Annotated in this window: 49 protein-coding genes and 6 tRNA genes (2 of these 55 running past the window's edge); 27 read left to right on the top strand and 28 right to left on the bottom strand. The window is 69.2% G+C overall.

Annotated elements, in window-relative coordinates; translation table 11 throughout:
- The 3 genes in view from gatA to ACGTNF_RS06165 are tightly spaced (at most 58 nt apart) and all read left to right on the top strand, a layout consistent with a single transcriptional unit that may run on beyond the window.
- On the top strand, window positions 1–817 hold the 3' portion of the coding sequence (gene gatA, locus ACGTNF_RS06155; protein WP_394600931.1) for an Asp-tRNA(Asn)/Glu-tRNA(Gln) amidotransferase subunit GatA. It extends 644 nt beyond the left edge of the window; 817 of the gene's 1,461 nt are visible here — the last part of the coding sequence; its start codon lies beyond the left edge, outside the window; its stop codon occupies window positions 815–817.
- Entirely contained in the window at window positions 817–2,283 is a 1,467-nt protein-coding gene (gene gatB, locus ACGTNF_RS06160) for an Asp-tRNA(Asn)/Glu-tRNA(Gln) amidotransferase subunit GatB (RefSeq protein ID WP_394600932.1), read from the top strand. The genes gatA and gatB overlap by 1 nt, the downstream gene beginning before the upstream one ends.
- A 58-nt stretch (window positions 2,284–2,341) precedes the next feature.
- Window positions 2,342–2,551, top strand: a complete 210-nt coding sequence (locus ACGTNF_RS06165; protein ID WP_394600933.1) for a tautomerase family protein — start codon at window positions 2,342–2,344, stop codon at window positions 2,549–2,551.
- 92 nt (window positions 2,552–2,643) lie between these two features.
- Here ACGTNF_RS06165 and ACGTNF_RS06170 read toward each other — a convergent pair whose 3' ends face one another.
- Entirely contained in the window at window positions 2,644–2,811 is a 168-nt protein-coding gene (locus ACGTNF_RS06170; protein WP_016854447.1) for a DUF6435 family protein, read from the bottom strand.
- A gap of 120 nt (window positions 2,812–2,931) precedes the next feature.
- Entirely contained in the window at window positions 2,932–3,993 is a 1,062-nt protein-coding gene (locus tag ACGTNF_RS06175) for a substrate-binding domain-containing protein (protein ID WP_394600934.1), read from the bottom strand.
- Between the two features lie 132 nt (window positions 3,994–4,125).
- Here ACGTNF_RS06175 and ACGTNF_RS06180 point away from each other — a divergent pair, with 132 nt between their 5' ends.
- Genes ACGTNF_RS06180 through ACGTNF_RS06200 form a run of 5 tightly spaced genes read left to right on the top strand, consistent with a single transcriptional unit; the run spans window position 4,126 to window position 10,156 of the window.
- The gene (locus ACGTNF_RS06180; protein ID WP_394600935.1) at window positions 4,126–4,620 is read left to right on the top strand and encodes a formate dehydrogenase subunit gamma; all 495 of its coding nucleotides are present in this window, start codon (window positions 4,126–4,128) and stop codon (window positions 4,618–4,620) included.
- Window positions 4,617–6,173, top strand: coding sequence for a formate dehydrogenase beta subunit (locus ACGTNF_RS06185; protein ID WP_394600936.1), 1,557 nt, complete (start codon window positions 4,617–4,619; stop codon window positions 6,171–6,173). The genes ACGTNF_RS06180 and ACGTNF_RS06185 overlap by 4 nt, the downstream gene beginning before the upstream one ends.
- Window positions 6,170–9,049: a formate dehydrogenase subunit alpha gene (gene fdhF / locus ACGTNF_RS06190; RefSeq protein ID WP_394600937.1), complete on the top strand. Its 2,880-nt coding sequence runs from the start codon at window positions 6,170–6,172 to the stop codon at window positions 9,047–9,049. Before ACGTNF_RS06185 ends, fdhF begins: the two co-directional genes overlap by 4 nt.
- Complete coding sequence (gene fdhD, locus ACGTNF_RS06195; RefSeq protein ID WP_394600938.1) at window positions 9,046–9,900, top strand: formate dehydrogenase accessory sulfurtransferase FdhD; 855 nt, start codon at window positions 9,046–9,048, stop codon at window positions 9,898–9,900. The genes fdhF and fdhD overlap by 4 nt, the downstream gene beginning before the upstream one ends.
- 10 nt (window positions 9,901–9,910) lie before the next feature.
- On the top strand, window positions 9,911–10,156 hold the full coding sequence (locus ACGTNF_RS06200; RefSeq protein ID WP_394600939.1) for a formate dehydrogenase subunit delta: 246 nt from the start codon (window positions 9,911–9,913) through the stop codon (window positions 10,154–10,156).
- A gap of 128 nt (window positions 10,157–10,284) precedes the next feature.
- Here ACGTNF_RS06200 and ACGTNF_RS06205 read toward each other — a convergent pair whose 3' ends face one another.
- The 7 genes from ACGTNF_RS06205 to tdh all read right to left on the bottom strand — a co-directional run bounded on the left by ACGTNF_RS06205 (window position 10,285) and on the right by tdh (window position 17,681).
- A complete protein-coding gene (locus ACGTNF_RS06205; protein ID WP_394600940.1) occupies window positions 10,285–10,833 on the bottom strand; it encodes a glycine zipper 2TM domain-containing protein in 549 nt (182 codons plus the stop codon).
- A gap of 213 nt (window positions 10,834–11,046) precedes the next feature.
- The gene (locus ACGTNF_RS06210; protein ID WP_394600941.1) at window positions 11,047–12,126 is read right to left on the bottom strand and encodes a polyamine ABC transporter substrate-binding protein; all 1,080 of its coding nucleotides are present in this window, start codon (window positions 12,124–12,126) and stop codon (window positions 11,047–11,049) included.
- A 44-nt stretch (window positions 12,127–12,170) separates the two neighbouring features.
- The gene (locus ACGTNF_RS06215) at window positions 12,171–12,968 is read right to left on the bottom strand and encodes an ABC transporter permease (RefSeq protein ID WP_394600942.1); all 798 of its coding nucleotides are present in this window, start codon (window positions 12,966–12,968) and stop codon (window positions 12,171–12,173) included.
- Window positions 12,965–13,885 carry an ABC transporter permease gene (locus ACGTNF_RS06220; protein WP_394600943.1) on the bottom strand — a complete coding sequence of 307 codons (921 nt, stop codon included), beginning with the start codon at window positions 13,883–13,885 and terminating at the stop codon, window positions 12,965–12,967. The genes ACGTNF_RS06215 and ACGTNF_RS06220 overlap by 4 nt, the downstream gene beginning before the upstream one ends.
- 8 nt (window positions 13,886–13,893) lie before the next feature.
- Complete coding sequence (locus tag ACGTNF_RS06225; protein WP_394600944.1) at window positions 13,894–15,024, bottom strand: ABC transporter ATP-binding protein; 1,131 nt, start codon at window positions 15,022–15,024, stop codon at window positions 13,894–13,896.
- A gap of 252 nt (window positions 15,025–15,276) precedes the next feature.
- Window positions 15,277–16,473, bottom strand: coding sequence for a glycine C-acetyltransferase (locus tag ACGTNF_RS06230; RefSeq protein ID WP_394600945.1), 1,197 nt, complete (start codon window positions 16,471–16,473; stop codon window positions 15,277–15,279).
- Window positions 16,474–16,655: 182 nt separating this feature from the next.
- On the bottom strand, window positions 16,656–17,681 hold the full coding sequence (tdh, locus tag ACGTNF_RS06235) for an L-threonine 3-dehydrogenase (protein ID WP_394600946.1): 1,026 nt from the start codon (window positions 17,679–17,681) through the stop codon (window positions 16,656–16,658).
- 156 nt (window positions 17,682–17,837) lie between these two features.
- Here tdh and ACGTNF_RS06240 point away from each other — a divergent pair, with 156 nt between their 5' ends.
- Complete coding sequence (locus ACGTNF_RS06240; protein ID WP_394600947.1) at window positions 17,838–18,431, top strand: helix-turn-helix domain-containing protein; 594 nt, start codon at window positions 17,838–17,840, stop codon at window positions 18,429–18,431.
- A gap of 133 nt (window positions 18,432–18,564) precedes the next feature.
- Here ACGTNF_RS06240 and ACGTNF_RS06245 read toward each other — a convergent pair whose 3' ends face one another.
- From ACGTNF_RS06245 to hemA, 5 genes are all read right to left on the bottom strand, one after another.
- Window positions 18,565–19,332: a HesA/MoeB/ThiF family protein gene (locus ACGTNF_RS06245; protein ID WP_394600948.1), complete on the bottom strand. Its 768-nt coding sequence runs from the start codon at window positions 19,330–19,332 to the stop codon at window positions 18,565–18,567.
- 5 nt (window positions 19,333–19,337) lie between these two features.
- Complete coding sequence (locus ACGTNF_RS06250; protein WP_016854482.1) at window positions 19,338–19,838, bottom strand: Lrp/AsnC ligand binding domain-containing protein; 501 nt, start codon at window positions 19,836–19,838, stop codon at window positions 19,338–19,340.
- A 237-nt stretch (window positions 19,839–20,075) separates the two neighbouring features.
- The gene (prmC, locus tag ACGTNF_RS06255) at window positions 20,076–20,918 is read right to left on the bottom strand and encodes a peptide chain release factor N(5)-glutamine methyltransferase (RefSeq protein WP_394600949.1); all 843 of its coding nucleotides are present in this window, start codon (window positions 20,916–20,918) and stop codon (window positions 20,076–20,078) included.
- On the bottom strand, window positions 20,918–22,009 hold the full coding sequence (gene prfA, locus ACGTNF_RS06260) for a peptide chain release factor 1 (RefSeq protein WP_394600950.1): 1,092 nt from the start codon (window positions 22,007–22,009) through the stop codon (window positions 20,918–20,920). Before prfA ends, prmC begins: the two co-directional genes overlap by 1 nt.
- Window positions 22,010–22,019: 10 nt before the next feature.
- Complete coding sequence (gene hemA, locus ACGTNF_RS06265; protein ID WP_394600951.1) at window positions 22,020–23,288, bottom strand: glutamyl-tRNA reductase; 1,269 nt, start codon at window positions 23,286–23,288, stop codon at window positions 22,020–22,022.
- 237 nt (window positions 23,289–23,525) lie between these two features.
- Between hemA and ACGTNF_RS06270 the strand changes: the two genes are divergently transcribed.
- From ACGTNF_RS06270 to ACGTNF_RS06310, 9 genes are all read left to right on the top strand, one after another.
- A complete protein-coding gene (locus tag ACGTNF_RS06270; protein WP_394600952.1) occupies window positions 23,526–25,265 on the top strand; it encodes a tetratricopeptide repeat protein in 1,740 nt (579 codons plus the stop codon).
- A 29-nt stretch (window positions 25,266–25,294) separates the two neighbouring features.
- Window positions 25,295–25,915, top strand: coding sequence for a lipoprotein insertase outer membrane protein LolB (gene lolB, locus ACGTNF_RS06275; RefSeq protein WP_394600953.1), 621 nt, complete (start codon window positions 25,295–25,297; stop codon window positions 25,913–25,915).
- Complete coding sequence (gene ispE, locus ACGTNF_RS06280; protein ID WP_394600954.1) at window positions 25,908–26,765, top strand: 4-(cytidine 5'-diphospho)-2-C-methyl-D-erythritol kinase; 858 nt, start codon at window positions 25,908–25,910, stop codon at window positions 26,763–26,765. Before lolB ends, ispE begins: the two co-directional genes overlap by 8 nt.
- A gap of 49 nt (window positions 26,766–26,814) precedes the next feature.
- Window positions 26,815–26,889, top strand: a tRNA-Gln gene (locus ACGTNF_RS06285).
- A gap of 61 nt (window positions 26,890–26,950) precedes the next feature.
- Window positions 26,951–27,892 (top strand): ribose-phosphate pyrophosphokinase, encoded by a 942-nt coding sequence (locus ACGTNF_RS06290; protein ID WP_026068372.1) that lies wholly within the window; start codon window positions 26,951–26,953, stop codon window positions 27,890–27,892.
- Between the two features lie 123 nt (window positions 27,893–28,015).
- On the top strand, window positions 28,016–28,660 hold the full coding sequence (locus tag ACGTNF_RS06295) for a 50S ribosomal protein L25/general stress protein Ctc (RefSeq protein WP_394600955.1): 645 nt from the start codon (window positions 28,016–28,018) through the stop codon (window positions 28,658–28,660).
- A gap of 155 nt (window positions 28,661–28,815) precedes the next feature.
- Entirely contained in the window at window positions 28,816–29,400 is a 585-nt protein-coding gene (pth, locus tag ACGTNF_RS06300) for an aminoacyl-tRNA hydrolase (protein ID WP_394600956.1), read from the top strand.
- Window positions 29,401–29,494: 94 nt separating this feature from the next.
- On the top strand, window positions 29,495–30,586 hold the full coding sequence (gene ychF / locus ACGTNF_RS06305; protein WP_394600957.1) for a redox-regulated ATPase YchF: 1,092 nt from the start codon (window positions 29,495–29,497) through the stop codon (window positions 30,584–30,586).
- Window positions 30,587–30,642: 56 nt separating this feature from the next.
- A tRNA-Met gene (locus tag ACGTNF_RS06310) sits at window positions 30,643–30,719 on the top strand.
- Between the two features lie 125 nt (window positions 30,720–30,844).
- Here the strand turns inward: ACGTNF_RS06310 and ACGTNF_RS06315 are convergent.
- A complete protein-coding gene (locus ACGTNF_RS06315; RefSeq protein WP_394600958.1) occupies window positions 30,845–32,143 on the bottom strand; it encodes a M18 family aminopeptidase in 1,299 nt (432 codons plus the stop codon).
- 137 nt (window positions 32,144–32,280) lie between these two features.
- Between ACGTNF_RS06315 and ACGTNF_RS06320 the strand changes: the two genes are divergently transcribed.
- Window positions 32,281–34,335, top strand: a complete 2,055-nt coding sequence (locus tag ACGTNF_RS06320; protein WP_394600959.1) for a carboxy terminal-processing peptidase — start codon at window positions 32,281–32,283, stop codon at window positions 34,333–34,335.
- A 194-nt stretch (window positions 34,336–34,529) separates the two neighbouring features.
- Here ACGTNF_RS06320 and ACGTNF_RS06325 read toward each other — a convergent pair.
- From ACGTNF_RS06325 to ACGTNF_RS06345, 5 genes are all read right to left on the bottom strand, one after another.
- Window positions 34,530–34,605: transfer RNA gene (locus ACGTNF_RS06325), tRNA-Asn, on the bottom strand.
- A gap of 75 nt (window positions 34,606–34,680) precedes the next feature.
- Window positions 34,681–34,756, bottom strand: a tRNA-Asn gene (locus ACGTNF_RS06330).
- A 63-nt stretch (window positions 34,757–34,819) separates the two neighbouring features.
- Window positions 34,820–34,895, bottom strand: a tRNA-Asn gene (locus tag ACGTNF_RS06335).
- A gap of 135 nt (window positions 34,896–35,030) precedes the next feature.
- A tRNA-Met gene (locus tag ACGTNF_RS06340) sits at window positions 35,031–35,107 on the bottom strand.
- Between the two features lie 92 nt (window positions 35,108–35,199).
- Window positions 35,200–36,138 carry a choline ABC transporter substrate-binding protein gene (locus ACGTNF_RS06345; RefSeq protein WP_394600960.1) on the bottom strand — a complete coding sequence of 313 codons (939 nt, stop codon included), beginning with the start codon at window positions 36,136–36,138 and terminating at the stop codon, window positions 35,200–35,202.
- 160 nt (window positions 36,139–36,298) lie between these two features.
- Between ACGTNF_RS06345 and betI the strand changes: the two genes are divergently transcribed.
- From betI to ACGTNF_RS06365, 4 genes are all read left to right on the top strand, one after another.
- Window positions 36,299–36,931: a transcriptional regulator BetI gene (betI, locus tag ACGTNF_RS06350; RefSeq protein ID WP_394600961.1), complete on the top strand. Its 633-nt coding sequence runs from the start codon at window positions 36,299–36,301 to the stop codon at window positions 36,929–36,931.
- A gap of 12 nt (window positions 36,932–36,943) precedes the next feature.
- Window positions 36,944–38,410: a betaine-aldehyde dehydrogenase gene (gene betB, locus ACGTNF_RS06355; protein ID WP_394600962.1), complete on the top strand. Its 1,467-nt coding sequence runs from the start codon at window positions 36,944–36,946 to the stop codon at window positions 38,408–38,410.
- Window positions 38,411–38,747: 337 nt separating this feature from the next.
- Entirely contained in the window at window positions 38,748–40,439 is a 1,692-nt protein-coding gene (gene betA, locus ACGTNF_RS06360) for a choline dehydrogenase (RefSeq protein WP_394600963.1), read from the top strand.
- A 141-nt stretch (window positions 40,440–40,580) separates the two neighbouring features.
- Window positions 40,581–43,028 (top strand): acyl-CoA dehydrogenase, encoded by a 2,448-nt coding sequence (locus ACGTNF_RS06365; protein WP_394600964.1) that lies wholly within the window; start codon window positions 40,581–40,583, stop codon window positions 43,026–43,028.
- 83 nt (window positions 43,029–43,111) lie between these two features.
- On the opposite strand, the gene ACGTNF_RS06370 is transcribed toward ACGTNF_RS06365, so the two are convergent.
- The 3 genes from ACGTNF_RS06370 to ACGTNF_RS06380 all read right to left on the bottom strand — a co-directional run bounded on the left by ACGTNF_RS06370 (window position 43,112) and on the right by ACGTNF_RS06380 (window position 47,056).
- A complete protein-coding gene (locus ACGTNF_RS06370) occupies window positions 43,112–45,010 on the bottom strand; it encodes an SLC13 family permease (protein WP_394600965.1) in 1,899 nt (632 codons plus the stop codon).
- 121 nt (window positions 45,011–45,131) lie between these two features.
- Window positions 45,132–45,713 carry a carboxymuconolactone decarboxylase family protein gene (locus tag ACGTNF_RS06375; protein WP_394600966.1) on the bottom strand — a complete coding sequence of 194 codons (582 nt, stop codon included), beginning with the start codon at window positions 45,711–45,713 and terminating at the stop codon, window positions 45,132–45,134.
- Window positions 45,714–45,727: 14 nt separating this feature from the next.
- Window positions 45,728–47,056, bottom strand: a complete 1,329-nt coding sequence (locus ACGTNF_RS06380) for an aspartate aminotransferase family protein (protein ID WP_394600967.1) — start codon at window positions 47,054–47,056, stop codon at window positions 45,728–45,730.
- A gap of 152 nt (window positions 47,057–47,208) precedes the next feature.
- Here ACGTNF_RS06380 and ACGTNF_RS06385 point away from each other — a divergent pair, with 152 nt between their 5' ends.
- A complete protein-coding gene (locus tag ACGTNF_RS06385) occupies window positions 47,209–48,126 on the top strand; it encodes a MurR/RpiR family transcriptional regulator (protein WP_394600968.1) in 918 nt (305 codons plus the stop codon).
- Window positions 48,127–48,199: 73 nt separating this feature from the next.
- Here the strand turns inward: ACGTNF_RS06385 and ACGTNF_RS06390 are convergent, their stop codons facing one another.
- Window positions 48,200–49,177, bottom strand: coding sequence for an NADPH:quinone reductase (locus ACGTNF_RS06390; RefSeq protein WP_394600969.1), 978 nt, complete (start codon window positions 49,175–49,177; stop codon window positions 48,200–48,202).
- 169 nt (window positions 49,178–49,346) lie between these two features.
- Here ACGTNF_RS06390 and azu point away from each other — a divergent pair, with 169 nt between their 5' ends.
- The gene (gene azu / locus ACGTNF_RS06395; RefSeq protein ID WP_016854505.1) at window positions 49,347–49,820 is read left to right on the top strand and encodes an azurin; all 474 of its coding nucleotides are present in this window, start codon (window positions 49,347–49,349) and stop codon (window positions 49,818–49,820) included.
- Between the two features lie 37 nt (window positions 49,821–49,857).
- On the opposite strand, the gene ACGTNF_RS06400 is transcribed toward azu, so the two are convergent.
- A complete protein-coding gene (locus ACGTNF_RS06400; RefSeq protein ID WP_394600970.1) occupies window positions 49,858–50,442 on the bottom strand; it encodes a hypothetical protein in 585 nt (194 codons plus the stop codon).
- 187 nt (window positions 50,443–50,629) lie between these two features.
- Here ACGTNF_RS06400 and ACGTNF_RS06405 point away from each other — a divergent pair, with 187 nt between their 5' ends.
- The gene (locus tag ACGTNF_RS06405) at window positions 50,630–51,382 is read left to right on the top strand and encodes a glycerophosphodiester phosphodiesterase family protein (protein WP_394600971.1); all 753 of its coding nucleotides are present in this window, start codon (window positions 50,630–50,632) and stop codon (window positions 51,380–51,382) included.
- Window positions 51,383–51,421: 39 nt separating this feature from the next.
- Here ACGTNF_RS06405 and panP read toward each other — a convergent pair whose 3' ends face one another.
- Together panP and ACGTNF_RS06415 are read right to left on the bottom strand one after the other, a co-directional pair.
- On the bottom strand, window positions 51,422–53,077 hold the full coding sequence (gene panP / locus ACGTNF_RS06410; RefSeq protein ID WP_394600972.1) for a pyridoxal-dependent aspartate 1-decarboxylase PanP: 1,656 nt from the start codon (window positions 53,075–53,077) through the stop codon (window positions 51,422–51,424).
- A gap of 47 nt (window positions 53,078–53,124) precedes the next feature.
- Entirely contained in the window at window positions 53,125–54,618 is a 1,494-nt protein-coding gene (locus ACGTNF_RS06415) for a cobyric acid synthase (RefSeq protein WP_394600973.1), read from the bottom strand.
- 324 nt (window positions 54,619–54,942) lie between these two features.
- Between ACGTNF_RS06415 and ACGTNF_RS06420 the strand changes: the two genes are divergently transcribed.
- Window positions 54,943–55,341 carry a GFA family protein gene (locus ACGTNF_RS06420; protein ID WP_394600974.1) on the top strand — a complete coding sequence of 133 codons (399 nt, stop codon included), beginning with the start codon at window positions 54,943–54,945 and terminating at the stop codon, window positions 55,339–55,341.
- A gap of 83 nt (window positions 55,342–55,424) precedes the next feature.
- Here the strand turns inward: ACGTNF_RS06420 and bluB are convergent, their stop codons facing one another.
- On the bottom strand, window positions 55,425–55,807 hold the 3' portion of the coding sequence (bluB, locus tag ACGTNF_RS06425) for a 5,6-dimethylbenzimidazole synthase (RefSeq protein ID WP_394600975.1). It continues 343 nt past the right edge of the window; only the last 383 of its 726 coding nucleotides appear in the window; the start codon falls outside the window, past its right edge; its stop codon occupies window positions 55,425–55,427.

The raw sequence follows: 55,807 nt of genomic DNA on the forward strand, positions 1-55,807 counted from the left end.
CACCGCCGAGGACTGCGCCCACCTGCTCGGCGCCATCGCCGGCCACGACCTGCGCGACTCCACCAGCGTGGCGCGCGGCGTGCCGGACTACACCGAGGGCCTCGAGGCCCCGCTGTCCGGCCTCAAGATCGGCCTGCCCAGGGAGTACTTCGGCGACGGCCTGTCCGCCGAGGTCGAGCGCGCGGTGCGCGAGGCGATCCGCGTCTATGAGTCGCTCGGTGCCACGGTGCGCGAGGTCAGCCTGCCGCACACCCACTATGCGACCCCGGCCTACTACGTGATCGCGCCGGCCGAGGCCTCCTCGAACCTGTCGCGCTTCGACGGCGTGCGCTTCGGCCACCGCTGCGAGAATCCGACCGACCTGATCGACCTCTACAAGCGCTCGCGGGGCGAGGGCTTCGGCGAGGAGGTCAAGCGGCGCATCCTGATCGGCACCCACACCCTCTCCGAGGGCTTCTTCGACGCCTACTACAAGCAGGCGCAGAAGGTCCGCCGACTGATCCGCCAGGACTTCCTCGACGCCTTCGAGGAGGTCGACGTGCTGATGGGCCCGGCCTCGCCGACCCCGGCCTTCGACCTGGGCGCCAACAAGGACCCGGTGTCGATGTACCTGCAGGACATCTACACCATCGCCGTCAACCTGGCCGGCATCCCCGGCATCAGCGTGCCGGCCGGCTTCGCCGGCGGCCGCCCGGTGGGCCTGCAGATCCTCGGCACCCACTTCGCCGAGGCCCAGCTGCTCAACGTCGCCCACCAGTTCCAGCAGGCCACCGACTGGCACCTGCGCCGTCCTGACCTTGCCGAGGAGACCGCCTGATGCAATGGGAAACCGTGATCGGGCTGGAGGTCCATGTCCAGCTCGCCACCCGCTCCAAGATCTTCTCCGGCGCCTCCACCGCGTTCGGCGCCGAGCCCAACACCCAGGCCTGCGCCGTCGACCTGGGCCTGCCGGGCGTGCTGCCGGTGCTCAACGAGCAGGCGGTGGCCATGGCCGTGCAGTTCGGCCTCGGCATCCACGCCGAGATCCCCGAGGTCTCGGTGTTCGACCGCAAGAACTACTTCTACCCGGACCTGCCCAAGGGCTACCAGACCAGCCAGATGTATGAGCCGATCGTCGGCCCGGGCGAGGTCGAGATCCTGCTTGACGACGGCGAGAGCAAGCGCATCCGCGTGCACCATGCCCACCTCGAGGAGGACGCCGGCAAGTCGCTCCACGAGGACTTCCACGGCATGACCGGCATCGACCTCAACCGCGCCGGCACGCCGCTGCTGGAGATCGTCTCCGAGCCCGACATGCGCTCGGCCAAGGAGGCGGCGGCCTACCTCAAGGCGATCCACTCCATCGTGACCTATCTGGGCATCAGCGACGGCAACATGGCCGAGGGTTCGATGCGCTGCGACGTCAACGTCTCGGTGCGTCCCAAGGGCCAGGACGCCTTCGGCACCCGCGCCGAGATCAAGAACGTCAACTCCTTCCGCTTCGTCGAGCGCGCCATCGAGTTCGAGGTCGAGCGCCAGATCGAGCTGCTCGAGGACGGCGGCACGGTGGTCCAGGAGACCCGTCTTTACGACCCCGAGGCCGACGAGACCCGCAGCATGCGCACCAAGGAGGAGGCCAACGACTACCGTTACTTCCCCTGCCCCGACCTGCTGCCGGTGGTGCTCGACCAGGCCTACGTCGACCACCTGCGCGGTCAGCTGCCTGAGCTGCCGGCCGCCAAGCGCGAGCGCTTCCAGAGCGAGCTCGGCCTCTCCGCCTACGACGCCGGCGTGCTCTCGGCGAGCCGCGCCATGGCCGAGTACTTCGAGCGGGTCCACGCCGTCTGCGGCGACGCCAAGCAGGCCGCCAACTGGGTCCAGGGCGAGCTGTCCGGCGCCCTGAACCGCGAGGGCCTGGCGATCGTCGACAGCCCGGTCTCCGCCGACCAGCTCGGCGGGCTCATCGTCCGGGTGCTGGACGACACCATCAACGGCAAGGCCGCCAAGCAGGTGTTCCAGGCGCTGTGGCACGGTGAAGGCGGGGGCGAAAGCAATAGCGCCGACGCCATCATCGAGGACAAGGGCCTGAAGCAGGTCACCGACACCGGCGCCATCGAGGCGATGATCGACCAGGTGATCGCCGACAGCCCGGCCCAGGTCGCCCAGTACCGCGATGCCGAGCCCGACAAGCGCGGCAAGATGATCGGCTACTTCGTCGGCCAGGTGATGAAGGCCTCCCGCGGCACCGCCAACCCCCAGCAGGTCAACGCCCTGCTCAAGGAAAAGCTCGACGCCCTGTGCTGATACGCGTCCTCCCTCGCCCGCCACGGGCGAGGGAGGACACTGCCCTCGAGGAGGCCCCATGCCCAACATCAACATCCAGCTGATCGAAGGCCGCAGCGTCGAGCAGAAGGAAGCGCTGATCGAGAAGATCACCGCCGCCTGCGTCGAGGCCATCGACTGCACGCCCGAGAGCGTGCGCGTGGTGCTCGATGACATCGCGCCCCAGGACTTCGGCATCGCCGGCCAGTCGGTCGCCAGGCGACGCGCCGAGCAGGACGCCAACGCCTGACTCCCGGCCCCGCCACCCGGCGGGGCCGGCGCTGGCCGAACGGCGTCTCGATACCCTCCACCTGGCCACCGCGATCCGGCCGGCCGGCGCCCTCAGCCCTTCTGCCGCTCTATCTCCGCCCGCAGCGCCTCGGCCTGCTCGGTCAGGGCCGCGTTGGCCCGCATGTCGCCATTGCGCGCGGCCGTCATCGCCTGCTCCAGCTTCTGCTCGTACTGCTGCTGGAGCTTCTTGAGCGGGTCTCGCTTGAGCCAGTTCAGCATGCCGTTTCCTCCGCAATAGTCATACACGCACAAATACAAGCATAGCTATTGTATAAGAAAAACTCATCCCCGGATCTTGCCTGACGCCCCCTCAACACGCCTGACGTCGCGCCGGGCGAACTAGTCCGCAAACAGCGCCTCGATCCCGTCCACCTGGCCGCAGCGATCCGGCCGGTACCCCGGCAGCTCCCGCACCGCCGCCTGGAACGCCTCGCCGGCGATCACCTGACACAGCGACTGCAGCTTCGGCTCCACCAGGCTGCGACGGTGACCGACCAGCAGGTAGTCCTCCAGCGCCAGCGGCACGAAGTCGAGCCCGAAGCGCCGGGCCGCCGCCTCCACCCCGAAGCCGACCTCCGCCATGCCGGCGGCGACATAGGCCGCCACCGCCGAGTGGGTATATTCCTCGAGCTCGTAGCCGCGGATGCGCCGGCTCGCCAGCCCCTCCCCTTCCAACAGGCCGTCCAGCAGCGCCCGGGTGCCCGAGCCCGCCTGGCGATTGATGAAACGCACCTCGCCCTTGGCCAGATCACTCAGTCCCTCGATGCCCAGCGGATTGCCCGGCGCCACCATCAGGCCCTGGCGCCGGGTGATGAAGCGGATCACCCGGTAGCTGCGCGGCTTGAGCAGGTCACGATAGCCGCGGATCACCCGCTCGCCGACCTCGCCCCGCGGCAGATGAAAACCGGCCAGGTCGCAGGCGCCGCGATGCAGCGCCGAAAGGGCCTCGCGAGAACTACAATATTGGAGATCGAGACGCAGCTCATCGAGGTAGGCCGGCAGCAGCTCGACGGCATAGCCGTGGGTGGCGTAGAGGCGCAGCACCGGCTTGACGCCCTCCAGCGCCTGCTGAATGGCGAGGTTGAGCTCGGAGCCAAGGCTCTCCAGCTGCGGCCCCAGCCGGGCGATCACCCGCTGTTCGGCCCACAGCAGCTTCTCGCCCAGCGGCGACAGCCGCGCGCCCTTGCCGCGTTCGAGGTCGACCAGGGCGATGCCGAAGAACTCGCCCCACTTGTTGAGCAGGTTCCAGGCATGGCGATAGGAGATGCCCACCGACTCGGCGGCCCGGGTCAGCTTGCCGTGCCGATGCACCGCCTCGAGCAGGCCGAACAGCTTGGGATCGAGCTGGTTACCGGCCTCGTCGCTGAAGTGCCAGGCCGGCGTGATGCGGATACGCTTCATGTGAAGTAAGTTTCATATTTCGCCGTCGAGACACCAATGCTAGCTTTATCGCGACCGTGACGCACGCCCCGCCTACCTATGAAACAGCGTGCATATTTAAACGCCAGCTACAATGATAACCAGGGGTACTCGATGAACGATTCCCGAGAGTGGACGCCCCAGGCGGTCCAGGCCGAGGTCGACGCCCTGAAGCACAAGCCCGGCGCCCTGCTGCCGATCCTGCACGCCCTTCAGGACCGTTTCGACCATGTGCCCGAGGGCGCGGTGCCGATCATCGCCGAATCGCTGGGCCTCACCCGCGCCGAGGTGCACGGGGTGATCAGCTTCTACCACCATTTCCGCACCTCGCCGCCGGGCCGCCATGTGGTTCAGGTGTGCCGCGCCGAGGCCTGTCAGGCCCGCGGTGCCCGCCCCCTGGAGGCCCATGCCAAGGCCACCCTCGGCGTCGGCTATCACCAGACCACCGCCGGCCGCGAGATCACCCTCGAGGCCGTCTACTGCCTGGGCAACTGCGCCTGCGGCCCCTCGGTCCGCGTCGACGACCAGATCCTCGGCCGCGTGACGCCCGAGCGCTTCGATGCCCTGGTCGATGAACTCCGCACCCAGCCGCTGGAGGTGCTCGGATGAGCGTCCGCGTCTTCGTTCCCCGTGATACCACCGCCCTCTCGCTGGGCGCCGACGCCGTCGCCACGCGCCTGGAGCGCGAGGCCGAACGTCGCGGCCTCGCGCTGACCGTGGTGCGCAACGGCTCCCGCGGCCTGGCCTGGCTCGAGCCGCTGGTCGAGGTCGAGACCCCCGCCGGCCGCGTCGCCTATGGCCCGGTGACGCCCGCCGACGTGCCGTCGCTGCTCGACGAGGGCCTGCTCGAGGGCCGCGACGGCCACGCGCTGGCCCAGGGGCCGACCGAGGCGATCCCCTATCTCGCCCGCCAGCAGCGCCTGACCTTCGCCCGCATCGGCGTGACCGATCCGCTGTCGGTCGATGACTACCGGGCCCACGACGGCTTCCGCGGCCTCGAGGCCGCGCTGGCGCTCGAGCCCCAGGATATCGTCGAGGAGGTCAAGGCCTCCGGCCTGCGCGGCCGCGGCGGCGCGGCCTTCCCCACCGGCATCAAGTGGCAGACCGTGCTCGACGCCCCGGCGGACCAGAAGTACATCGTCTGCAACGCCGACGAGGGCGACTCCGGCACCTTCGCCGACCGCCTGGTGATGGAGTGCGACCCCTACGTGCTGATCGAGGGCATGGCCATCGCCGGCCTCGCCGTGAACGCCACCCAGGGCTACATCTACCTGCGCTCCGAGTACCCGCTGGCCAAGGAGATCCTCGATGACGCCATCGCGCGCGCCGAGGCCGCCGGCTATCTGGGCGACGACCTCCGGGGCAGCGGCCGCGCCTTCCACCTGGAAGTGCGTCTGGGCGCCGGCGCCTACATCTGCGGCGAGGAGACCTCGCTGCTGGAGAGCCTCGAGGGCAAGCGCGGCCTGGTGCGCTTCAAGCCGCCGCTGCCGGCCATCGAGGGCCTGTTCGGCCGCCCCACCGTGGTCAACAACGTGCTGTCGCTGGCCGCCGTGCCCTTCATCCTCGCCGAGGGCGCCCAGGCCTACGCCAACCACGGCATGGGCCGCTCCCGCGGCACCCTGGCGCTGCAGCTGGCCGGCAACGTCAAGCGCGGCGGCCTGGTGGAGCTTTCCTTCGGCACCACCCTGCGCACCCTGATGGAAGACTTCGGCGGCGGCACCGCCAGCGGCCGTCCGCTTCGCGCGGTCCAGGTCGGCGGCCCGCTGTGCGCCTATCTGCCCGAGAGCCAGTGGGACATGCCGCTGGACTACGAGACCTTCGCCGAGGTCGGCGCGGGCGTCGGCCACGGTGGCGTGGTGATGTTCGACGACAGCGTCGACATGGCCGAGCAGGCCCGCTTCTCGATGGAGTTCTGCAAGGAAGAGTCCTGCGGCAAGTGCACGCCCTGCCGCATCGGCTCGACCCGCGGCGTGGAGGTCATCGACCGCATCCGGGCAGGCCGTGACCGCGACGCCAACCTCGAGCTGCTCGGTGAGCTGTGCGAGACCATGGAAGACGGTTCGCTGTGCGCCATGGGCGGCATGACGCCCTTCCCGGTGCAGAGCGCCCTGAAACACTTCCCCGACGACTTCCAGCGCGCGCCGGAAGGAGACCGCTCATGATTCAGCACTTCGATCCCCGCCAGCACGACAAGGCACTGGCCAAGGACCTGGGCACCCCGGCACCGGCCGCCGACGCGGCCCCGGTGAGCGTCGAGATCGACGGCGTCGAGATCACCGTGCCCGAGGGCACCTCGGTGCTGCGCGCCGCGGCCCTGGCCGACATCAACATTCCCAAGCTGTGCGCCACCGACAGCCTGGAGGCCTTCGGCTCCTGCCGGCTGTGCGCCGTCCAGGTCGATGGCCGGCGCGGCACGCCGGCGGCCTGCACCACCCCGGTGGCCGAGGGCATGAAGGTCACCACCCAGAACGACCGCCTGGCCCGGCTGCGCCGCAACATCATGGAGCTCTACATCTCCGACCACCCGCTGGACTGCCTGACCTGTCCGGCCAACGGCGACTGCGAGCTGCAGGACATGGCCGGCGCGGTGGGCCTGCGCGAGGTGCGCTACGGCTTCGAAGGCGAGAACCACCTGGCCGCCGAGACCGACCACTCCAACCCCTACTTCAGCTTCGATCCCAGCAAGTGCATCGTCTGCTCGCGCTGCGTGCGGGCCTGCGAGGAGGTGCAGGGCACCTTCGCGCTGACCATCGACGGCCGCGGCTTCGATTCGACCGTCGCCGCCGGCCAGGACGAGGCCTTCATGGACTCCGAGTGCGTGTCCTGCGGCGCCTGTGTCCAGGCCTGTCCGACCTCGACGCTGATGGAGAAGAGCGTCATCGACGCCGGCCAGCCCGAGCACAGCGTGGTCACCACCTGCGCCTACTGCGGCGTCGGCTGCTCCTTCGAGGCCCAGATGAAGGGCGACCAGCTGGTGCGCATGGTGCCCTACAAGGGCGGCGACGCGAATCACGGCCACTCCTGCGTCAAGGGCCGCTTCGCCTTCGGCTACGCGACTCATCCGGACCGCATCACCACGCCGATGATCCGCGATGCCATCGACCAGCCCTGGCGCCCGGTCGACTGGGACGAGGCGATCTCCTTCGCCGCCAAGCGCCTCACGGCGATCCAGGACGAGCACGGCCGCGAGAGCATCGGCGGCATCACCTCCTCGCGCTGCACCAACGAGGAGACCTACCTGGTGCAGAAGCTGATCCGCGCGGCCTTCGGCAACAACAACACCGATACCTGCGCCCGGGTCTGCCACTCGCCCACCGGCTACGGCCTGAAGACCACCCTGGGCGAGTCCGCCGGCACCCAGACCTTCGACTCGGTGATGGCGGCCGACGCCATCATCGTGATCGGCGCCAACCCCACCGACGCCCACCCGGTGTTCGGCTCGATGATGCGCAAGCGCCTGCGCCAGGGCGCCTCGCTGATCGTCGCCGACCCGCGCCGCATCGACCTGCTCAAGACGCCGCACCTCGAGGACGCCCAACACCTGCCGCTGCGCCCGGGCACCAACGTGGCGCTGGTCAACGCCCTGGCCCACGTGGTGGTCACCGAGGGCCTGGAGGACCACGACTTCATCGCCAGGCGCTGCGACACCGAGGCGTATCGCGCCTGGCGCGACTTCATCGGTGAGGCGCGCCACTCCCCGGAGGCCACCGAATCGGTCACCGGCGTGTCCGCCGAGGCCGTGCGCCGCGCCGCGCGCACCTACGCCACCGCCGGCAACGGCGCCATCTACTACGGCCTGGGCGTCACCGAGCACAGCCAGGGCTCGACCATGGTGATGGGCATCGCCAACCTGGCGCTGGCCACCGGCAACATCGGCCGCGAGGGCGTAGGCGTGAACCCGCTGCGCGGCCAGAACAACGTCCAGGGCTCCTGCGACATGGGCTCCTTCCCCCATGAGCTGCCGGGCTACCAGCACGTCGCCGACGTCGCCGCCCGCGGTCGCTTCGAGGCCGCCTGGGGCGTCAAGCTCGACGACGAGCCGGGCCTGCGCATCCCCAACATGTTCGACGCCGCCATCGAGGGCAGCTTCAAGGCGCTCTACGTGCAGGGCGAGGACATCGCCCAGTCGGATCCCGACACCCAGCACGTGGAGGCGGCGCTGCGCTCGCTGGACTGCCTGATCGTCCAGGACATCTTCCTCAACGAGACCGCCAAGTTCGCCCACGTGCTGCTGCCGGGCTCGAGCTTCCTGGAGAAGGACGGCACCTTCACCAACGCCGAGCGCCGCATCAACCGGGTGCGCAGGGTGATGGCGCCGCTGTCCGGCAAGGCCGACTGGGAAGTCACCGTCGACCTGGCCCGCGCCCTGGGCTATCCGATGGAGTACACGCACCCGTCCGAGATCATGGACGAGATCGCGCGACTCACGCCGACCTTCGCCGGGGTCAGCTACGACCGCCTCGACGAGCACGGCAGCCTGCAGTGGCCCTGCAACGAGGAGCATCCCGACGGCACCCCGACCATGCACGAGGTGGACTTCCCGATCGGCCGCGGCCGCTTCGCGATCACCGAGTACGTGGCCACCGAGGAGCGCGCCAGCCGCCGCTTCCCGCTGCTGCTGACCACCGGGCGGATCCTGTCCCAGTACAACGTCGGCGCCCAGACCCGGCGCACCGACAACCAGGTGTGGCACGACGAGGACGTGATCGAGGTGCACCCGTCCGACGCCGAGGTGCGCGGCATCCAGGACGGCGACTGGCTGGGCGTCACCAGCCGCGCCGGCCAGACGGTGCTGCGGGCGCGGCTCAGCGAGCGCATGCAGCCGGGAGTGGTCTACACCACCTTCCACCACCCGGGCAGCGGCGCCAACGTGATCACCACCAGCAGCTCCGACTGGGCGACCAACTGCCCCGAGTACAAGGTGACCGCGGTGCAGGTCGAAAAGGTCAGCCAGCCGTCCCAGTGGCAGCGCCGCTTCGACGAGGCCGACCGCCGGCAGCGCGAATACCTGGCCACGGCCAGGGACGCCGCCTCATGAGCCGCGGAGGGACGCCCTCGTCCGGCGACGGCGCCCCTCCCCTGACGCACCGCCGCGTGGAGGTCCACCGCGATGCGTCGGGACGGGACGGCGACGTGGTCGACGACGCCCTGGCCCTCGAGGTCCCGGTGGCGCTGGTCTACAACGGCATCTCCCATGCGGTGATGATGGCCAGCCCCGCCGACCTCGAGGACTTCGCGCTGGGCTTCAGCCTCACCGAGGGCATCCTCGCGCACCCCCACGAGTGCTACGACCTGGAGGTGCACGAGGAGCCCGGCGGGCTGACGGTGCAGCTGACCATCGCCGGCCAGCGGCTGGCGGAGCTCAAGGAGCGCCGTCGCAGCCTGGCCGGCCGCACCGGCTGCGGCCTGTGCGGCACCGAGGCGCTGGATCAGGCGATTCGCCCGATCCCGAGGGTCCGGGCGCCGGCACTGAGCGACGACGCCATCCAGCAGGCCCTCGGGGCCCTGACCGATCATCAGGCGCTGCAGGCGGCCACCGGCGCCACTCACGCCGCGGCATGGTGCGAGGCCGACGGCCGCATTCGCCTGGCGCGCGAGGACGTGGGACGCCACAACGCCCTGGACAAGCTGATCGGCGCCCTGGCTCGCGAGGGCGGTCCGAGCGAAGGCGGCTTCGCGCTGGTCTCGAGTCGCGCCAGCTACGAGATGGTGCACAAGAGCGCCAGCGCCGGCATCGGCGCCCTGGTGGCCGTCTCGGCGGCCACCTCGCTGGCGGTGGAACAGGCCGAGCAGGCCGGGCTGATGCTGGTCGGCTTCGCCCGCCCCGGCCGCCACCTGATCTATCATCGCCCCGCCGACGCTCCGTCGGCGCGGGCCCACGGTTGTTGAGGAACAGCGCATGTCGCACGATCAAGGCGAGACCCTGGTGCATATGGTCAATCAGATTGCCACCAACCTGAGCGGCGGCCGCGAGGAAGCCGAGGCCGTGGAAGGCGTCTGCAATCACCTGGAGAAGTTCTGGGCCCGGGCCATGAAGCAGCGCATCGTCGCCTGCCTCGACGAGCCCGATGCCGGCGGCCTGGCGCCGGTGGCACGCCAGGCCGTGGAACGGCTGGCCGAGCATCAGGCCCGCAAGGCGGGCTGAAGCCGCTCGCACCGAACGACACAAGCCACCGCTGCACGACAGCACGCAAAAGGGCCGCCCCGATGGGGCGGCCCTTCTGTTTCCTGACTTGGCCTCGGCGCCTGCGGGCGCCAGACGTCACGGGCGAATCAGCCCTGGCTGCGGGGCTCGCCCCACTGCGGTTCGCCGTTCACGACGCGCACCGTCTCGCCCTGGGGACGCTGGTCCAGCCGGCTGGTGTGGGACTGGCCGTCATAGTGCCAGCTGACCTCGTAGCCGGTGGTTTCGTCGCGGGAATCGGTGACGGTGTGGCAGCGCTGCTCGGTGGTGGAGACGGTCTGGCCGGCCTCGACCCGCTGCTGGACCTCGCGGCCGGCGAAGCCGCCGCCGATGGCACCGGCCACGGTGGCGATCTTCTTGCCGCTGCCGCCGCCGACCTGGTTGCCCAGCAGTCCGCCGACGATGGCGCCGGCCGCCGTGCCGACCACGCTGTGCGGGTCGCGGGTCGGCGCCTGACGCTGCACCACCACGTTCTCGCACACCTCACGCGGGGTCTCCACCGTGCGGGTCAGGGGTTCCACGCCGGTGATATCGGCGAACTGGGGCTGGCGGCTTTCCTGCACCTGCCAGGCGCCGAAGGCCATGCCACCGAGGCCCAGTACCGCCAGAACGCTGCCCACCACGATCGACTTGCTCATGTTCGTAACCTCTTATCGGGCGTTCGAAACGCCTCTCGCCGGAATCCTGGAAACCTGCTCCAGCGGTTGCAATGGCGGGCGAGGCTTCCCGCCCCGCGCCGGTGCCCGACAGTATCGGCCGCCATCGATCGCGGCTCCAGCCCATCCGATGCGGTTCCACACTTGCTGCGCCGCTGTCGCCGGACGCGGACACCCCGGTCGATCACGCCGCCATCAGCGCGCCTGCACCTCGGACCACAGCTGCTGGAAGGTCTGCAACGACTCGCCGGACAGCGTGGGAATGAAGCGCAGGGCCTCCATGTCCTCGTCGCTCGGCATGATCGGCGGCTGGGTCAGCACCTCGTCGAGATAGGGCTCGGCGGCGGCATTGGGGCTCGCGTAATAGTTGTAGTTGGACAGCTGGGCACCGACCTCGGCGTCGAGCAGGAAGTCGATGAACTGGTGCGCCAGCTCGGGATGCGGCGCCTCGGAGGGGATCATCATGGCGTCGACCCACATCTCGGCGCCCTCCTCCGGAATCATGAACGCGAGGTGCTCGAAGGCCTCCGGGTTCTCATCCTTCTGGTAGAAGTAATCGCCATTGAAGGACATGCCGGCCTGGATCACGCCGCGGGACAGCTGCTGCAGCGCCGGCGTGCCGTCGCTGAAGCCGCTGAAGGTGTCGCGCCCCTTGGTGTCGATCATCAGCCGCGCCGCCTCGCGCCAGGCATCCAGGCCGGTGCAGTCATAGCCGTGGCCCAGGTAGGCGCAGGCGCCGCCCATGGTGACCTGACCGTCGCCGATCATGGCGAACGGGTACTCGCCGTTGACCGCCGAATCGAACATCAGCGACCAGCTCCTGGGCGCGTCGGGGAAGGTCTCGGTGTTGTAGACGATGCCGGTGGTGCCCCACTGGTAGGGCGCGGAGTAGCGGCCGCCGGGATCGTAGGAGGGATCCTGGAACTGCGCCATGACGTTGCCCAGGTTGTCGAGCCGTGCCTTGTCCAGCGGCTGGACCAGCCCGGTCTCGATCAGGCGCGGCACGTAGTAGTTGGACGGCACGACGATGTCGTACTGGGAGGCGCCGCCGGCGTTGAGCTTGGCGAACATCTCCGGCAGCGAGTTGAAGTAGTTCTGCACCACCTCGACGTCGTACTCGGCCTCGAAGGCCTCGATGATCGCCGGGTCCATGTACTGGGTCCAGTTGAAGAGGTAGAGCTTGTCGGCCTCTTGCTGCGCCTGAGCCTGCCCGGCGAGGGCGAGCCCGCCCAGCGAGAGGGCCATGGCGAGGGTGCTGCGTGTCAGGGTTGTCATGTTCGTTCCCTTGGCGTTTCAGGTGATCGGTGGGTGCCACCGGTTCAGTGCGGCCGGCGACGGCTGAAGACAAGGCTCAGCATAGCGGCGATGGCCACGGCGGCGATCATCAGCGCGGCGATGGCGTTGATCTCCGGCGACACGCCCTTGCGGATCGCGCCCCAGATGTAGATCGGCAGGGTTGCGCTCTCCGGCCCGGCGGTGAAGAAGCTGATCACGAAGTCGTCCACCGACAGCGTGAAGGAGAGGAAGAAGGCCGCCATCAGCGCCGGCTTGAGCGTCGGCAGCATGAAGTGCACCAGGCGCTGGCGAGGCGTCGCATAGAGATCCCGCGCGGCCTCGAACAGCGCCGGGTCCAGCCCCACGAAGCGCGAATAGACGATCAGCGCCACGAACGGAATCTGGAAGGTCACATGGGCGATGATCATGGTGCCGAGCCCCGGCGACAGCCAGCCGGTCCACTCGTTGATCTGCACGAAGAAGGCCATCTCGGCGATGCCGAAGACGATGTCCGGCAGCACCAGCGGCAGGTAGATCACCAGGATCAGCCAGCCCAGGCGGCGCCGCCGATGGCGATACATGCCATAGCCGAGCACGCCGCCGACCACCAGCGCGACCAGCGACGAGACCACCGCCAGCACCAGGCTGTTGCCGAAGGCCGAGAGGATCTCCTCGTTGCCCATCAGCCGGTGATACCAGCGCAGCGAGAAATCGGCGAAACGCGCCGAGCTGTTGGCCGAGTTGAAGGAAAACAGCACCACCACCGCCAGCGGCAGGTAGAGGAAGGCCAGGGTCAGCCACCAGAAGACGGCCAGGCCGCGGTGCAGGGTACGCTTGGTCATATCACCACCTGCTCGCCGCCGCCCAGCCGCTTGCCGAGGCGGCGCATCACGAAGAGCCCGATGAAGGTCGCCAGCAGCATCAGGATCGCTCCGGCCGCGCCCAGCGGCCAGTTGGCGGCGCCGGCGAACTGGCTGGCCACCAGGTTGCCGAGCATCATGCCCTTGCCGCCACCGAGCAGCTCGGACACGACGTACATGCCGAAGGCGGGAATCGCCACCAGCACGATGCCCGCCAGCAGTCCCGGCAGCGTCTGGGGGAAGGTCGCGTGGCGAAAGGTCCTGAGCGGATTGGCGTAGAGGTCCTGGGCGGCCTCCACCTGGGCCACATCGAGCCTCTCGAAGGCACTGTAGAGCGGCAGCACCATGAACGGCAGGAAGTTGTAGACCAGCCCCAGGGTGACCGCGAAGTTGGAGGGATAGAGCCCCATGTGCGGCGAGATCAGCCCCAGGCTCGCGGCCAGGTCGGACAGCGGCGTGCCCGGCGCCAGCAGGTTCATCCAGCCGAAGGAGCGGATCACCTGATTGGTCCAGGACGGCACCACCACCGCCAGCAGCAGCAGCGGCCGCCACTTGGCGCGACAGGTGGTGATGTAGTAGGCCACGGGATAGGCGATCACCACCACCAGCGCGGTGGAGACCAGGGTCTGCCACAGCGAGCGCAGCAGGGTATAGAGATTGCCGGGGCTCCAGCCCAGGAAGCCGAAGCCGGCCAGACGCTCGAAGGCATCCAGCGACAGCGGCATCTGCGGCAGGCCGTAGGGGCCGCTGCTCATGAAGGCCACGCTCATCAGGTAGACGCTGGGCAGGACCAGGAACAGCAGGATCCACAGCGCCCCCGGGGTCACCGTCCACAGCAGGTGGCGGGTCTCGCGTCCCAGGCCTCGTGAGGAGGAAGCCGTTACGCCGGTATCGGTCATGCGCTGCCTCATTCGCTCAGGGTCACCAGGTCTTCCGGGGCCACCGTCACCGTCACCGTCTCGCCCACCTCGGGCAGGTGGCGACCGCGGTTGCTGACCATGGCCTGCAGGGTGGTGTCGCCGACCGCCAGCCGGAACTCCGCGTGGCTGCCGCGATAGAGCCGCTCGGCCACGGTCGCCGGCAGATGGTTGGGGCCCTCCACCGCGCCGGGCAGCAGGTCCAGGGTCTCGGGACGAATCAGCAGCAGCGTGCCGTCGCCGGCGTCCTCGGCGTCGAGCGTGCCGAGCGCCGTGGTCAGCCGCCGGCCGTCGCGGGCGCGGATCGCAAAGAGATTGTCGTGGCCCATGAAGCGTGCCACGAAGCCGTTGACCGGGCGTTCGTAGACCTCCCGCGGCGCGCCGACCTGCTGGATGCTGCCGCCGTTCAGCACGGCGATACGATCGGACATGACCATGGCCTCGTCCTGATCGTGGGTAACGAACACGAAGGTCATGCCGAGACGCTGCTGGACGCGCAGCAGCTCCACCTGCAGCTGGCCGCGCAGGCCGGCGTCCAGGGCCGAGAGCGGCTCGTCGAGCAGCAGCACGTCGGGCTCGCAGACCAGCGCCCGAGCCAGGGCGATGCGCTGACGCTGGCCGCCGGACAGCTGGTCGACGCGGCGCTCGACCAGGTCGCCGAGCTGGATGAAACCGGCGATCTCGTCGACCCGGGCGTTGCGCTCGGCGGCCGGCAGGCCGCGCATCTTGAGGCCGAAGGCCAGGTTGTCGCGCACCGAGAGATGCGGAAACAGCGCATAGGACTGGAAGACCGTGTTGACGCTGCGCCGGTGAGGCGGCACCTCGGTGATGTCGCGCCCCCCTACCGCCAGCGCGCCGGCATCGGGCGCCTCCAGGCCGGCGAGGATCCGCAGCAGGGTCGTCTTGCCACAGCCGGACGGCCCCAGCAGGGTGAAGAACTCGCCGGCCCGGATGGTCAGATCGACCCCGTCCAGGGCCACGGTGTCATGCCCGAAGCGCTTGTGCAGGCCCTGCATCTCGATCGACGACGCCTGGCGGCGCGTCTCGCTTCGGGCGGAATTCTCGGCGGCCGGATCGCTGCCCGGCCGGTCGGCGATATCCGCCGTCATGGTCTCGCTCATGGACTCGTCTCTTCGCTGCGTCGGCCGCGCCCGCTGTTCGCGTCGGCTCGCCCGGGCTCATGACGCGCAGAGGCCGCCAGAGTGGAGGTCGCTCCTCCCCGGGGCTCGCATTGGCGTCAGATGGTGGCAAAGGGGAATTTTCTAGGGTCAGGGCCCCGGCGGCAAGGGCCAGAGACGCAATCGGGCAGGAAAACCCGCCTCCCGGCGGGCGGAAGGCGGGTGAAACGAGCGATCATGCATGGCGACGATGGCCTAGTCGCCGATGCCCAGGCGGGCCTTGACCCTCCCGAAGGCGGTCAGGGCGGCATCCAGGTCCTCGCGGGTCAGCGCCGCCGAGACCTGGGTGCGAATGCGCGCGCGGCCCCTGGGCACCACCGGATAGGAGAAGGCGATCACGTAGATGCCCTCTTTCAGCATCTCGTCGGCGAAGCGCGCCGCCAGGGCAGCGTCATGAAGCATCACCGGCACGATGGGATGCTCGCCCAGCAGCAGCTCGAAGCCCAGCTCCTCGAGTCCGCGGCGGAAGTAGGCGGTGTTGTCGCGCAGCCGGTCGCGCAGCTCGCGAGACTCGCCGGCCAGTTCCAGCGCCTTGAGCGCGCCGGCCACCACCGGCGGCGCCACGGTGTTGGAGAACAGGTAGGGCCGCGAGCGCTGACGCAGCAGCTCGACGATCTCGCGCCGGGCGCTGGTGTAACCGCCGCTGGCGCCGCCCAGGGCCTTGCCCAGGGTGCCGGTGAGGATATCGACGCGCCCCAGACAGCCGCGATACTCATGGCTGCCGCGACCGCCCTCCCCCAGGAAGCCGGTGGCGTGGCAGTCGTCGACGTGGACCAGGGCCCCGTAGCGCTCGGCCAGATCGCAGATCTCATCGAGTTTCGCGATGTAGCCATCCATGGAGAAGACGCCGTCGGTGGTGATCAGCTTGAAGCGCGCCCCCGCCGCATCGGCGGCCTGCAGTTGAGCCTCCAGATCGGCCATATCGCTGTTGCGGTAGCGATAGCGGCTCGCCTTGCACAGCCGCACGCCGTCGATGATGCTGGCGTGGTTGAGCTCGTCGGAGATCACCGCGTCCTCGGGGCCCAGCAGGGTCTCGAACAGCCCGCCGTTGGCGTCGAAGCAGGACGGATAGAGGATGGTGTGCTCGGTGCCCAGGAACTCGCTGAGCTTTCCCTCGAGGGTCTTGTGCAGGGTCTGGGTGCCGCAGATGAAGCGCACCGAGGCCAGGCCGTAGCCCCACTCGTCCAGGCCCTGCCTGGCGGCCGCCTGGACCTCGGGATGCTGGGCGAGCCCCAGGTAGTTGTTGGCGCAGAGGTTGAGCACCTCGCCGTCGTTCGCCACGCCCACGTGGGCGCCCTGGGGGGTCGCCAGCTCGCGTTCGTGCTTGGTCAGGCCGGCCTGCTCGATGGCCGCGAGCTCGTCGCGCAGATGCCGCTGAAAGTCGCCGTACATGGTGTCATATCCCTTTTTGTTTCTGGACTCACCGGGTCTCAAGGCTTCGGGACGCGATGCGCTGTTCCGGCAGCAAGTCTCCGCGAGGCGCTGTGAACCCATCCCTGGGCGCTAACTTTTGCCATCCATGGCAAAAACCCTCGCTGCGTCTTGCCCCCGGCGGCCATCGCGGCCGGGCATTCTCACTCCCAGTCCAGAATCACCTTGCTGGCCTTGCCGGCCAGCATGGCCTGGAAGCCTTGCTCGAAGTCGGTATAGGGCAGACGGTGGGTGATCACCGGCGAGATATCCATCCCCGATTCCACCAGCACCGACATCTTGTACCAGGTCTCGTACATCTCCCGGCCGTAGACGCCCTTGATGGTCAGCATGTTGAAGATCACCGTGTTCCAGTCGATGGCCGTCTCCTCGGTGGGAATGCCGAGCATCGCCACCTTGCCACCATGGCACATGCTGACCAGCAGATCCTTGAAGGCCGCCGGGCTGCCGGACATCTCCAACCCCACGTCGAATCCCTCGGCCATGCCGAGCTCGGCCTGGACGTCCGCCAGGCTTTCCTCCGCGGCGTTGACGGTACGCGTCGCGCCCAGCGTCTCCGCCAGCGCCAGCCGGTTCGGATTGAGGTCGGTGACCACCACGTGACGCGCCCCGGCATGGCGACACACCGCCGCGGCCATGGCGCCGATCGGGCCGGCGCCGGTGATCAGCACGTCCTCGCCCAGCACGTCGAACTGCAGGGCGGTGTGCACGGCGTTGCCGAGCGGGTCGAACAGCGCCGCCACGTCCAGGTCGATGCCCGGGCGATGCTCCCAGACGTTGGACATCGGCAGCGCCACGTACTCGGCGAAGGCACCGGGACGATTCACCCCGATGCCGCGGGTATGGGCGCACAGGTGGCGGCGCCCCGCCAGGCAGTTGCGGCAGCGCCCGCACACCACGTGCCCCTCGCCGGAGACGATCTGACCGGGATGGAAGTCGTTGACGTTGTCGCCCACCGCGACGATCTCACCGACGAACTCGTGACCGACCACCATCGGCACCGGGATGGTCTGCTGCGCCCAGGCGTCCCAGTTGTAGATATGCAGATCGGTGCCGCAGATGGCGGTGCGCTTGACCCGCACCAGCACGTCGTTGATGCCGACCTCCGGCTCGGGCACGTCCTCGAGCCAGAGCCCGGGGGCCGCCTCTCGCTTGACCAGCGCCTTCATGTGCGTCTCCTGGTGGTTGTGAATGACTTCCCTGAACGACCTCCATGGCTGGCAATCTTCACCGGGATGATTACCATGAAGGAATTAATTCCAGCATAGTGGACAAAATCCTCTATGCAAGAATAAATTCCACTATATTGAAAACAGGAGTGCCCGGTGACCACCACGCCCCCCGATGCGCCGGCGCCAGCGCCCTCCCAGGGCGGCCAGCTGCTCTGCGACCGCGTCATCGAGCTGCGCAAGCGACGCGGCCTGACGCTGGATCAGCTGGCCTCGGCCTGCGGCGTCAGCCGCTCGATGCTTAGCCAGATCGAGCGCGGCCGTGCAAACCCGACCCTGGCGGTAACGCTGCGCATCGCCCAGGCGTTCGGGCTCAGCATCGGCGATCTCGTCGATCAGCCCTGGACCGCCTCCACCATCGAGGTGGTGCGTGGCGACGACGCCACGCACCTGTTCCGCGACGACCGGGAATGCCGCATCCGCACCCTCTCGCCGCTGCATCTCGAGAAGCACATGGAGTTCTACGAGCTGCGCATCGCGCCGCGGGCCAGCCTGCAAAGCGCGCCGCACTTCGAGGGCACACGGGAATTATTGACCATCACGAGTGGCAGCGCCCGGGTAGTGGCGGGCGATAGCGATTGCCGGCTGGCAGCGGGGGATTCGGCGCACTATCACGCCGACCAGGAGCACGTCATCGAGAACGTCAGCGACGACGAGCTGCTGGCCTTTCTGGTGGTGACCTACGAGTAGCTTCTTCCGTCAAGACAGGAGAGATGCATCAGCCGCAACAAGGCTCCGCGAGGCGCTGTGAACCCCTCCCTGGGCGCTACTTTTGCCTTCCCTGGCAAAAACCCTCGCTTCGCCTTGTCCCGGCAGCTTGCTATCAACTTGATCGGAGCGACGGTAAGCCGCCACACACCGGGCAGGCGGGGTCCCGCGGCACGCGGAAATGCCGCCACTGGCCGCTGAGGCCGTCGAAGGTGGAGAGCCCCCGATGCACCTGGCCGGCTTGGGCGACCAGCTTCATCGCCTCGAGCGCCTGGAAGCAGCCGATCAGCCCGACCAGCGGCGCCACCACGCCGCTCTCGGCGCAGCTCAACGCCTCGTCGCCGCCGTCGTCGGGCGGATAGAGGCAGGCATAGCAGGGGCTATCGACATCGCGCGGATCGAACACCGCCAGCTGGCCGGAGAAGCGGATCGCCGCCCCGGAGACCAGCGGCACACCGGCGGCCCGGCAGGCGGCGTTGATGGCGTAGCGGCTCGAGAAACGGTCGGTGCAGTCGAGCACCACGTCGGCCTCGGCCACCGCCGCGGCCAGCGCCTCACCCTCGAGGCGCTCGGTGATGGCGCGGATCTCGGCCTCGGGATTGAGCGCCAGCGCCGCCTCCCGCGCGGACTCGGCCTTGGCACGGCCCAGGTCCGCGGTGCCGTGGGCGATCTGGCGCTGCAGGTTGGAGAGTTCCACCGCGTCGTCGTCCGCCAGCGTCAGCCGCCCCATGCCGGCCGCGGCCAGATAGAGCGCCACCGGCGAGCCCAGGCCGCCGGCGCCGATCACCAGGGCATGGCCGGCGAGCAGGCGCTCCTGGCCGGCGATGTCGATCTGCTCGAGCAGGATCTGGCGGCTGTAGCGCAGCAGCGCGTCGTCGTTCATGGCGCTCACTTGTCCTCGAATTCCTCGATGTCCGGCACATGGAGGGAGAACTCCTCCTTGACCTCCTCCATCACCACGTAGCTCTTGGACTCCTTGACCCCGGGCAGGGTCAGCACCACTTCGCCGAGCAGCTGGCGATAGGCCGACATCTCGGGAATCCGGCACTTGAGGATGTAATCGAACTGGCCCGAGACCAGGTGGCACTCCTGGATCTGCGGCAGCTTGGCCACCGCCCGGCGGAACTCGTCGAACACCGAGGGCGACTGGGTCTCCAGACTGATCTCGACGAACACCAGCAGGTTGGCCTTCAGCGCCCGCGGATCGAGCAGGGCCTTGTAGCCGCGGATCACCCCGGCACGCTCGAGGCGCTTGACGCGCTCCAGGCAGGGCGTGGTGGACAGGCCGACCTGGGAGGCCAGGTCGACGTAGGAGATGCGGGCATTGTCCTGCAGGCAGCGCAGGATCTTTAAGTCGATGCGGTCGAGCGAACGGGTCTTGGTTTTCATTGTGGTCCTGGAACGTCGAACGGGTCACCGCCGAATCTTCTACTGAAAACCACCGCTAAACGGCGAGCTTTCGGGATTCACACATGAATAGGCGGCGGTGAGTGGCGTTTTTTACTGTTTCAACGTGTACCACAGGGCCGAGGGCCGGCTCCAGTCCCTCCGGCAGAAAGATGCCCCAGGATGTCGCTCACGGGCGGCCGGCCGGCGCCGCCACGCAAGCCCCCGGCCCGGGGCCGCTCAGCGCCGCCCCAGGCTGATCCGCTCGTGCCCGCCGAGATCGCGGCGGCTCGCCACCTCGCGATAGCCGGCCGCGGCGAGGGCCTCGCGCACCGCCGCGGCCTGGCCGGCCCCGTGTTCCAGCATCAGCCAGCCATCGGCGGCCAGATGCCCCTGTGCCGTCGCCACCAGATGGCGCAGGTCGGCCAGGCCGTCGGCGGCGGCCACCAGGGCGCTGCGCGGCTCGAAGCGCACGTCGCCGCGGGCGAGGTGCGGATCGTCGTCGGCGATGTAGGGCGGGTTGGAGACGATCAGTTCGAAGCGGGCATCGCCGCCCTCCTCGTCCAGTGCCGAAAACCAGTCGCTGACCAGGAAGCGGGCGTTGCCGAGGCCGTGGCGGGCGGCGTTGTCCCGCGCCAGGGCCACCGCCTCCGGCCGCAGGTCGACGCCGGTCACCGCCCAGCCCGGCCGCTCGCTGGCGAACGCCAGCGCCACCGCGCCGGTGCCGGTGCCCAGGTCGAGCAGCCGCCCCGTCTCGCCGGCCACGGCCAGCGCCGCCTCCACCAGGGTCTCGGTGTCCGGGCGCGGAATCAGGGTGGCCGGCGACGTGGCGAGACTCAGCCCCCAGAACTCGCGTTCGCCGGTCAGGTGCGCGACCGGATGGCCGGCCTCGCGGGAGGCGATGAGCGTCTCGAAGCGCGCCTCGGTCTCGCCGTCGGCCTCGCGGTCGCCCCAGGTGTAGAGCCAGGTGCGATCGACCTCGAGCACGTGGCACAGCAGCACCTCGGCGTCGAGCCGGGCGCTCGGGGAGCCGGCGTCCAGGAGGCGCTGTGCGGCCCGGGCCAGCAGCAGGTCGAGGCGCATCAGGCCTCCTGCTGCAGGGCGGCGAGCTGGTCGGCCTGGTGCTCCTGGATCAGCGGCTCGATCACCTCGTCGAGCTGCTCGCCGCCGATCACCTCGCCCAGCTTGTAGAGGGTCAGGTTGATGCGGTGGTCGGTCACCCGGCCCTGGGGAAAGTTGTAGGTGCGGATGCGCTCGCTGCGATCGCCCGAGCCCACCAGCGAGCGGCGCTCGTCGGCCTGCTGCTGGCGCTGGCTGTCCTGGGCGGACTGCTTGAGGCGGGCGGCGAGCAGCGACATGGCCTTGGCACGATTCTTGTGCTGACTGCGCTCCTCCTGGCATTCCACCACCACCCCGGTGGGCAGGTGGGTGATGCGGATGGCGGAATCGGTGGTGTTGACGTGCTGGCCGCCGGCGCCGCTGGAACGGAAGGTGTCGACGCGCAGATCGTTCTGGTTGATGTCGACGTCGCCGACCTCGTCGGCCTCGGGCATCACCGCCACGGTGCAGGCCGAGGTATGGATGCGGCCCTGGGACTCGGTGGCCGGCACGCGCTGCACCCGGTGGGCGCCGGACTCGAACTTGAGCCGCCCGTAGACGCCCTCGCCCTTGATGCGCGAGATGATCTCCTTGTAGCCGCCCATGTCGCCATGACTGGCGCTGACCACCTCGACCTTCCAGCCGTGCTGCTCGGCGTAGCGGGAGTACATGCGGAACAGGTCGCCGGCGAACAGCGCCGCCTCGTCGCCGCCGGTGCCGGCGCGAACCTCGAGGAAGACGTTGCCGGCATCGTCCGGGTCGCGGGGGATCAGCAGCTGCTTGAGGCGCGCCTCGAGCTCGACCAGCCGCTCACGGCCCTCCTCGCGCTCCATCTCGGCCAGCTCGCGCATCTCGGCGTCGGCGTCATCGGCCATGGCCTCGGCGGCCGCGATGTTGTCCTCCACGCCGCGATGCTCGCGCCAGGCCTCCACCAGGGGCTCGAGCTCGGTGTATTCGCGGGAATAGTCGCGGAAGCGGGCCTGGTCGGTGATCACCTCGGGGTCCGCCAGCAGGGCGGCGAGCTCCTCGAAGCGCTCGGCAAAGGCGTCGAGACGCTGACGCAGGGAAGCTTTCATCAAGGATGTCCTATCGGGAAGTGTCGGAAGAGTCGTCGAGCAGCAGTGACGCGGCCGCGTCCAGCAGCTCGCGCTGTTCGTCGGCGGCGGCCTCGCGCAGGGCCACGGTGGGCCGGTGCAGCAGGCGATTGGTGAGCTGGTGGGCCAGCCGCGCCACCACCTCCTCGGGATTCTCGCCACGCGCCAGGCGCGCCAGGGCCTGGTCACGGGCCTCGTCGCGCAGGGCCTCGCCCCGGGCGCGCACGTCGCGGATCAGCTCGCCGCCGCTGCGCAGCCGGCGATCGTGCTGCCAGCGGCCCACGCCGTGCTCGATCAGCGATTCGGCCTCGTCGGCGGCGACCTGGCGATGGCGGCGATTCTCCTCGATCACCTCCTCCAGGTCGTCGACCGTATAGAGGAAGACGTCGGAGAGGTCGCCGACCTCGGGCTCGATGTCACGCGGCACGGCGATGTCGACCATGAACACCGGGCGATGGCGGCGCTTCTTGAGTGCGCGCTCCATCATGCCCTTGCCGAGGATCGGCAGCGGCGCGGCGGTGGAGGAGATCACGATGTCCGCCTCGACCAGCGCCTCGGGTATCTCGTCGAGGGTGATGGCCTGACCGCCCAGCGGTGCGGCCAGCTGCTCGGCCCGTTCGCGGGTGCGGTTGGCCACCGTCAGATGGCGCACCCCGGCCTCGTGGAGGTGGCGCGCCACCAGCTCGATGGTCTCGCCGGCACCGATCAGCAGCGCCGGCGAGCGCGAGAAGTCGTCGAAGATGCGGCTGGCCAGGCTGACCGCCGCATAGGCCACGGAGACCGGATTGCGGCCGATGCCGGTCTCCGTGCGCACCCGCTTGGCCACGGCGAAGGTCTGCTGGAAGAGGCTCTCCAGCTCGCCGCCCATGCCGCGAGCCTGGCGCGCGACCTGATAGGCCTCCTTGAGCTGGCCGAGAATCTGCGGCTCTCCGAGCACCATGGAATCGAGGCCCACGGCCACCCGCATCAGGTGGCGGGCGGCCTCGTCATCCATATAGTGGTAGGCGCAGCGGGTCAGCTCCTCGACGGCGAGGCCATGGAAGCGGCCCAGCCAGTCGAGCACCGCCCGCTCCCCCGACTCGCCGGTGACGCAGTACAGCTCGGTGCGGTTGCAGGTGGACAGCACCGCGGCCTCCTGCACTTCGGGCAGGCCACGCAGTTCGGTCAGCGCGGTCTCAAGCTGCGCAGGCGTAAAGGCGACCTGCTCGCGCACCTCGACGGCGGCGGTCCGATGGTTGATTCCCAGGGCAAGAAGCGTCATGCGTGTCGGCGTCTTCGCGATCGTGTTTCGGCGGTTTCGAGGGCGGCCCGGCGAGGCGTCGCCTGCCACTCCACGGCGCCACATTCTATCACAGGCCATGACCGCACGGCGCCCGCCGGGACTATCGAGGGCATCGATGCAGACCATCGGCGCGCCGCATCTCCCTCATCCATTGCGCCTTTGCCCCGCGCGATCAAGCCGTTATGCTGACGACTCGCCCGACACCACGAGACCGGCATGCCCCGAGGATTCCCCACGACGCTGTTCCGTCGCCGCCCCCTCGCCGCCATCGGCCTGGCCCTGGCACTCGGCGGCTGTCAGAGCCTGTCCGCCGTGTCGGCCCCACCGCCGCAGGACCCGATGGCCGATGCACCGCCGATCACCCGCGGCCTGGATGCCGAAGGCCTGTCGACGCTGCTGGTGGCAGAGATCGCCGGCCAGCGAGGCGACTATCGCCGCGCCACCCGCGGCTATCTGGCCACCGCCGAACGCTACCGGGCGCCGGAGCTCGCCGAGCGCGCCGCCCTGGCGGCACGCTTCGACGACGACCCGGCACTGCTCGAGGAGACCGCCCGCCGCTGGCAGTCGCTGGACCCCGCCAGCGAGGCCCCGGCCCGCCTGCTCTCCAGCCTGGCCGTGCAGCGCGGCGACTGGACGAGCGCCCTTGATCAGCGCCTGGCACTGCACGACGACGGCGACGCCGAGCTGCTGGGCTTCATCGAGGATGCGCTGGAGGCCGGCGCGGCGCCGGCGCCGCTGCTCGAGCGCCTGCGACAGGATGTCGCCGCGCCGGACGCCCCCGTCGACCGCGAACTGGCCATGGCGCTGCTGGAGGCCGCCACCGGCCAGACACCCACGGCCCGACGCCGCCTCGACCGGCTGACCGCGACCCATCCGGACGATCCCGCAGTACAGCGCATCGACGCCGCCCTGGCGCTGGAGATGAACGCCCCCGAGCGCGCCGAGGCCGCCGCCCGTCGAGGCCTCGAGGCGTCGCCGGGCGACGCCCGCCTGATGCTGCTGTTGGCCCGCGCCCAGATTCGCCTCGGCCGACTGGACGCCGCCGAGGCCAGCACCGACGCGCTGCTCGAGGACCGGGGCGACCGGCCGCCGCTGCGCCTGGCCCTGGCCCGCCTCTATCTGGAGGAGGCGCATCCGCAGCCGGCCCGCCGCCTGCTGCTGCCGCTGCTCGATGACGACGACACGCCCGAGCTGGCCTTCCTGCTGCTCGGCGGCATCGCCGAGCAGCAGGGCGAGGTCGACAACGCCCTTCTTTATTACCGCCAGGTGCCCGAAGGCAACAGCTTCCTGCTCGCCCGGCTCCGCGCCGCGCGCATGCTGATCGAGGACGATCGGCTGGTCGACGCCCGCGCCTTCCTGCGCAACGAGCGCCTGACCCATCCCGATGCCGCCTCTCGACTCACCGGCCTGGAGGCCGAGCTGCTCGACGAGGCCGGCGCCCGCGCCCAGGCCGACGCCCTGCTCGACAGCTATCTCGATCGCCACCCCGACGACGCACAGCTGCGCTACCAGCGGGCCATGCGCGCCTACGGCAACGGCAACCTGGCCGCCATGGAGCGCGACCTGCGCACCATCATCGAGCGCGACCCGGACAACACCAACGCGCTCAACGCCCTGGGCTACACCCTGGCCGACGAGAATATAGAAGGACGACTCGAGGAAGCCCGCGCACTGATCGAGCGCGCGCTCGAGCTCGAGCCGAACAACCCGGCCATCCTCGACAGCCGCGGCTGGGTCGCCTACCGCCTCGGCAACGTCGACGCCGCCGTCCCGTGGCTGGAACGCGCCTGGTCGGCCATGCCCGACCAGGAGATCGCCGCCCACCTGGCCGAGGTGCTGTGGGTCGCCGGCGAACGCCAGCGCGCCCGGGCACTGATCGCCACCGCCGTGGAGCGCTTCTCGCCGCGCCCCCGGATCGACGAGCTGCTCGAGCGCCTGCCCGCGCTCGCCCCCTGATGCCCCGCGACGGAGAAGGAATCCCGACCATGCGACGCCCCACGCTTACCCTGCTGCCCGGCCTGGCCCTCGCCCTGCTGCTGCTCGGCGGCTGCGCCACCCGGGGCCAGTCTCCCGACGCCCCCCGCGCCGCCGACGACTGGCAGGCCCAGAAGACACGCCTGGAGGCCATGCAGACCTGGGAGCTGACCGGCAAGGCCGGCCTGCGCACTCCCGAGGACAGCACCAGTGCCAATCTCGACTGGAACCAGACCCCCTACCATTTCCGCCTGCTGCTCAGCGGCCCCTTCGGCAGCGGCCGCAGCGTGCTGGAAGGCCGCGAGGGCCGCGTCTCGCTGACCACCGGCGCGGGCCGCTTCGAGGCCGAGAGCCCCGAGGCGCTGATGAACCAGCGGCTCGGCTGGTCGCTGCCGGTGGCCGCGCTGGGCGACTGGGTCCGCGGCCTGCCCGCCGACGACAGCCCGCACCGCATGAGCCGCGATGCGCGCGGCTTCCCGGCCCGCCTGGAGCAGGACGGCTGGACCATCGATTACCAGGACTGGATGCGCGTCGAGGACCTGTGGCTGCCGCGCCGCATGAAGATGCAGTACGGCGAGCTGAACGTGACCCTGGTGGTGACCCGCTGGCAGCCGGAGACCACCGATGCCTGATGCCGGCCGCCTGAGCCTGCCCGCCCCGGCCAAGCTCAACCGCATGCTGCATATCACCGGCCGACGCGACGACGGCTATCACGAGCTGCAGACCCTGTTCCAGTTTCTCGACCACGGCGACACCCTGACCCTGGCCCCGCGCGACGACGGCGAACTCCGTCTGACGCCGACGCTTTCCGACGTCGCCCCGGCGGACAACCTGATCCTGCGCGCCGCCACGGCGCTGCGCGAGGCCACCGGCTGCCGCCAGGGCGCCGACCTCCATCTCGACAAGCGCCTGCCCATGGGCGGCGGCCTCGGCGGCGGCAGCAGCGATGCCGCCACCGCCCTGCTAGGCCTGAACCGCCTCTGGGGACTCTCCCTCTCTATAGAGGAGCTGGCCGAACTGGGCCTGGCGCTGGGAGCGGACGTCCCGGTGTTCGTGCGCGGCCACGCCGCCTGGGCCGAGGGCGTGGGCGAACGCCTGACCCCGGTGGAGCTCGACACGCCATGGTTCGTGGTCGTCCACCCCGGCGTGAGCGTCTCCACGCCGGCGGTGTTCCAGGCGCCGGAATTGACACGGGACACGCCTCCCATTACTATGGCGCGCGCACTTCAGGGGGGAACGGCGAGCTGGCGCAACGACTGCGAGCTCACGGTCCGGGAGCTGCATCCCGAGGTCGCGAGTGCGCTCGACTGGTTGAGCGACAAGGCACCGGCCATGCTGACCGGCACCGGCGCCTGTGTATTCGCCCGCCTGGACCATGAAGCCGATGCCACGGCGCTGCTGGACGACATGTCCGGCCGCTGGACATCCTTCAAGGCCAGGGGACTGAATCGCTCTCCTCTCCATGATGCACTGGATCGATGACCGCCATGCCATGGCGCATCACGCATCGGTCCGGTACGGCAAAGGTTGCTGGGGTATAGCCAAGCGGTAAGGCACCGGTTTTTGGTATCGGCATGCGCAGGTTCGAATCCTGCTACCCCAGCCATTTCCCTTCCCGAACATCCGACCCAAACCCTGATGACCCAACACTGCAAAGGTGGCTGCGCGTGTCTAAATTGATGGTTTTCGCCGGGAACGCCAATCCCGAACTCGCCCAGAAGGTTGCCGAGAGCCTGGATACCCGGCTTGGCAACGCAACGGTCGGCCAGTTCAGTGACGGCGAAGTTGCGGTCGAGATCAACGAGAACGTGCGCGGCAAGGACGTCTTCGTCCTGCAGCCCACCTGTGCCCCGACCAACGACAACCTGATGGAAATGGTGCTGATGGTGGACGCCCTGCGCCGGGCCTCCGCCACTCGTGTCACCGCCGTGGTGCCCTACTTCGGCTACGCCCGTCAGGACCGTCGCGTCCGCTCTGCCCGCGTGCCGATCTCGGCCAAGCTGGTGGCCGACATCATGGTCAAGGCCGGCGTCGACCGCGTCATGACCATGGATCTCCACGCCGACCAGATCCAGGGCTTCTTCGACGTGCCGGTGGACAACGTCTACGGTTCGCCGATCCTGCTTGACGACATCGAGCGCCAGAACTACGACGACCTGGTGGTGGTCTCCCCCGACGTGGGCGGCGTGGTTCGCGCCCGGGCCATCGCCAAGCAGCTCAACGCCGACCTGGCGATCATCGACAAGCGCCGCCCCCAGGCCAACCAGGCCCAGGTGATGCACATCATCGGCGACATTCAGGATCGCACCTGCGTGGTGGTCGACGACATGATCGATACCGCCGGCACTCTGTGCAAGGCCGGCGAGGCGCTCAAGGAGCACGGCGCACGCCGCGTGGTGGCCTACGCCACCCACCCGATCCTGTCCGGCCCGGCCGTCGACAACATCTCTGGCTCGGTGCTGGATGAGCTGGTCGTCACCGACACCATTCCGCTGACCGAAACCGCCCGCCGCAGCGGCAAGATCCGCCAGCTGAGCGTGGCCGGCCTGATCGCCGAGGCGATCCGCCGGGTCAGCAACGAGGAATCCGTCAGCGCCATGTTCCACTGACGACACCGTCGTCGGCGCATCGCGCGGATAGCGTGCCCCGGTTCGCCGGGGCGACTGGAAACCACCGCTCAGTCTGGTCGCGGACGACGGTGGTTTCCTGACTTTCTACCAAGAGGCAACATCATGTCCGAATACACTCTCACAGCGAACGTGCGCAACGACCTGGGGAAAGGTGCGAGCCGCCGCCTGCGTCGTGCGAACGAGCAGGTCCCGGCCATCATCTACGGTGGTGAGCAGACCCCGCAGCCGATCGCCGTCGACAAGACCGCCTTCTACAAGGCGCTCGAAGACGAGGCGTTCTTCGCTTCCGTGATCAACCTCGAGCTGGACGGAAAGCCGCAGCAAGTCGTGGTTCGCGACCTGCAGCGCCACCCGTACAAGCCGCTGGTGACCCACGCCGACTTCATGCGCGTCGACGCCACTCACGCCATCACCATGCGCGTGCCGCTGCACGTGGTGAACGCCGAGACCGCGCCGAGCATCAAGGACGAGGACGGTGAACTCCACGTCCTGTCCAACGAAGTCGAAGTCAGCTGCCTGCCGAAGGACCTGCCGGACTACCTGGAAGTCGACGTCGCCAACGTCGCTCTGGGCAGCACCCTGCACCTGTCCGACCTGAGCCTGCCGGCCGGCGTGACCCTCGTCGAGCTCAGCCACGGCGAAGATCACGACCAGGCCATCCTGAGCATCACCGCAGCCAAGGTCAGCAGTGAGCCCGAGGAAGGCGAAGAAGGCGAGTCCGCCGAAGGCGAGGACAGCGCCGAGTAAGTCCGGCACTGTTCAGGGCCGCGCCACCGGCGCGGCCCTCGTCCTTCCGATCAAGCGCTCCGGCGCTTGATTTTTTTTGTGGTCTGCCCGTCCCTGCGGCACCGCCACCGGGGCGACGCCACATCGTTTCGGATGATTGTTTGGAGGCAGTGAAGATGAGTCAGGTCAAAGCCATCATCGGACTGGCCAACCCCGGCACCGAGTACGAGGCCACCCGCCACAACGCCGGGGCCTGGCTGCTCGAGGCCCTGCTGCGCCGGGCCGGCGGCGAGCTGCGCGCGGAGAAGAAGTTTCTCGGCCGCCATGCCCGCATCCACCTCGACGGGCAGGAGCTGCACCTGCTCGAGCCCACCACCTTCATGAACCGCAGCGGCGGCGCCGTGGCGGCGATGGCGAAGTTCTTCAAGCTCACCCCCGACGAGCTGCTGGTCGCCCACGACGAGCTCGACCTGGATCCCGGCACCGCCCGCTACAAGACCGGCGGCGGCCACGGCGGCCACAACGGCCTGCGCGACATCATCCAGGCGCTGGGCAACGACAAGGGTTTCCATCGCCTCCGCATCGGCATCGGCCATCCCGGCGACGCCCGCCAGGTGACCAACTACGTGCTGGGCCGCCCCGGCAAGGCCGAGCGAGGCGCCATCGATGCCGCCATCGACGAGTGCCTGGCCACCCTGCCCCAGGCCGTGAGCGGCGACTGGACGAAGGCCATGCAGCGGCTGCACAGCTTCAAGCCCTAGACATTGCCCGAAGGGTGCCGGCTTACAGCCGCGCCGTTATCTCGTAGAATAGCGGCCAATCACACGCCTCGAACTCTCTTTCCAGGAAGATCCCATGGGTTTCAACTGCGGTATCGTCGGCCTGCCCAACGTAGGCAAGTCCACCCTCTTCAATGCCCTGACCAAGTCGGGCATCGACGCCGAGAACTTCCCGTTCTGCACCATCGAGCCCAACGTCGGCATCGTGCCGATGCCGGACCCGCGCCTCGACCGGCTGACGGAGATCGTCAAGCCCGAGAAGACCATCCCCACCACCATGGAGTTCGTCGACATCGCCGGACTGGTGGCGGGCGCCTCCAAGGGCGAAGGCCTCGGCAACCAGTTCCTGGCCAATATCCGCGAGACCCAGGCCATCGCCCACGTGGTGCGCTGCTTCGATAACGACAACGTCATCCACGTGGCCAACGAGGTCGATCCGCGCGCCGACATCGAGACCATCAACCTCGAGCTGGCCCTGGCCGATCTGGACACCGTCGACCGCGCCATCCAGCGCCTGGTGCGCGTGGTCAAGGGCGGCGACAAGGAAGCCATCGCCACCAAGGCGATCCTCGACCGCATCCAGCCGCACCTGGCCGAGGGCCAGCCGCTGCGCAGCTTCGGCCTCGACGACGACGAGAAGCAGCAGCTCAAGAGCTTCGGCTTCCTGACCCTCAAGCCGACCATGTACATCGCCAACGTCAACGAGGACGGCTTCGACGACAACCCCTACCTCGAGGTGGTCAAGCAGATCGCCGCCGAGGAAGGCGCCGTCGTGGTCCCGGTGTGCAACCAGATCGAGGCCGAGATCGCCGAGCTCGACGACGAGGAACGCGCCATGTTCCTCGACGAGATGGGCATGGAAGAGCCCGGCCTCGATCGCGTGATCCGCGCCGGCTACGAACTGCTGGGCCTGCAGACCTACTTCACCGCCGGGGTGAAGGAAGTCCGCGCCTGGACCGTCAAGATCGGCGCCACCGCCCCGGAGGGTGCCGGCGTGATCCACACCGACTTCCAGAAGGGCTTCATCCGCGCCGAGGTGATCGCCTATGACGACTTCGTCTCGCTGGGCGGCGAACAGGGCGCCAAGGATGCCGGCAAGTGGCGCCTGGAAGGCAAGGACTACGTGCTCAAGGACGGCGACGTGGTGCACTTCCGCTTCAACGTCTAATGCAGAAAAGGTTTGACGACACGGGGCGTTATCCGTAATATACGCCCCCGTTGTCCGGCTACGTAGCTCAGTTGGTTAGAGCACATCACTCATAATGATGGGGTCCCCTGTTCGAGTCAGGGCGTAGCCACCAGATATTGAAAAGCCCGCCTGGTTCGCCAGGCGGGCTTTTTTCGTTGGTGAGCCGGCTTTCGCGGGCGAACCGGCCTGGCGGCCACCCTACCACCGACGCCCTAGGGCGCCGGCGGTCACGAGGCCTCAGGGCAGCTCGCGGCGATCGACGAAGGCGGTCAGCACCCGGGTCAGGTGAGCCACATCCCTGGCGCCCGCGGTCTCGCGGATCGAGTGCATGGCCCACTGGGGCACGCCCACGTCCAGGGTCGGCACACCGAGCTCGGTGGCGGTGATCGGACCGATGGTGCTGCCGCAGCCCATGTCGGCACGAGTGACAAAGGTCTGCACCGGCACCTCGGCCTCCTGGCACAGCGCCCGGAACAGCGCCGCGGTGGCGCTGTTGGTGGCGTAGCGCTGATTGGCATTGACCTTGATCACCGGCCCCTCGTTGAGGGCCGGGCCATGAGCGGCGTCGTGCTTGTCGAGGAAGTTCGGGTGCAGCGCATGGGCATTGTCGCAGGAGATCATCCGCGAGGCCTGAATCAGGCGGATGACCCCCTCCTCGCTGGCGTCGCCCAGCTGGGCATTGACCCGCCGCAGCACGTCGCCCAGGAAGGGCCCCTGGGCGCCGCAGGCGCTGGCACTGCCCACTTCCTCATGATCGTTGGCCACCAGCACCGCCCCTTGCGTCCCGTCCGAATCGAGCAGGGCCTCGAGGCCGATAAAGCACGACAGCAGGTTGTCGAGCCGCCCCGAGGCGATCAGCTCGCCCTCCACGCCGACCCGGGCCGGCGGCTGCATGTCATGGAAGCCGAGCTCGAAGTCGACGATCTCGACGCCGTCGAGGCCATGCTCGGCCGACAGCCAGCTCCGCAGCAGCCGATCCAGGTCGGCCGACTCGCCGCCCTGGAGGAAGACCGGCGCCATCTGCGTCTGGGCATTGATCGCCCGACCGCTGTTGGCCTCGCGATCGAGATGGATCGCGAGACTGGGGATGATCGCCACCGCGCGGTCGACGTTGAGGAGCACGCCTTCCAGGCGGCCGTCGGGGTGGCGCACGTGAACCCGGCCGGCGAGGCCCAGGTCACGGTCGTACCAGGGCGCCAGCAGTGCCCCGCCGTAGACCTCGACGCCGAGCTGCAGCCAGCCGGCGGAAGTCTGGGGCGCATGGGGCTTGAGGCGCAGCCCGGGGCTGTCGGTGTGGGCGCCGATCATGCGCAGCGCCGACAGCGGCTCGCTCGGCAGCTGCAGGGCAATGATCGAGGAATCGTTGCGCGTCACGTAGACCCGCTCGCCGGGCGTCAGCTGCCAGGCCTGGGTTTCGTCGAGGCGGCGGAAGCCGGCGGCCTCGAGGCGCTCGGCCATGTTGGCCGTGGCGTGCCAGGGAGTGGGCGAACGGCGCAGGAAGTCGAGCAGTCGCTCGAGCGGGGCATCCTGGGGCATGGGACTCCTCTCGGTGTCGCATCTTGGGGGCATGGGACTCGACCGAGCTGCTACAATGGCCTTTCTGTCCGTGCAACTCGTGAGCCGAATCACGGTCTGGACGCTAGAGTGTACATGAATCCGGGAGTGCTTCATCGATGAGCCTGAATGTGACCCTGGGTCGTACCGCGGCCCTGGCCCTGCTGCTGGGCACCGTCCCGGCCCAGGCGGCGATCACCGCCACCGACGCCCAGCGCGAGGCCGCGGTGGAAGTCGCCGAATCGCTGCGCTACGGCCACTACGCGGATATCAGCTTCGACGACGACTGGTCAGAGCAGGCCTTCGACCGCTACCTGGACCTGCTCGATGGCCAGCGCGCCTACCTGCTGGCCGGCGACGTCAATGACTTCGCGACGCTGTCGACCACCATGGACGACGCCATCCTCGACGGCGACCTCAGCCGCCCCTACGCCCTCTACCAGCGCTATCACGAGCGCGCCGAGGCACGCCTGGAATGGCTGCTGGAACGCATCGACGCGGGGCTCGACTTCGACTTCGACGGCAATCGGCGCATGGCGCTGGACCGCGAGGACGCCGCCTGGCCGCAGCGCGAATCGTCGCTGGACGAGCTGTGGCAGAAACGACTCGAGAACGCCGCCCTGACGCTGTCGATCAGCGACCAGAGCCCGGAGGAAGTCGAGGAGACCCTCCACCAGCGTTACGAGAACCAGCTGAACCGCCTGCGCCAGACCAACGCCGAGGACGTCTTCGGCCTGATGATGGCCGCCGTGACCGGCAGCATCGACCCCCACAGCGAATACCTGTCGCCGCGCCAGAGCGAATCCTTCGACATCCAGATGCGCCTCTCGCTCGAGGGCATCGGCGCCCTGCTCCAGGCCGACGGCGAGTACGTCAAGGTCGCGAGCCTGGTGCCCGGCGGCCCCGCCGAGAAGGCCGGCGTGCTCAAGCCTGCCGATCGCATCGTCGGCGTCGGCCAGGAGGGCGAGGAGATGGTCAACGTGGTCGGCATGCGCCTCGACGACGTGGTCGACATGATCCGTGGCCCCAAGGGCTCGGTGATACGCCTCGACGTGGTGCCCGCCCAGGCCGTCGACACCACTCGCTCCGAGGTCGTCGAGATCACCCGTGATACGGTCAAGCTCGAGGACCAGGCCGCCCAGAGCGAGGTCATCGAGGTCGAGCGCGAGGACGGCGTGCATCGTCTGGGCGTCATCGAGGTGCCGGCCTTCTACGTCGACTTCGACGCCTGGCAGGCAGGCGAACCGGACTACCGCAGCACCACCCGTGACGTGGCCAAGCAGGTCGAACGCCTCAAGGACGAGGACGTGGAAGGCATCGTGCTCGACCTGCGCAACAACGGCGGCGGCGCCCTTCAGGAGGCCAACTCGCTGATCGGCCTGTTCATCGACCGCGGCCCCACCGTCCAGGTGCGCGATGCCGAGGGCCGCATCAGCCTCTACGGCGATACCGACAGCGGCACCCTCTACGACGGCCCGCTGGCGGTGCTGGTCAACCGGCTCTCGGCCTCGGCCTCGGAGATCTTCGCCGGCGCCATCCAGGATTACGGCCGCGGCCTGGTGGTCGGCGGCGACACCTTCGGCAAGGGCACCGTGCAGACCCTCGACGAGCTCAACCACGGCCAGCTCAAGCTGACGCGCGCCAAGTTCTACCGCATCTCCGGCGAGAGCACCCAGCATCGCGGCGTCACGCCCGACATCAGCTTCCCGAGCCTGATCGATCCCGAGATCATCGGCGAGAGCAGCCTCGACAACGCCCTGGCCTGGGATCAGGTGCGCAAGGTGCAGTATCGCCGCTACGGCGAACCGGAGCGCTATCTGGACACCCTGCGCCAGCGCCATCGCCAGCGCGCCGATGCCCACCCCGACTTCCACTACCTGGAGCGCGAGGCCGAGCTCGCCGACCGCCTGCGCGAGCAGCACACCAGCGTCAGCCTCAATCGCGAACAGCGTCAGCGCGAGGCCGAGGCCCAGGAGGCCGAACAGCTGGCCCTGGAGAACCAGCGCCGCGAGGCCCTGGGGCTCGAGCCGCTGGAAGAGTGGGCGGATGCCCGGGACGAGGACACCGAACAGGCGCAGCCCATCGACCGCGCCCAGGTGATGGAGAGCGCCGAGATCCTGCTCGACTACGCCCGCCTCGATCACGGCCTGCGACTCGCCGACTACCACGACTGACCCCCTCCCCACCGAGCCATACACGACGCCGGGCCATGCGCCCGGCGTCGCCGTCTGGCACGGAACACAGCGCGGAGGCAACGGCCAGACACGACGAATGCCGGCGGAAAGCCGGTAGCATCACGAGGCGATCGGGAAATACGTGGAGCGGAGGATTCAGGACATCAGCGCAGGCATGGCTGAAGAACAAGCATTGGCTCCCCGAACAGGACTCGAACCTGTGACCCAATGATTAACAGTCATTTGCTCTACCAACTGAGCTATCGGGGAACGACTTGTGTGCCCGGACGGGCTGACCTCAGGGGCCTGATGGCCGAAACCTGACGGTCTGGAAGAGGTAAAAGGTGGCTCCCCGAACAGGACTCGAACCTGTGACCCAATGATTAACAGTCATTTGCTCTACCAACTGAGCTATCGGGGAATGACCTTTTTTTACCGTTCGACGCCTCTCAGCGCCGCTGTGCTCGTTGCTCTGGGACGAAGCTGGCTCCCCGAACAGGACTCGAACCTGTGACCCAATGATTAACAGTCATTTGCTCTACCAACTGAGCTATCGGGGAATGGCCTCGAGCACGGTGCGTAGTATACGGATCCGCTTGTGAACGTCAAGAGCCAAAACCCTCACACGCCGCTCGCACCGCCGGAAAGCAAGACGCCCGCCGGGCGATGTGCCGGGCGGGCGTCTTTTGCTGTCCTGGTGGCTACGCCCTGATTCGAACAGGGGACCCCATCATTATGAGTGATGTGCTCTAACCAGCTGAGCTACGTAGCCATTTCTCATCTCGGGAGGGATGCCCCCGACGACGGATGCAGATTATGCACGGCGGCCCGCCCCAAGGCAAGCCCGCCATGCGACAGGCCGCATCAGAGGGACAGCGCCTCCTTGACCGCGGGCAGCCCCGGCTCGCCGTCGGCGGTGGTCACGCCGTCGAGCCAGCCCTCGAGCACGTCGGGATGTGCCTGGAGATAGGCCCGGGCCGCATCGCGCGGATCGGTGCCCTCGTCCATGATCTCGCCCATCAGCTGGTTCTCCATCTCCAGGGTGAAGGAGAGATTGCTCAGCAGCGACCCGACGTTGGGGCAGGCCTCGGCGTAGCCGGCACGGGTATTGGTGTAGACGGTGGCACCGCCCAGGTTCGGGCCGAAGTAGTCGTCGGCGCCCTCCAGATAGGCGATGTCGAAGTTGGTGTTCATGGGATGCGGCTCCCAGCCGAGGAACACCATCCACTGCTCGTTCGGCTCGCGGGCGCTGAGCTCGGCCAGCATGCCCGCCTCGCTGGAGTCCACCAGCCGCCAGTCGCCCAGGCCGAAGGCGTCGTCGTCGATCATGTCCTGAATCAGCAGGTTGCCGTCGTTGCCGGCCTCGATGCCGTGCAGCGTTGACGCGAAGCGGTCGGCGTGAGCGTCCAGATCGGCCACCGAGGTGACGCCGGCGTCATACACATACTGAGGCACTGCCAGGGTGTACTTGGCGCCTTCCAGGTTGGCGCCCAGGCGGTCCACCTGTCCCCGCTCGACGTAGGGGTCGCTGATCGACGCCATGGACGGCATCCAGTTGCCGAGGAAGACATCGAAGTCGCCGTTCTTCATGCCGGAATAGGCGATAGGCACCGAGACGGTATCGATCCGGGTCTCGTAGCCGAGTGTCTCGAGCACCTCTGTGGTCAGGGCGGTGGTCGCGGTAATGTCGGTCCAGCCCACCTCGGCGAAGCGGACGGGCTGGCAGCCCTCTTCGGCGGCCATCAGCGGCGAGGCGGAAAGCGCCAGCGCGGTGGAGGCCAGGCCCATGGTCATCTTGTTCATTGCATCGCTCCCTTGAGTGAATCGCGCGTATTATTGGAGGAAACATCGTGCCCGCCCTTTTTATTGATTGAACGTTCAATAAAAAAATGGCAAGCTGTCGCTATCTTAACCATGTCGAGTGCCATGGTAGCAAGATGCTCTCGGGAGAGGAGTCAACGCAGTGCCCAAGGTCGGAATGGAACCCATTCGTCGCCAGCAGCTGATCACGGCCACCATGGCGGCCATCGACGAAGTCGGCCTGGCCGATGCCACCGTGGCGCGCATCGCCCGCCACGCAGGCGTCTCGGCCGGCATCATCAGTCACTACTTCGGCGGCAAGGACGGCCTGCTGGAAGCGACGATGCGCCAGATCCTCAATGATCTGGGCGAGGCCGTGTCGCGTCGACGCAAGGCGCTGACCACCGACGCGCCGGAGGCCCACCTGGCGGCGATCATCGACGGCAACTTCGATCGCACCCAGGTCTCCGGCCCGGTGGCCAAGACCTGGCTGGCCTTCTGGGCCAGCAGCATGCACCGCCCCGCCCTGGCGCGCCTGCAGACGGTCAACGACCGGCGCCTGTACGCCAACCTCAGCCACGAGTTCCGGCGCCTGCTGCCCAACAAGCACAAGGCCCGTGACGCCGCCCGCGCCCTGGCCGCCATGATCGACGGCCTGTGGCTGCGCGGCGCCCTCGCCCCCGAGGGTCTGGACAGCGACCGCGCTCGGCGCCTGGCCCGCGACTACCTGGAGCAGCTGCTCAAGGCCTACGGCCTCGGCACTCGCTCTTCCGAATCCCTATCACTCGAGTCCTGACTGGAGGTTTCCATGACCCACGCAATCGAATCCCTGTACATCGACGGCCGCCGGGTGGATGCCACCTCCGGCGAGACCTTCCCGGTCGTCAACCCCTATGACGGCAGCACCCTGGCCGAGGTCCAGCAGGCCAGCGAGGCCGACGTGGACGCCGCCGTCGCCGCCGCCCGCCGCGGCCAGCGCGTCTGGGCCGCCATGACCGGCATGGAGCGCGGCCGAGTGCTGCAGCGCGCCGTGGCCCTGCTGCGCGAGCGCAACGACGAGATCGCCGACCTGGAGAGCCGCAACACCGGCAAGCCGGTCAGCGAGACCCGCGAGGTCGACATCGTCACCGGCGCCGACGTGCTCGAGTACTACGCCGGCCTGGCCCCGGCCATCGAGGGCAGCCAGATCCCGCTGCGCGACACCTCCTTCGTCTATACCCGCCGCGAGCCGCTGGGCGTGATCGGCAGCATCGGCGCCTGGAACTACCCGATCCAGATCGCCTGCTGGAAGTGCGCCCCGGCGCTGGCCGCCGGCAACGCCGTGGTCTTCAAGCCCAGCGAGGTCACGCCGCTGACCGCCATGGCGCTGGCCGAGATCTTCACCGAGGCCGGCCTGCCCGACGGTGTGTTCAACGTGGTCCACGGCGACGCCCGCGTCGGCCAGCTGATCACCGGCCACGGCGACATCGACAAGGTCTCCTTCACCGGCGAGGTAGGCACCGGCAAGAAGGTGATGTCTGCCTCCGCCGCGTCCAGCCTCAAGGACGTGACCATGGAGCTGGGCGGCAAGTCGCCGCTGATCGTGTTCGACGACGCCGATCTGGACCGCGCCGCCGACGCCGCCATGATGGCCAACTTCTATTCCAGCGGGCAGATCTGCACCAACGGCACCCGGGTGTTCGTGGCCAGCTCGGTCAAGGAGGCCTTCGAGGCCAAGATCACCGAGCGCGTGGCCCGCATCAAGGCCGGCGATCCGATGGATCCGACGGTCAACTTCGGCCCGCTGGTGAGCTTCGAGCATCAGGAGAAGGTGCTGTCCTATATCGCGCTGGGCAAGCAGGAAGGCGCCCGGGTGCTGGCCGGTGGCGAGGCCTGGGACCAAGGCGAGTGGGCCAACGGGGCCTGGGCCGCGCCCACCGTGTTCACCGACTGCAGCGACGAGATGCGCATCGTGCGCGAGGAGATCTTCGGCCCGGTGATGTCGATCCTGGCCTTCGACGACGAGGAAGAGGTGATCCGCCGCGCCAACGACACCGCCTACGGCCTGGCCGCCGGCGTGTTCACCGAGGGGCTGAACCGCGCTCACCGCGTCATCCACCGGCTGGAAGCCGGCATCTGCTGGGTCAACACCTGGGGCGAGTCCCCCGCCGAGATGCCGGTGGGCGGCTACAAGCAGTCCGGCGTCGGCCGCGAGAACGGCGTCGAGACCCTGGCCCACTACACCCAGACCAAGTCGGTGCAGGTCGAGATGGGCGCCTTCGAATCGGTGTTCTGAGGCCGGCGCAGGCCCCGGGGAAGTAAGGCGCTTCCCCGGGGGACGGCGCTGCGAGGAGGCGCTGTGCCCCCTTCCCTGGGCGCTACCGACGCCCTGCTTCGCTTGCAGGACCGGTCCTGACCATCCAGGGCCAGCCCGTTCGAAGCAGGGCCTCTCCCCTGGCGTGGTACCTCCTCCTCGAGCCACTCCCGGCGCGCCTTAGCCCGGCGTCGGAGACATCCCCTCCGACCCCCTTTCAAGACCATGACCGGAACCCGGGGCCACCGGCGTTCCCGACCGGCGAGCGGCGCCCCAGCCGCCCGCCACGAGACCCTTTTGACCATTTCAGGGAGGCTTCATGTCGCAGTCCCGTGAGTTCGATTACGTCATCATCGGCGCCGGTTCGGCCGGCAACGTTCTGGCCACTCGCCTGACCGAGGACCCGAACGTCAGCGTGCTGCTGCTCGAGGCCGGCGGCCGCGATCACCGCTTCGACTTCCGCACCCAGATGCCGGCGGCGCTGGCCTATCCGCTACAGGGCAAGCGCTACAACTGGGCCTTCGAGACCGACCCCGAGCCGCACATGGACGGCCGGCGCATGGAGTGCGGCCGCGGCAAGGGCCTGGGCGGCTCCTCGCTGATCAACGGCATGTGCTACATCCGCGGCAACGCCCTGGACTACGACAACTGGGCCAAGCGCTCAGGCCTCGAGGACTGGACCTATGCCGACTGCCTGCCCTACTTCCGCAAGGCCGAGACCCGCGACATCGGTCCCAACGACTATCACGGCGGCGACGGCCCGGTCAGCGTGGCCACGCCGAAGGACGGCAACAATCCGCTGTATCACGCCTTCATCGAGGCGGGCCAGCAGGCCGGCTATCCGGCCACCGAGGACGTCAACGGTTATCAACAGGAAGGCTTCGGCCCCATGGACCGCTTCGTCACCCCGAACGGTCGCCGCGCCTCCACCGCCCGGGGCTATCTGGACCTGGCCAAGCCGCGCCCCAACCTGACCATCGAGACCCGCGCCACCACCGACGTCATCACCTTCGAGGGCAAGCGCGCCACCGGCGTGCGCTACGAGCGTGGCGGCCAGCCCCAGCAGGTCAAGGCGCGTCGCGAGGTGCTGCTGTGCGCCGGCGCCATCGCCTCGCCACAGATCCTGCAGCGCTCCGGCATCGGCCCGCAGGACCTGCTCGACGAGCTCGGCATCACCCCGGTGCAGGTCAACGAGAACGTCGGCCAGCACCTCCAGGACCACCTGGAGATGTACATCCAGTACGAGTGCAAGAAGCCGATCTCGCTGTATCCGGCGCTGAAGTGGTACAACCAGCCGAAGATCGGCGCCGAGTGGATGCTGTTCGGCACCGGCGTGGGCGCCAGCAATCAGTTCGAGGCCGCCGGCTTCATCCGCACCCGCGACGAGGAGGAGTGGCCGAACCTGCAGTACCACTTCCTGCCGATCGCCATCAGCTACAACGGCAAGAGTGCGGTGCAGGCCCACGGCTTCCAGGCCCACGTCGGCTCCATGCGCTCCGAGAGCGAGGGCCGGGTGCGCCTGACCTCGCTGGATCCCAAGGCCGCGCCCTCGATCCTGTTCAACTACATGTCCACCGAGAAGGACTGGCAGGAGTTCCGCGACGCCATCCGCCTGACCCGCGAGATCATCGAGCAGCCGGCCATGGACGAATACCGCGGCCGCGAGATCTCCCCGGGGCCGGAGGTGAAGACCGATGCCGAGCTCGACGCCTTCGTCCGCGAGCACGCCGAGACCGCCTACCACCCATGCGGCAGCTGCCGCATGGGTGACGGCGACGACGCGGTGGTCGACGGCGCCGGCCGGGTCCACGGCGTGGAGGCCCTGCGGGTGGTCGACGCCTCGCTGTTCCCGGTGATCCCCACCGGCAACCTCAATGCACCGACGATCATGCTGGCCGAGAAGATGGCCGACAAGATCCGCGGCCGCGAGGCCCTGCCGAAGAGCGACGCCCCCTACTACGTCGCCAACGGCGCCCCCGCCCAGCAGGAGCCGCAGCGCCGCACGGCCTGACCGCGCCTCCGGCAGCACCAGGACGCCCCGCCTTCGAGCGGGGCGTCCTGCGTTGGACGATAGGGTATTGGCTGCGAGGCCTCCGATGAGCTAGGCTAAAGACATTCAAACAAGTGTTTAAATGTCGCGGAGCCACCCACTATGCTGACCCTGATCCTGCTGCTGCTGGCCGTTGCCGGCCTGCTCATCGTGATGCGCCGGGAGGCCGGCGCCCTGCCCGCCCTCGGCGTCACCGGCCTGCTCGGCCTCGTCGGCCTGGCCACCGGCGCCGAGGTGATCGGCGTGCTGCTGCTGGTCGCCACCGCGGCGATCGCCGCCTGCGGCCTGCCGGCGCTGCGCCGCCGCTGGCTGACGCCGAGGCTGTTCGCCATGTTCAAGCGCGTGGCGCCGAAGGTCTCGGCCACCGAGCGCACCGCACTCGAGGCCGGCAGCGTGGCCTGGGACGGCGAGCTGTTCACCGGCCGCCCCGACTGGCAGCGGCTGCTCGACTATAGCGACGACGGCCTGTCCGACGCCGAACGCGCCTTCCTCGATCACCAGTGCGGCGTGGCCGCCGGCATGTGCAACGACTGGGACATCGCCCGCGAGCGCGCCGACCTGCCCCAGGAGCTGTGGGACTACCTCAAGCGCGAGCGCTTCTTCGGCATGATCATCCCGCAGCAATACGGCGGCCTCGGCTTCTCCGCCAAGGCCCAGTCGATGGTGCTGCAGAAGCTCTCGGTCAACGAGACGCTGATGGTCACCGTCGGCGTGCCCAACTCCCTCGGCCCGGGCGAGCTGCTGCTCAAGTACGGCACCGAGGAGCAGAAGAACCACTACCTGCCGCGGCTGGCCGACGGCCGCGAGATCCCCTGCTTCGGCCTGACCGGCCCCCGCGCCGGCAGTGACGCCACCTCGCTGCCCGACATCGGCACCGTGGTGCGCCGCGAGATCGACGGCGAGACGGTGCTGGGCCTCGAGCTGACCTTCGAGAAGCGCTGGATCACCCTGGCGCCGATCGCCAGCGTGGTCGGCCTGGCCTTCCGCCTGTTCGACCCCGACCACCTGCTCGGCGAGGAGGAAGACCGCGGCATCACCCTGGCGCTGGTGCCCCGCGACACCGAGGGCATGCAGATCGGCCGCCGCCACCATCCCATCGGCAGCCCCTTCCTCAACGGCCCGATCAAGGGCGAGAACGTCTTCGTGCCGCTATCCACCATCATCGGCGGCGAGGCCATGATCGGCCAGGGCTGGCGCATGCTGGTCGAGTGCCTGTCGGTGGGTCGCTGCATCACCCTGCCCTCCGGCGCCACTGGCACCGCCCGCTACGCCCTGGGCTGGAGCGGCGGCTTCGCCCGCATCCGCCGCCAGTTCAACGTCCCGGTGGCCGAGATGGAAGGCGTCCAGGAGCCGCTGGCCCGCATGGCGGCGCTCGGCTACATCGCCCAGGCCGCGGTCTACCAGACCGCCAACACCATCGACCACGGCGAGAAGCCGGCGGTGCCCTCGGCGATCCTCAAGAGCCAGCTCACCGAGTTCCAGCGCGTGATCCTGGCCGACGCCATGGACATCCACGGCGGCAAGGCGGTGACCCTCGGGCCGCGCAACTACCTCGGCATCGGCTACAGCGCCAACCCGGTGGCGATCACCGTCGAGGGCGCCAACATCATGACCCGCAACCTGATGATCTTCGGCCAGGGGGCGATCCGCTGCCATCCCTACGTGCTGGAGGAGCTGGCCGCCAAGGACGCCGACGACGTCAACGCCTTCGACAAGGCCTTCTTCGGCCACGCCGGCCTGATCCTCGGCAACGCCGCCCGCGCCCTGACCCAGGGTCTCGGCATCGGCCAGCAGAGCGTCCCCTTCGACGACGTCGCCGCCCCCTACGCCAAGGAGATCGCGCGGCTCTCCGCCGGCTTCTCGCTGACCGCCGACGCCGCCATGGCCAGCCTCGGCTCGAAGCTCAAGCAGCGCGAGATGCTCTCCGCGCGCCTCGGCGACGTGCTGTCCAACCTCTATCTGGCCAGCCTGATGCTCAAGCAGTGGCAAGAGGGCGAGAAGGTCGAGCAGGAGGACGCCCTGCTCCACTACGCCGCCCGCTTCCTGCTGGGCCGCGCCGAGCAGGCCTTCGATGAGCTGTTCGACAACCTGCCGAACCGCGCCCTGGGCCGCATGCTGCGCATCGTGGTGATGCCCCGCGGCCGCCGCTGGTCGCGCCCGACCGACGACCTGACGCGCACCATCGCCCAGGCCGTGACCCGCGACAGCGCCCTGCGCCGTCGCCTGCTGACCAACACCTGGGACGCCGACGACGGTCCCCAGGACAACCCGCTGGCCCGCTACAACGCCCTGCTGGCCACCCAGGAGCGCGCCGAGGCGCTGTATCGCACCGTCGGCAAGGCACACGCCAAGGGCGAGATCCCGGCCGAGGCCCTGCACCCCGAGCAGAAGGTCGATGCCGCCCTCGCCGCCGGGCTGATCAGCGAGGAGGATGCCACCTTCATGCGCCAGCGCGAGGCCGAGGTGCTGGACATGCTCACCGTCGACGACTTCGACTACGACGCCTTCGTCACCGACAAGAGCAAGGTGCTGCGCCACCATCCGGCCTGACGCCTCCCCCGTTCGTCCACGACCACGCCCCGGCCTTCGCCGGGGCGTCTTTCTTGCCACCCCGGCAAGGGCCGGCCCAGCCGCTAGGGCGGCCAGACGATCAGGATCAGCGGGATCGCCACCGCCATCACGGCCAGCGACAGCGGCAGGCCCAGCCGCCAGTAGTCGCCGAAGCGATAGCCGCCGGGGCCCATCACCAGGGTGTTGGACTGATGCCCGATGGGCGTCAGGAAGGCGCAGGAGGCGCTGACCGCCACCGCCATCAGGAAGGGATCCACCGAGGCCTCGAAGCCCGCGGCCAGGCTCGCCGCGATGGGCGCCATCAAGAGCGCCGCGGCGGCGTTGTTGATCACATTGGACAGCAGCAGGCCGAGCGCGAACAGCCCGGAAAGCGTCAGCGCCACCGGCCAGTCGCCGCCCAGCGCCAGCAGCGTCTCGGCGATCAGCGCCGCCCCGCCGCTGGTCTCCAGCGCCTGGCCCACCGGGATCATCGCGCCGAGCAGCACGATCACCGGCCCGTCGATGGCCTGGTAGGCCTCGCGCAGGGTCAGCACGCCGGCCATCAGCGACGCCAGGGCGGCGCCGCTCAGCGCCACCGCGGCGGGCAGCCAGTCGAGCATCATCGCCACGATCGCCGCGGAGAAGATCGCCACCGACAGCAGCAGCCGACGCGGCTGGCCCAGGGCCAGGTCACGGCTGGCCAGCGGCAGGCAGCCTAGCGTCGTCAGGCTCTCGCCGATGTCGCCCTCGCCGCCCTGCAGCAGCAGCACATCGCCGGCGCGAAAGCGGATGTCCCGCAGCCGCTGCCGGAGCCGACCGCCGTCCCGGGCCACCGCCACCAGATGCAGGCCGAACTGATTGAGCAGGCGCAGCTGGCCGACCGTGCGCCCCTGCATCATCGAATCGTTGCGCACCACGGCCTCCACCAGCTGCAGGCCCGCGGTGTCCGTCGCGGCCTTGCCGCGCCCGTGGCCCTTGTCGCGCTTCCCGCCTTTCTCGTCTTGCTCATCCTCGCCGGCACCCCCTTCCTCGCCATCCCGGTCGGCGTGCCCGGTCTTTTCGGCGACCTCGGTTTCCTGCTCGGCCTCCTGCTTCGCCTCGGCACCCACCGCCAGCCCGGCCTTGTCCTCGAGCAGCGCCATCTCCTCGGGACCGGCCTCCACCAGCAGGATGTCGTGGGCCTGCAGCGCACCGAAGAAGGTATGCCCGGGATGGCGCCGCTCGGCTCGCACCACCGCCAGCACCGGGATCGGCTCCTCGACGGCCTGGTGAAGGTCGCGCAGCGACCAGCCCACCGCCTTGCCGTCCTCGGGCACGCGCAGCTCGACCAGGTAGTGGGCGGTGTCGAACATCGCGTCCATCGACGCCTGGCCGGCCCGCTGGGGCACCAGATAGCGGCCGGCCAGCACGATCACGACGAGCCCCGCCAGCGCCACGCTGGCGCCGACGGGGAAGAAGTCGAACATGCCGAAGCCCTCGCCGGTCAGCGTGCGACGGTAGGCGGAGATGATGATGTTGGGTGGCGTGCCGATCAGGGTGGTCAGCCCGCCGAGCAGCGAGCCGAAGGCCAGCGGCATCAGCAGCAGCGACGGCGGGCTGTCGTGCTCCCGAGCCAGGCGCAGCGCCACCGGCAGCATCAGCGCCAGGGCGCCGACGTTGTTCATGATGCCGGAGAGCACCAGCACGGTCCCGGACAGCACCAGGGTCTGCAGCATGATCCGGTCGCCGACCCGCAGTGCCTGCTCGGCGATCAGGTCGACCAGCCCCGAACGCTCGAAGCCGCGGCTGAGCACCAGCACCGCGGCCACGGTGATCACCGCCGGATGGCCGAAGCCGGCGAAGGCGCCCTCGGCGGGCACCAGGCCCAGCCCCACCGCGGCCAGCAGCGCCGCCAGCGCCACCAGGTCGTAGCGGAGGCGGCCCCAGACGAAGGTCGCCAGGGTCGCGCCGAGCAGGAGAAACATCTGGGTGCTGTCGGCCATGACGGCTCACCTCCCTGTGGATGACACGTGACACGACGGCGGCGCCGTGTCAGGACGACCGCTGTCTCCAGCATCGTCGCTCTCGCGTCATCCCTCCAGTGAGGCTGCCTTCAACGCGGCATCAGCCGTGAGACGGGTCCACCGGCGGCTCGGGAAACGGCAGCGGGCCGTCGCCGCGGCGCACCTCGAAGACGTTGAGGGTCATCGCCACCAGGGCGTAGTAGCCGAACACCCCGACCAGCTCGACCACCGCCGGCTCGCCGAAGGCCGCCACCGCCTCGGCGTAGAGCGCCTCATCGACGCGCCGGGTGGTGTAGAGCGTCTTGCCGAGGCGATAGACCAGCGCCTCGTCGTCGCGCGCGAAGGCGGGCTCGCGGCCCGCCTGGAGGGCCTCGATCACCGCCTCGTCGACCCCGGCGTCGCGGGCGATGGGCGCGTGGATCTGCCACTCGGCCTGGGACTGCCACCAGGCCGCGGTGAACAGGATCGCGAGCTCCGTGAGCCGCAGCTCGAGCCGGGTGCCATAGCGACAGAAGGCGCCGAGGCGCTGGGCATGGTCGGCAAGCTCCGGGCTGTGGATCCAGGCCAGGAAGGGGCCGTCCAGGTTGCCCCGGGGGCCGCTCAGGATGGCGTCCAGCACGCGGCGCTGCTCGGGGGCCATGGTGGCCTCGTCGAGGGGAGAGAGGCGGGAGTCGATCGACATCGGGCGAGGCTCCGTTACGAGTGGGTGAGGACGCGCGCCAGGGCGGCGTCGAGCTTGTCGACGATCTCGTCGAGCTGGCCGTCCTCGAGGATGAAGGGCGGCGCCAGCAGGATATGGTCGCCCCGGCGGCCGTCCAGGGTGCCGCCCATCGGGTAGCACATCAGCCCCTCGTCCATGGCGGCGCGCTTGACCGCCGCGTGCAGCTTGCGCTCGGGGTCGAAGGGCGTCTTGGTGTCGCGCGCCGCGACCAGCTCGAGGCCGCGGAACAGTCCCCGGCCGCGGAGGTCGCCGACGTGGGGATGGTCGCCGAAGCGGTCCTCGAGGCGCCGCTGGAGACCGTCGCCCAATTGCCGCACGCGGGGCAGCAGGTCGCGGGACTCGATGGCGCGCTGCACGGCCAGGGCCGCGGCGCAGGCGGTGGCATGGCCGATGTAGGTATGGCCGTGCTGGAAGAAGCCCGAGCCCTCGGCGATGGCCGAGCGGATGCGCTCGCCGACCAGGGTCGCGCCGATCGGCTGATAGCCGGCGCCCAGCCCCTTGGCGATGGTCACCAGGTCCGGCGCCACGCCCTCCTGCTCGGCGGCGAACAGGCTGCCGGTGCGGCCCATGCCGCACATCACCTCGTCGAGGATCAAGAGGATGCCGTGGCGATCGCAGATCTCGCGCACGCGCTTGAAATAGCCCGGCACGGCGGGCACCGCGCCGAGCGTCGCGCCGACCACCGGCTCGGCGACGAAGGCCATCACGTTCTCCGGCCCCAGGCGCTGGATCTCGTCCTCGAGCTCTCTCGCCAGCCGCTCGCCGTAGGCCGCCGGGGTCTCGCCGGGGGCCTGGTCGCGATAGGCGTAGCAGGGGCTGACGTGACTCACCTCCACCAGCAGCGGCTCGAACTGCCGCCGGCGCCAGGCGTTGCCACCGGTGGCCAGCGCGCCGAGGGTGTTGCCGTGGTAGCTCTGGCGCCGGGCGATCAGGTGCCGGCGCTGGGGCTCGCCGCGCTCGATGAAGTACTGGCGTGCCAGCTTCAGGGCCGCCTCCACCGCCTCGGAGCCGCCGGAGACGAAGTAGACCGAGGAGAGGCCCGCCGGCGCCCGCTCGACCAGGAAGTCGGCCAGCGCCTCCATCGGCTCGGTGGTGAAGAAGGAGCTGTGGGCGTAGGCCAGCTGGCCGACCTGCTCGCGCACGGCGTCGATCACCTCGGCGTCGCTGTGCCCCAGGCAGGAGACCGCGGCACCGCCGCAGGCGTCCAGGTAACGCCGCCCCTCGGCGTCGATCAGATAGGCGCCGTCGCCGCCCACGGCGATGGGATAGGAGTGAGACAGGTGACGATGGAAGACGTGGCTCATGCGACCCTCCCCGGGCCATTCTGCAAACACATTTGCCATTCTGGTTAATCGCAAAGATATTTGCAACAATGGCCATCGCCGCCCTGACGCCGGGCGCCGCGGCCGCTACAATGCCCTGCCCTACTTCGCCGCGACCGGAGCCCACGCCCTTCATGACCGATACCTCGCCTTCCCGACCGGATGCACGCCTCGAGACGCTCGCCGACCTCGAGCGCCTGCTCGTCGAGCTCGAGGCGGGCGACGCCGCGCTGCGCCTGGGCCGGCGCTCGCGGCAGGTGCTCTCGGCGCTGGTCGGCATGCCCCAGCAGGCCGCGATGTCGTCGATCAGCGATCTGGCATCGCGCCTCGGCGTCAACCCCTCGACGCTCTCGCGGCTGGCCCAGCGCCTCGGCTTCGAGGGCTTCGCCGGCCTCCAGGCGGTGTTTCGCCGTCACGTCACCGAGGGCCGGCATTTCTACAGCGACCAGGTCTCGCGGCTGCTGGAGGGCGAACAGGACGACGACGCCCTCGGCCGGCTGGCCCGGCTGGGCCGCCAGGAGAGCGCCAACCTCGGCGAGCTGGTGGCGGGAGTAAACGGGGAGGCCTTCGGCCGCGCCGCGCGGCGGCTGGTGGATGCCCGGCGGGTAAGGATCCACGGCCGCCGCCAGTTCGCCTCGCTGGCCTCGTTCATGGCCTATGGGCTCGGCATGCTGCGCCCCGACGCGGCCACGCTGGACGCCGCCGGCCACGGCATCGCGGACGCCCTGGCCCAGCTCGACGACAACGACGTACTGGTGGTGATGAGCGCCTTCCCCTACACGCCCAGCGTGCTGACCGCCGCCCGGGTGGCGGCCCGCCAGGGCGTGCCGGTGATCGCGCTGACCGATGCCGCCGGCTCGCCGCTGGCGCGCGCCGCCGACGAGCGCTTCACGGTGCCCAATCACAGCCTGTTCTTCAGCAACGGCATGTGCGCCTTCATGCTGCTGGCCGAGGGGCTCTTGAGCGAGGCGGCGAGCCTGCTGGGCGAGGCCGGGCTGGCCTCGCTGGAGCGCCGCGAGCGAATGATCGACGAGCTCGGCGACGCACTGTAGCGCACGCTCTCCCCAGAACGACGACGGCCCCGCGTCCGGAGAGACGCGGGGCCGTCGGCAGAGGCGCCAACGCCTAGGGGATCAGCACGGTCGAGCCGGTGGTCTTGCGGCCCGCCAGCGCCTGCTGGGCCTGGGCCGCCTCGGCGAGCGGATAGCGCTGGCCGATGTCGATCACGACCTCGCCGCTTTCGATCCGCGCGAACAGGTCGGCGGCCATGGCCTCGAGGCGCTCGCGGGTATCGGCATAGCCGTTGAGGCTGGGGCGGGTCACGAACAGCGAGCCCTTCTGGTTGAGGATGCCGACGTTGACGCCCTCCACCGCGCCCGAGGCGTTGCCGAAGCTGACCATCAGGCCGCGCTTCTTCAGGCAGTCCAGCGAGGTCTCCCAGGTGTCCTTGCCCACCGAGTCGTAGACCACGTCGCACATGGCGCCGCCGGTCAGCTCGCGGACACGCTCGACCACGTCCTCGCGGGTGTAGTCGATGGTCGCCCAGGCGCCGTTCTTCTCGGCCAGCGCCGCCTTCTCCGGCGAGCTCACCGTGCCGATCAGCTTCACCCCCAGCGCCTTGGCCCACTGGCAGGCGATGGAGCCGACCCCGCCGGCCGCGGCGTGCCAGAGGATGGTCTCGCCGCCCTGGAGCGGGTAGGTCTGGCGCAGCAGGTACTGCACGGTGAGGCCCTTGAGCATGGCCGCCGCCGCGGTCTCGGCATCGATGCCCTCGGGCAGCACCACCACCTTGTCGGCCGGCAGCACGTGCTGCTCCGCGTAGGCCCCCAGCGGGCCCTGGGCATAGGCCACCCGGTCACCCACGGCCAGGTGGGTGACGCCCTCCCCCAGTGCCTCGACGATACCCGCGGCCTCGGTGCCGAGCCCCGACGGCAGCGACGGCGCCGGATACAGCCCGGTGCGGAAATAGATGTCGATGAAGTTCAGGCCCACCGCCTGATGGCGGACCCGCACCTCGCCGGGCTTCGGCTCGGCAGGCGTGTCGTCGACGAACTCGAGGACCTCGGGACCGCCGGTGCGGGCAAACTGGATGCGCTTGGCCATGTTGGATATCCTGAATCCGCTAATGAATGGTCGTCCAGTCAAACGCTCCCTCAGTGCCCGGTCAAGCATCCCGGCCTCCGACAAGGCTTGACAGCCATGGAAGGCTCGGCGAAGAATGCCAAACTGTATACAGAAACATCATCAAAGTGACGACATAAGGAATTCCAACATGAAGGCTATCCAAGCGACCTGGCTGCTCGCCGCCACGGCCCTGGCCACCACCCTGGCCGCGTCTCCCGCCATGGCGCAGGACGACGACAGCTGTCAGCTGACCATCGAGGGCAACGACCAGATGCAGTTCAACCAGGACGCCATGAGCGTGCCGGCCGGCTGCGACGAGGTCACCGTGACGCTGGAGCACACCGGCCAGATGCAGGCCAGCGTGATGGGCCACAACTGGGTGCTGAGCGAGACGTCCGACGTTCAGGACGTGGCCCAGGCCGGCATGAGCACCAGCCTCGAGAGCGACTACCTGCCGGCGGACGACGACCGCGTGCTGGCCGCCACCGACGTCATCGGCGGCGGCGAGAGCACCAGCGTCACCTTCTCCACCGAAGGCCTGGCCGGTCGCGACCTGACCTTCTTCTGCTCCTTCCCGGGCCACTCCAGCATCATGAAGGGCACCTTCACCGTCGAAGGCTGATCCCGGCGCGCGCCGCCAAGGCGGCGCGCCTCTCGCCTCAGTGCCGCGCCGACAGCGTCGCGGGGAAGTTCTCCAGGCCGTTCACGAAGCGCTGCTTGAAGTCGTCGAACTGCGCCCGGTCGCGCTTGAACGACTGCACCACGCCCTGCTCGTCCACCGTCAGCGTGCGCGGCAGATCGTCGAGCCCGGTGGCCGGATGGCGCTTCGACAGCCCGATGCGGACCCCGGCCTTGCCGCTGAACCAGCGTTCGATGCCGGCCTCGCGGAAGCGGGCTTCCTGCACCTCGTCGGTGGCGTCCACGCGCAGCGGCGCGCGCATCGCCAGCTCGCCCACCAGTTTCATGGCCGGCGCCTTCACCGTCTCGGTGTCGAGATCCGCCAGCTGCATGACGGTCATGCCCTCACCGGATTCATCCAGCGCCAGCAGCGCCAGCGCCAGCGGCTTGCCCTGATCGTCGGCCAGCGCCAGCAGACGCGCGGCCTCCTGCGGAAACAGCACGCCCGTCACCCCGGCGAAGGTCACCAGCGGCGCGATGCCGGCGTCCTGGCCATAGGCCTCGGCGCACAGCCGCGCCAGACAGGCCTCCCGCTGGGCCGCGTTCTTGATATGCACCACTTTCATCGCTTCCGGCTCTCCTTCATGGCTGCCTTCGATGCCTGATCCCGATGCCCGGCGCGACCGGGCACGAAATCGGGCAGCCTAGCACAGTCGTCACGTCGCGTCCGCGGCACCCCCGACCTCGCCTATCGGACAAGACGCCACGGTCGCCGACTGTTTATGCTGGGGCGGTTCCCGACCGGAGTCCGCCATGCCCATCGCCTCGCCGCCGCTGTCGTTTCCCCGCCTGATCGCCCATCGCGGCCTCTCCGCCCGCGCCCCCGAGAACACCCTGGCGGCGGTGCGCGCGGCCCATGCGGCCGGCATCGACTGGGTCGAGCTCGACGTGCAGCGGCTCGGCGACGGCACGCCGGTGATCTGGCACGACCGTGACGTGTCGCGCTGCTCGGACGGTCGCGGCCGGCTGGCGGCCATGGACCTGGCCGCGGCCCGACGGCTGGACACGGGCGCCTGGTTCGCCACCGCCTTCGCCGGCGAGCGGATGGCCACCCTCGACGCGATGCTGGCGCTGCTCGCCGAACTCGGCATGGGCGTGAATCTGGAGCTCAAGGTCAACCGCGGCCACGACCCGGTGGCGCTGGCCGAGGCGGCGGTGCCGGCGGTGATGGAGGCGCTGCCGTTCGAGCGGCGGCTGGTGTCGTCCTTCGACGAGCGAGCGCTGAGGGCCGGTCGCGCGCTGGCCGGCCCCGACCGGCTGGCCCTGGGGGCGCTGTTCGACCGCGTGCCCCGGGACTGGCAGGACCGCGCCGAGGCAGTGCAGGCCGTCAGCGTGCACGCCAACTGGAAGCCGCTGAGGGCGGAGCGGGCCCGGGCCATCAAGGCCGCGGATTATAAGCTGGTCTGCTACACCGCCAACAACCCGGCCGCCTTCGCCCCGCGCTGGGACTGGGGCGTCGACGCGGTGATCAGCGACGACCCCACGCGCTTCGACACGGCCTCCTGAGCGGCTTGTGGGCGGCCCGGTATCGGGGCGCCAGCACGATCATCCCTGGCGACGATGGGAGGCCAGCAGCGCCCTCAGCTCGGCGAAGTCGGCGCTTTCCCGCTGCTCCGCGGCGATCTGGCGCTGCTCCTCGATGAGCTCGCGCAGCACCTGGTCGGTGGTCAGGGGGTTGGCCAGCACCACCCGGAACACGGTGATGGCCTGGCCGCCGTGGCGACTCGGCGTCAGCCGGGTACGCGACACGAAGGCCCTGCCCCGCTCGCGCTGGATCTTCTGGATGGCCTGGGTCATGCGGTTCAGGAGGTCGTTGATCCGCTGACGCAGCGCCTCGTCGGCCTCGCCCAGCAGCGCCTGAACCTCGGGCGGCGCCCAGCGATAGGTGAGGATGTTGAGCTCAGGCTCGGTGACCAGCTCAAAGTCGTCGAGCGCCGTGATCCGGTCGGCGAAGCGCCGCGCCAGCTGGATGCCGTTGTCGATCAGCATCGCATAGCCCTGACGCCCGATGATCTTCAGGGCCGACTGCACCAGCATCGCCATGCCGGGCCGGGAGCCTTCCAGGGTGGTGCTGCCGAGATCCCGGGAGCCCCGCCGAATGATGTACTGGGCATGATGCTCGATGCTGCCGAGGGCGGACGGCTCGCGGAACAGCACCATGCCCGCCCCCATCGGCACATAGAGCTGCTTGTGGGCGTCGATGGTGACCGAGTCGGCCCGTTCGATGCCGGCGAGACGCGGGCGGTAGCGCTCCGAGAACAGCGTCGGTCCGCCCCAGGCGGCATCCACGTGGAAGTGGAGGCCATGCTCCGCGGCGAAATCGGCCAGGCCGTCCAGCGGATCGATGTTGCCGGTCTCGGTGGTGCCGGCGATACCGACCAGGGCAAACGGCCGAATCCGCTGCCGCTTGAGCCGCTCAAGCGTGGCGACCAGCGCCTCGGGCCGGATGCGGTTGTAGCCGTCCGTCTCGACGGCCACCATCTGGTCCCGCCCGATCCCCAGGACATCGGCCGCCTTGGACAGCGAGTAGTGGCCGCGCTCGGAGACCAGCACCGCCGCGCCCTCACACTCATAGTGCCGCATGGCGCTGAACACCCCGCCGCGGCCGATGCCCGGGAAGTCGCCATCCGGGCCGAAGGCCCGGTTCCTGGCGGCCCACAGCGCGGTGATATTGGCCACGGTGCCGCCGGAGCAGAAGGCGCCGAGGCGACGCTCGCTGTGGTGCAGCCAGCGGTCGTAGAAATCATCGGACTGCCCGTAGATCAGACGATGCAGCATGCCCAGCACCTGACGCTCCAGCGGCGTGAAGGCCTTGGAGGTTTCGGTCTTCACCAGGTTCTGGTTGAGCGCGATCATGATCTTCGACAGCGGGATCATGAAGTACGGCAGTGCCGAGGTCATGTGGCCGACGAAGCTGGGCGAGGCGGTATGCACCGACTGCGAGACCACCTTGTCGAGCAGGAACTGGGTCTGCTCCGAGACGAAGGCCGGCGCTTCCGGGATCCTGGCATCGCTGAAGTCCTGCTCGATGATGGCCAGGTCGTTCTCTTCCGCGACGATGTGCTCCCCGAGGAAGCCGGAGAGATTCGTCGAGATGTCCCGGTCCAGGCGGTTCAGCGTCGATCCCGGCGCCTCGGGGACGGTGAAGATCCTGAGCAGGTTTTCCCAGCTGCTCTCGGCGACCTTTGATTGCTTGCCCATGGAACCCTGTTGTCTCTGGAGGATGAAAACGCCGCGAGGGCCGCTGATTACCGATTCGCGCGATGGTAGCCGAGGCCTCGGCCCATCGCCAGCGCCTCGATGGTGGCCGGGTCGAGATGCTCCTCCAGGGTATCGGCCAGCCGGTCGAGCTGGCGCTCGCGATGGGCGGCCAGGTCCACGGCCGTGGCCTCGCCCTCCAGCCCCAGCATGGCCAGCAGTGCGGCCGCCGCCCCCGCCTCGTCGAACAGGCCGTGCAGGTAGGTGCCCATCACCTGGCCGTCCTCGCTCACCGCGCCGTCCGGGCGGCCGTCCAGGTCGAGCAGCGGCCGCGCCAGTGCCGGGCCCTCGCTGACGCCGTTGTGGATCTCGTAGCCGCTCACCGCTACGTCCTCTCGGCCTGCTCCCCCCATCAGCCGCCCGCGCACGTTGCGCAGCTGCTTGCCGGCCACCATGCGAGTGCGCATCGAAAGAAGCCCCAACCCCGGCACGCTGCCGGCCTCGCCCTCGAGGCCGTCCGGGTCGTCGATGGCCTCGCCGAGCATCTGGAAGCCGCCGCAGATGCCGAGCACCCGCCCGCCGTAGCGCAGGTGGCGGCGGATCGCCGGCTCCCAGCCCTCGCGACGCAGCCAGGCCAGGTCGCTGGCGGTGCTCTTGCTGCCGGGCAGCAGGATGACGTCGGCGGGCGGCATGGCCTGGCCCGGGCCGACCAGCTTAAGCTCGACCCGCGGATGCAGGCGCAGCGCGTCGAGGTCGGTGTGGTTGCTGATCCGCGGCAGCGCCGGCACCACCACGCGCAGCCCCGGCGCCTCGGCGGCGCTCTCGGTGAGGCCGAGGCCGTCCTCGGCGTCCAGCAGCAGGCCGTTCAGGTGCGGCAGCACGCCCGTCACCGGCTTGCCGGTGCGCTCGGTGAGCCAGTCCAGCCCCGGCTCGAGCAGCGCGATGTCGCCGCGGAAGCGATTGATCAGAAGCCCGGTGGTGCGCGCGCGCTCGGACGCGCTCAGCAGCTCCAGGGTGCCCACCAGCTGGGCGAAGACGCCGCCGCGGTCGATGTCGGCCACCAGCCACACCGGGCAGTCCACCGCCTCGGCGAAGCCCATGTTGGCGATATCGTTCTTGCGCAGATTGACCTCGGCCGGGCTGCCCGCGCCCTCGGCGATCACCAGGTCGAAGCGGCTCGTCAGCCGCTCCCAGGCCGCCAGCACGGTCTCCCGGGCCTGGCGCTTGAAGGCGTGGTAATCCAGCGCGTCCATGTGGCCGTGGACCCGACCGTCGAGGATCACCTGGGCGCCGCGGTCGGTCTCGGGCTTGAGCAGCACCGGGTTCATGTCGGCATGGGGGGCGAGGCCGCAGGCCACCGCCTGCAGCGCCGTGGAACGGCCGATCTCGCCGCCCTCCGGCGTCACGGCGCTGTTCAGCGCCATGTTCTGGGGCTTGAAGGGCGCCACCGACACGCCGCGACGCGCCAGCAGACGGCACAGCCCCGCCACCACCGTGCTCTTGCCGGCGTCCGAGGTGGTGCCCTGGATCATCAATGTCGCCATGCCAAATGCCTCGCCTTAACCGGGTCGCCCTCAAAGATGGCGAGACTCTACCGAGCCGCCCCACGGGCCGCAATCGACAACGACGCGCTTTCCTATCGGTCCTGAGTCACGGCATGCCATCCTTCATCCATCGCCGTATTGGGAAATGCCACGAAATCGGTCATCCAGGAAGCGAGACCAAGTTGACGAGGTATCGCAGGACAAGCCCTGGCTTTTCATCGAGTAGCCTAGTGCCCGGAAGACCCTCGGCCGAGTTGTCGAGCGCTTGGCGCCGACGAGATTCACATCCTGGACACCAGTCCGGAACATCCTAGGGAGCGGAACATGCAAGGAAGCTGCCTGTGTGGCGTAGTGACCTATGAGGTCGATCGGCTCGATATGCCGATCGCGCACTGCCACTGTCGCACCTGCCAGAAGGCCCATGCCGCAGCCTTCGCCACCACCGCCGGTGTCGAGCGACGCCATTTCCGCTGGACCGCGGGTGAGGAAACGCTCTCCCACTTCGTATCGTCACCGGGCAAGCGGCGCTGGTTCTGCTCCGGGTGCGGGACGCATCTGATGGCGGAGCGGACGGGGCAGCCCCACGTCATCCTGCGCGTGGCCACCCTGGACGAGGATCCGCGAGAGCGTCCCGCCCAGCATATCTGGCGCTCCCATGACGTGCCCTGGCTGGCCTACGATGGCGAGTGTGCGTCCCATGACGAATGGCCGCCGGGGGGCTAGCTAGCCTTCCGGTCGCCGGCCCTCATCCCTCGCCGTCTCCCTGGGCCTAATGCGCCGAAGGGCGCCCTGGATCATCAGCGCCTTCATCGCGCGCCCTCCCGCGCCGAGAGCGCCTCGAACAGCGCCGGGGCATCGGCCGCTTCTCCCCAGCCGTTGCCGTGCACCCGCTCGGCCAGCGGCAGGCGCTGGCGCCAGCCGGCGCGAGCCAGCTCGGGGCGGTCGAGGAACTCGTCGACGTAGCCCAGGCACAGGTAGGCGAGCGGATAGACGTTCTCCGGCAGGCCCAGCACCTCGGCCAGCTCATGCTGGTCGAGGATGCTGACCCAGCCCACGCCGATACCCTCGGCCCGGGCCGCCAGCCACAGGTTCTGGACCGCCAGGCAGGTGCTGAACAGGTCCATCTCGACGATGCTCTGGCGGCCCAGCACGTGCTCGCCGCCGCGGCTGCGGTCGCAGGTGATGCACA

Source organism: Halomonas sp. B23F22_10 (assembly GCF_043496975.1).
Taxonomy (GTDB): Bacteria; Pseudomonadota; Gammaproteobacteria; order Pseudomonadales; family Halomonadaceae; genus Halomonas; species Halomonas smyrnensis.

Excerpts from the sequence above, each read along its gene's own strand:
- ACGTNF_RS06225 (WP_394600944.1), bottom strand. The coding sequence starts at position 15,024 with ATGAGCGAGACCATGACGGCGGATATCGCCGACCGGCCGGGCAGCGAT.
- ACGTNF_RS06220 (WP_394600943.1), bottom strand. The coding sequence starts at position 13,885 with ATGACCGATACCGGCGTAACGGCTTCCTCCTCACGAGGCCTGGGACGC.
- ACGTNF_RS06320 (WP_394600959.1), top strand. The coding sequence starts at position 32,281 with ATGAGCCTGAATGTGACCCTGGGTCGTACCGCGGCCCTGGCCCTGCTG.
- fdhF (WP_394600937.1), top strand. The coding sequence starts at position 6,170 with ATGATTCAGCACTTCGATCCCCGCCAGCACGACAAGGCACTGGCCAAG.
- ACGTNF_RS06250 (WP_016854482.1), bottom strand. The coding sequence starts at position 19,838 with ATGAAAACCAAGACCCGTTCGCTCGACCGCATCGACTTAAAGATCCTG.
- ACGTNF_RS06295 (WP_394600955.1), top strand. The coding sequence starts at position 28,016 with ATGTCCGAATACACTCTCACAGCGAACGTGCGCAACGACCTGGGGAAA.
- lolB (WP_394600953.1), top strand. The coding sequence starts at position 25,295 with ATGCGACGCCCCACGCTTACCCTGCTGCCCGGCCTGGCCCTCGCCCTG.
- ACGTNF_RS06415 (WP_394600973.1), bottom strand. The coding sequence starts at position 54,618 with ATGGCGACATTGATGATCCAGGGCACCACCTCGGACGCCGGCAAGAGC.
- gatB (WP_394600932.1), top strand. The coding sequence starts at position 817 with ATGCAATGGGAAACCGTGATCGGGCTGGAGGTCCATGTCCAGCTCGCC.
- ACGTNF_RS06205 (WP_394600940.1), bottom strand. The coding sequence starts at position 10,833 with ATGAGCAAGTCGATCGTGGTGGGCAGCGTTCTGGCGGTACTGGGCCTC.
- ACGTNF_RS06230 (WP_394600945.1), bottom strand. The coding sequence starts at position 16,473 with ATGTACGGCGACTTTCAGCGGCATCTGCGCGACGAGCTCGCGGCCATC.
- azu (WP_016854505.1), top strand. The coding sequence starts at position 49,347 with ATGAAGGCTATCCAAGCGACCTGGCTGCTCGCCGCCACGGCCCTGGCC.
- ACGTNF_RS06370 (WP_394600965.1), bottom strand. The coding sequence starts at position 45,010 with ATGGCCGACAGCACCCAGATGTTTCTCCTGCTCGGCGCGACCCTGGCG.
- ACGTNF_RS06385 (WP_394600968.1), top strand. The coding sequence starts at position 47,209 with ATGACCGATACCTCGCCTTCCCGACCGGATGCACGCCTCGAGACGCTC.
- ACGTNF_RS06380 (WP_394600967.1), bottom strand. The coding sequence starts at position 47,056 with ATGAGCCACGTCTTCCATCGTCACCTGTCTCACTCCTATCCCATCGCC.
- ACGTNF_RS06185 (WP_394600936.1), top strand. The coding sequence starts at position 4,617 with ATGAGCGTCCGCGTCTTCGTTCCCCGTGATACCACCGCCCTCTCGCTG.
- ACGTNF_RS06165 (WP_394600933.1), top strand. The coding sequence starts at position 2,342 with ATGCCCAACATCAACATCCAGCTGATCGAAGGCCGCAGCGTCGAGCAG.
- ACGTNF_RS06170 (WP_016854447.1), bottom strand. The coding sequence starts at position 2,811 with ATGCTGAACTGGCTCAAGCGAGACCCGCTCAAGAAGCTCCAGCAGCAG.
- ACGTNF_RS06375 (WP_394600966.1), bottom strand. The coding sequence starts at position 45,713 with ATGTCGATCGACTCCCGCCTCTCTCCCCTCGACGAGGCCACCATGGCC.
- panP (WP_394600972.1), bottom strand. The coding sequence starts at position 53,077 with ATGGGCAAGCAATCAAAGGTCGCCGAGAGCAGCTGGGAAAACCTGCTC.
- ACGTNF_RS06405 (WP_394600971.1), top strand. The coding sequence starts at position 50,630 with ATGCCCATCGCCTCGCCGCCGCTGTCGTTTCCCCGCCTGATCGCCCAT.
- ACGTNF_RS06420 (WP_394600974.1), top strand. The coding sequence starts at position 54,943 with ATGCAAGGAAGCTGCCTGTGTGGCGTAGTGACCTATGAGGTCGATCGG.
- ACGTNF_RS06345 (WP_394600960.1), bottom strand. The coding sequence starts at position 36,138 with ATGAACAAGATGACCATGGGCCTGGCCTCCACCGCGCTGGCGCTTTCC.
- ACGTNF_RS06175 (WP_394600934.1), bottom strand. The coding sequence starts at position 3,993 with ATGAAGCGTATCCGCATCACGCCGGCCTGGCACTTCAGCGACGAGGCC.
- pth (WP_394600956.1), top strand. The coding sequence starts at position 28,816 with ATGAGTCAGGTCAAAGCCATCATCGGACTGGCCAACCCCGGCACCGAG.
- ACGTNF_RS06400 (WP_394600970.1), bottom strand. The coding sequence starts at position 50,442 with ATGAAAGTGGTGCATATCAAGAACGCGGCCCAGCGGGAGGCCTGTCTG.
- hemA (WP_394600951.1), bottom strand. The coding sequence starts at position 23,288 with ATGACGCTTCTTGCCCTGGGAATCAACCATCGGACCGCCGCCGTCGAG.
- ACGTNF_RS06315 (WP_394600958.1), bottom strand. The coding sequence starts at position 32,143 with ATGCCCCAGGATGCCCCGCTCGAGCGACTGCTCGACTTCCTGCGCCGT.
- ACGTNF_RS06180 (WP_394600935.1), top strand. The coding sequence starts at position 4,126 with ATGAACGATTCCCGAGAGTGGACGCCCCAGGCGGTCCAGGCCGAGGTC.
- ACGTNF_RS06200 (WP_394600939.1), top strand. The coding sequence starts at position 9,911 with ATGTCGCACGATCAAGGCGAGACCCTGGTGCATATGGTCAATCAGATT.
- betA (WP_394600963.1), top strand. The coding sequence starts at position 38,748 with ATGTCGCAGTCCCGTGAGTTCGATTACGTCATCATCGGCGCCGGTTCG.
- betB (WP_394600962.1), top strand. The coding sequence starts at position 36,944 with ATGACCCACGCAATCGAATCCCTGTACATCGACGGCCGCCGGGTGGAT.
- ACGTNF_RS06210 (WP_394600941.1), bottom strand. The coding sequence starts at position 12,126 with ATGACAACCCTGACACGCAGCACCCTCGCCATGGCCCTCTCGCTGGGC.
- prmC (WP_394600949.1), bottom strand. The coding sequence starts at position 20,918 with ATGCGCCTCGACCTGCTGCTGGCCCGGGCCGCACAGCGCCTCCTGGAC.
- ispE (WP_394600954.1), top strand. The coding sequence starts at position 25,908 with ATGCCTGATGCCGGCCGCCTGAGCCTGCCCGCCCCGGCCAAGCTCAAC.
- ychF (WP_394600957.1), top strand. The coding sequence starts at position 29,495 with ATGGGTTTCAACTGCGGTATCGTCGGCCTGCCCAACGTAGGCAAGTCC.
- ACGTNF_RS06270 (WP_394600952.1), top strand. The coding sequence starts at position 23,526 with ATGCCCCGAGGATTCCCCACGACGCTGTTCCGTCGCCGCCCCCTCGCC.
- fdhD (WP_394600938.1), top strand. The coding sequence starts at position 9,046 with ATGAGCCGCGGAGGGACGCCCTCGTCCGGCGACGGCGCCCCTCCCCTG.
- ACGTNF_RS06365 (WP_394600964.1), top strand. The coding sequence starts at position 40,581 with ATGCTGACCCTGATCCTGCTGCTGCTGGCCGTTGCCGGCCTGCTCATC.
- ACGTNF_RS06245 (WP_394600948.1), bottom strand. The coding sequence starts at position 19,332 with ATGAACGACGACGCGCTGCTGCGCTACAGCCGCCAGATCCTGCTCGAG.
- tdh (WP_394600946.1), bottom strand. The coding sequence starts at position 17,681 with ATGAAGGCGCTGGTCAAGCGAGAGGCGGCCCCCGGGCTCTGGCTCGAG.
- ACGTNF_RS06390 (WP_394600969.1), bottom strand. The coding sequence starts at position 49,177 with ATGGCCAAGCGCATCCAGTTTGCCCGCACCGGCGGTCCCGAGGTCCTC.
- ACGTNF_RS06215 (WP_394600942.1), bottom strand. The coding sequence starts at position 12,968 with ATGACCAAGCGTACCCTGCACCGCGGCCTGGCCGTCTTCTGGTGGCTG.
- prfA (WP_394600950.1), bottom strand. The coding sequence starts at position 22,009 with ATGAAAGCTTCCCTGCGTCAGCGTCTCGACGCCTTTGCCGAGCGCTTC.